At 53.8% G+C, this 57,671-nt stretch carries 45 protein-coding genes and 2 pseudogenes (2 of these 47 cut by a window edge); 22 read left to right on the top strand and 25 right to left on the bottom strand.

What is annotated here, in order from left to right:
• Together BBB56_RS10295 and BBB56_RS10290 are read left to right on the top strand one after the other, a co-directional pair.
• Positions 1 to 1,265, top strand: partial view of a peptidase domain-containing ABC transporter gene (locus BBB56_RS10295; RefSeq protein ID WP_123800865.1) — the 3' portion only. 913 nt of this gene lie to the left of the window's left edge; 1,265 of the gene's 2,178 nt are visible here — the last part of the coding sequence; its start codon lies beyond the left edge, outside the window; the stop codon is at positions 1,263 to 1,265.
• On the top strand, positions 1,258 to 1,692 hold the full coding sequence (locus tag BBB56_RS10290) for a DcrB-related protein (protein WP_123800864.1): 435 nt from the start codon (positions 1,258 to 1,260) through the stop codon (positions 1,690 to 1,692). The genes BBB56_RS10295 and BBB56_RS10290 overlap by 8 nt, the downstream gene beginning before the upstream one ends.
• Before the next feature lie 507 nt (positions 1,693 to 2,199).
• On the opposite strand, the gene BBB56_RS10285 is transcribed toward BBB56_RS10290, so the two are convergent.
• Together BBB56_RS10285 and BBB56_RS10280 are read right to left on the bottom strand one after the other, a co-directional pair.
• Positions 2,200 to 2,694: a FidL-like protein gene (locus tag BBB56_RS10285; RefSeq protein ID WP_123800863.1), complete on the bottom strand. Its 495-nt coding sequence runs from the start codon at positions 2,692 to 2,694 to the stop codon at positions 2,200 to 2,202.
• Complete coding sequence (locus BBB56_RS10280) at positions 2,691 to 3,533, bottom strand: winged helix-turn-helix domain-containing protein (RefSeq protein ID WP_123800862.1); 843 nt, start codon at positions 3,531 to 3,533, stop codon at positions 2,691 to 2,693. Before BBB56_RS10280 ends, BBB56_RS10285 begins: the two co-directional genes overlap by 4 nt.
• A 1,979-nt stretch (positions 3,534 to 5,512) precedes the next feature.
• On the opposite strand from BBB56_RS10280, the gene BBB56_RS10275 reads away from it, so the two are divergent.
• The 3 genes from BBB56_RS10275 (at position 5,513) to BBB56_RS10265 (ending at position 9,409) form a co-directional block, all read left to right on the top strand.
• Entirely contained in the window at positions 5,513 to 6,715 is a 1,203-nt protein-coding gene (locus tag BBB56_RS10275; protein ID WP_123800861.1) for an AAA family ATPase, read from the top strand.
• Positions 6,712 to 7,683 (top strand): ParB family protein, encoded by a 972-nt coding sequence (locus BBB56_RS10270; RefSeq protein WP_123800860.1) that lies wholly within the window; start codon positions 6,712 to 6,714, stop codon positions 7,681 to 7,683. Before BBB56_RS10275 ends, BBB56_RS10270 begins: the two co-directional genes overlap by 4 nt.
• Before the next feature lie 685 nt (positions 7,684 to 8,368).
• Positions 8,369 to 9,409, top strand: a complete 1,041-nt coding sequence (locus tag BBB56_RS10265) for a RepB family plasmid replication initiator protein (protein WP_123800859.1) — start codon at positions 8,369 to 8,371, stop codon at positions 9,407 to 9,409.
• Between the two features lie 829 nt (positions 9,410 to 10,238).
• Here the strand turns inward: BBB56_RS10265 and BBB56_RS10260 are convergent.
• Positions 10,239 to 10,622 carry a winged helix-turn-helix transcriptional regulator gene (locus BBB56_RS10260; protein WP_123800858.1) on the bottom strand — a complete coding sequence of 128 codons (384 nt, stop codon included), beginning with the start codon at positions 10,620 to 10,622 and terminating at the stop codon, positions 10,239 to 10,241.
• A gap of 98 nt (positions 10,623 to 10,720) precedes the next feature.
• On the opposite strand from BBB56_RS10260, the gene BBB56_RS10255 reads away from it, so the two are divergent.
• Positions 10,721 to 11,449: an SDR family NAD(P)-dependent oxidoreductase gene (locus BBB56_RS10255; RefSeq protein WP_123800857.1), complete on the top strand. Its 729-nt coding sequence runs from the start codon at positions 10,721 to 10,723 to the stop codon at positions 11,447 to 11,449.
• A 313-nt stretch (positions 11,450 to 11,762) separates the two neighbouring features.
• On the opposite strand, the gene BBB56_RS10250 is transcribed toward BBB56_RS10255, so the two are convergent.
• Positions 11,763 to 12,167: a (R)-mandelonitrile lyase gene (locus tag BBB56_RS10250; RefSeq protein WP_123800856.1), complete on the bottom strand. Its 405-nt coding sequence runs from the start codon at positions 12,165 to 12,167 to the stop codon at positions 11,763 to 11,765.
• Positions 12,168 to 12,928: 761 nt separating this feature from the next.
• Here BBB56_RS10250 and cui point away from each other — a divergent pair.
• Positions 12,929 to 13,453 carry a colicin immunity protein Cui gene (gene cui, locus BBB56_RS23970; RefSeq protein WP_123800855.1) on the top strand — a complete coding sequence of 175 codons (525 nt, stop codon included), beginning with the start codon at positions 12,929 to 12,931 and terminating at the stop codon, positions 13,451 to 13,453.
• Positions 13,454 to 14,062: 609 nt separating this feature from the next.
• Here cui and BBB56_RS10240 read toward each other — a convergent pair.
• Complete coding sequence (locus BBB56_RS10240) at positions 14,063 to 15,094, bottom strand: tyrosine-type recombinase/integrase (protein WP_123800854.1); 1,032 nt, start codon at positions 15,092 to 15,094, stop codon at positions 14,063 to 14,065.
• Between the two features lie 531 nt (positions 15,095 to 15,625).
• On the bottom strand, positions 15,626 to 16,885 hold the full coding sequence (gene oxlT, locus BBB56_RS10235; protein WP_123800853.1) for an oxalate/formate MFS antiporter: 1,260 nt from the start codon (positions 16,883 to 16,885) through the stop codon (positions 15,626 to 15,628).
• A gap of 564 nt (positions 16,886 to 17,449) precedes the next feature.
• Between oxlT and BBB56_RS10230 the strand changes: the two genes are divergently transcribed.
• Entirely contained in the window at positions 17,450 to 18,535 is a 1,086-nt protein-coding gene (locus BBB56_RS10230) for an aldo/keto reductase (protein WP_123800852.1), read from the top strand.
• A 192-nt stretch (positions 18,536 to 18,727) separates the two neighbouring features.
• Here BBB56_RS10230 and malG read toward each other — a convergent pair whose 3' ends face one another.
• Genes malG through malE form a run of 3 tightly spaced genes read right to left on the bottom strand, consistent with a single transcriptional unit; the run spans position 18,728 to position 22,408 of the window.
• A complete protein-coding gene (gene malG, locus BBB56_RS10225; RefSeq protein WP_123800851.1) occupies positions 18,728 to 19,618 on the bottom strand; it encodes a maltose ABC transporter permease MalG in 891 nt (296 codons plus the stop codon).
• Between the two features lie 9 nt (positions 19,619 to 19,627).
• A complete protein-coding gene (gene malF, locus BBB56_RS10220; RefSeq protein ID WP_123800850.1) occupies positions 19,628 to 21,160 on the bottom strand; it encodes a maltose ABC transporter permease MalF in 1,533 nt (510 codons plus the stop codon).
• A gap of 57 nt (positions 21,161 to 21,217) precedes the next feature.
• The gene (gene malE, locus BBB56_RS10215; RefSeq protein WP_148085441.1) at positions 21,218 to 22,408 is read right to left on the bottom strand and encodes a maltose/maltodextrin ABC transporter substrate-binding protein MalE; all 1,191 of its coding nucleotides are present in this window, start codon (positions 22,406 to 22,408) and stop codon (positions 21,218 to 21,220) included.
• Positions 22,409 to 22,770: 362 nt separating this feature from the next.
• On the opposite strand from malE, the gene malK reads away from it, so the two are divergent.
• From malK to malM, 3 genes are all read left to right on the top strand, one after another.
• Positions 22,771 to 23,880 carry a maltose/maltodextrin ABC transporter ATP-binding protein MalK gene (gene malK / locus BBB56_RS10210; protein WP_123800849.1) on the top strand — a complete coding sequence of 370 codons (1,110 nt, stop codon included), beginning with the start codon at positions 22,771 to 22,773 and terminating at the stop codon, positions 23,878 to 23,880.
• 41 nt (positions 23,881 to 23,921) lie between these two features.
• Entirely contained in the window at positions 23,922 to 25,223 is a 1,302-nt protein-coding gene (locus BBB56_RS10205) for a maltoporin (RefSeq protein ID WP_123800848.1), read from the top strand.
• 116 nt (positions 25,224 to 25,339) lie between these two features.
• The gene (gene malM / locus BBB56_RS10200) at positions 25,340 to 26,254 is read left to right on the top strand and encodes a maltose operon protein MalM (RefSeq protein WP_123800847.1); all 915 of its coding nucleotides are present in this window, start codon (positions 25,340 to 25,342) and stop codon (positions 26,252 to 26,254) included.
• Between the two features lie 273 nt (positions 26,255 to 26,527).
• Here the strand turns inward: malM and BBB56_RS10195 are convergent, their stop codons facing one another.
• The 3 genes from BBB56_RS10195 to malP all read right to left on the bottom strand — a co-directional run bounded on the left by BBB56_RS10195 (position 26,528) and on the right by malP (position 32,171).
• Positions 26,528 to 27,478 carry an Rpn family recombination-promoting nuclease/putative transposase gene (locus BBB56_RS10195; protein WP_123800846.1) on the bottom strand — a complete coding sequence of 317 codons (951 nt, stop codon included), beginning with the start codon at positions 27,476 to 27,478 and terminating at the stop codon, positions 26,528 to 26,530.
• Between the two features lie 218 nt (positions 27,479 to 27,696).
• Entirely contained in the window at positions 27,697 to 29,760 is a 2,064-nt protein-coding gene (gene malQ, locus BBB56_RS10190; RefSeq protein ID WP_123800845.1) for a 4-alpha-glucanotransferase, read from the bottom strand.
• Between the two features lie 8 nt (positions 29,761 to 29,768).
• Positions 29,769 to 32,171 (bottom strand): maltodextrin phosphorylase, encoded by a 2,403-nt coding sequence (gene malP / locus BBB56_RS10185; RefSeq protein ID WP_123800844.1) that lies wholly within the window; start codon positions 32,169 to 32,171, stop codon positions 29,769 to 29,771.
• Between the two features lie 281 nt (positions 32,172 to 32,452).
• Here malP and malT point away from each other — a divergent pair, with 281 nt between their 5' ends.
• Positions 32,453 to 35,155, top strand: coding sequence for an HTH-type transcriptional regulator MalT (gene malT, locus BBB56_RS10180; RefSeq protein WP_123800843.1), 2,703 nt, complete (start codon positions 32,453 to 32,455; stop codon positions 35,153 to 35,155).
• Positions 35,156 to 35,166: 11 nt separating this feature from the next.
• Here the strand turns inward: malT and BBB56_RS10175 are convergent, their stop codons facing one another.
• From BBB56_RS10175 to BBB56_RS10160, 4 genes are read right to left on the bottom strand one after another with little or no spacing between them, the layout of a single operon-like run.
• Complete coding sequence (locus tag BBB56_RS10175; protein WP_123800842.1) at positions 35,167 to 35,718, bottom strand: DUF1120 domain-containing protein; 552 nt, start codon at positions 35,716 to 35,718, stop codon at positions 35,167 to 35,169.
• Positions 35,715 to 38,075: a fimbria/pilus outer membrane usher protein gene (locus tag BBB56_RS10170; RefSeq protein WP_123800841.1), complete on the bottom strand. Its 2,361-nt coding sequence runs from the start codon at positions 38,073 to 38,075 to the stop codon at positions 35,715 to 35,717. Before BBB56_RS10170 ends, BBB56_RS10175 begins: the two co-directional genes overlap by 4 nt.
• A gap of 20 nt (positions 38,076 to 38,095) precedes the next feature.
• Positions 38,096 to 38,785: a fimbria/pilus chaperone family protein gene (locus BBB56_RS10165; protein WP_123800840.1), complete on the bottom strand. Its 690-nt coding sequence runs from the start codon at positions 38,783 to 38,785 to the stop codon at positions 38,096 to 38,098.
• 54 nt (positions 38,786 to 38,839) lie between these two features.
• Positions 38,840 to 39,529, bottom strand: a complete 690-nt coding sequence (locus BBB56_RS10160; protein WP_123800839.1) for a DUF1120 domain-containing protein — start codon at positions 39,527 to 39,529, stop codon at positions 38,840 to 38,842.
• A gap of 649 nt (positions 39,530 to 40,178) precedes the next feature.
• Between BBB56_RS10160 and BBB56_RS10155 the strand changes: the two are divergent.
• Positions 40,179 to 40,640: pseudogene (locus BBB56_RS10155) on the top strand (LuxR C-terminal-related transcriptional regulator); the annotation flags it as partial.
• A gap of 22 nt (positions 40,641 to 40,662) precedes the next feature.
• Here the strand turns inward: BBB56_RS10155 and BBB56_RS10150 are convergent.
• From BBB56_RS10150 to BBB56_RS10130, 5 genes are all read right to left on the bottom strand, one after another.
• Positions 40,663 to 41,214 carry a DUF1120 domain-containing protein gene (locus BBB56_RS10150; protein ID WP_123800838.1) on the bottom strand — a complete coding sequence of 184 codons (552 nt, stop codon included), beginning with the start codon at positions 41,212 to 41,214 and terminating at the stop codon, positions 40,663 to 40,665.
• Complete coding sequence (locus BBB56_RS10145; RefSeq protein ID WP_123800837.1) at positions 41,211 to 43,571, bottom strand: fimbria/pilus outer membrane usher protein; 2,361 nt, start codon at positions 43,569 to 43,571, stop codon at positions 41,211 to 41,213. Before BBB56_RS10145 ends, BBB56_RS10150 begins: the two co-directional genes overlap by 4 nt.
• A gap of 20 nt (positions 43,572 to 43,591) precedes the next feature.
• Positions 43,592 to 44,281, bottom strand: a complete 690-nt coding sequence (locus BBB56_RS10140) for a fimbria/pilus chaperone family protein (protein ID WP_123800836.1) — start codon at positions 44,279 to 44,281, stop codon at positions 43,592 to 43,594.
• Positions 44,282 to 44,335: 54 nt separating this feature from the next.
• Positions 44,336 to 45,112, bottom strand: a complete 777-nt coding sequence (locus tag BBB56_RS10135; protein WP_123800835.1) for a DUF1120 domain-containing protein — start codon at positions 45,110 to 45,112, stop codon at positions 44,336 to 44,338.
• 414 nt (positions 45,113 to 45,526) lie between these two features.
• Positions 45,527 to 46,975 (bottom strand): purine-cytosine permease family protein, encoded by a 1,449-nt coding sequence (locus tag BBB56_RS10130; protein WP_123800834.1) that lies wholly within the window; start codon positions 46,973 to 46,975, stop codon positions 45,527 to 45,529.
• Positions 46,976 to 47,256: 281 nt separating this feature from the next.
• Between BBB56_RS10130 and rluF the strand changes: the two genes are divergently transcribed.
• From rluF to BBB56_RS10115, 3 genes are all read left to right on the top strand, one after another.
• Entirely contained in the window at positions 47,257 to 48,150 is an 894-nt protein-coding gene (gene rluF, locus BBB56_RS10125; protein ID WP_123800833.1) for a 23S rRNA pseudouridine(2604) synthase RluF, read from the top strand.
• 270 nt (positions 48,151 to 48,420) lie between these two features.
• Positions 48,421 to 49,026, top strand: a complete 606-nt coding sequence (locus BBB56_RS10120; protein WP_123800960.1) for a TetR/AcrR family transcriptional regulator — start codon at positions 48,421 to 48,423, stop codon at positions 49,024 to 49,026.
• Between the two features lie 98 nt (positions 49,027 to 49,124).
• A complete protein-coding gene (locus tag BBB56_RS10115) occupies positions 49,125 to 49,805 on the top strand; it encodes a type 1 glutamine amidotransferase domain-containing protein (RefSeq protein ID WP_123800832.1) in 681 nt (226 codons plus the stop codon).
• A 56-nt stretch (positions 49,806 to 49,861) separates the two neighbouring features.
• On the opposite strand, the gene BBB56_RS23760 is transcribed toward BBB56_RS10115, so the two are convergent.
• Positions 49,862 to 50,119: an Rpn/YhgA-type helix-turn-helix domain-containing protein gene (locus BBB56_RS23760; RefSeq protein ID WP_233593020.1), complete on the bottom strand. Its 258-nt coding sequence runs from the start codon at positions 50,117 to 50,119 to the stop codon at positions 49,862 to 49,864.
• A gap of 50 nt (positions 50,120 to 50,169) precedes the next feature.
• Positions 50,170 to 50,307: pseudogene (locus BBB56_RS23755) on the bottom strand (Rpn family recombination-promoting nuclease/putative transposase); the annotation flags it as partial.
• A gap of 218 nt (positions 50,308 to 50,525) precedes the next feature.
• On the opposite strand from BBB56_RS23755, the gene BBB56_RS10105 reads away from it, so the two are divergent.
• Genes BBB56_RS10105 through BBB56_RS10090 form a run of 4 tightly spaced genes read left to right on the top strand, consistent with a single transcriptional unit; the run spans position 50,526 to position 53,598 of the window.
• Positions 50,526 to 51,089 carry a peroxiredoxin gene (locus tag BBB56_RS10105; RefSeq protein ID WP_123800831.1) on the top strand — a complete coding sequence of 188 codons (564 nt, stop codon included), beginning with the start codon at positions 50,526 to 50,528 and terminating at the stop codon, positions 51,087 to 51,089.
• Between the two features lie 24 nt (positions 51,090 to 51,113).
• Complete coding sequence (locus tag BBB56_RS10100) at positions 51,114 to 52,352, top strand: protein-disulfide reductase DsbD family protein (RefSeq protein WP_123800830.1); 1,239 nt, start codon at positions 51,114 to 51,116, stop codon at positions 52,350 to 52,352.
• Between the two features lie 60 nt (positions 52,353 to 52,412).
• Positions 52,413 to 52,967, top strand: a complete 555-nt coding sequence (locus BBB56_RS10095) for a sigma-70 family RNA polymerase sigma factor (RefSeq protein ID WP_123800829.1) — start codon at positions 52,413 to 52,415, stop codon at positions 52,965 to 52,967.
• On the top strand, positions 52,954 to 53,598 hold the full coding sequence (locus BBB56_RS10090; RefSeq protein WP_123800828.1) for an NrsF family protein: 645 nt from the start codon (positions 52,954 to 52,956) through the stop codon (positions 53,596 to 53,598). Before BBB56_RS10095 ends, BBB56_RS10090 begins: the two co-directional genes overlap by 14 nt.
• 251 nt (positions 53,599 to 53,849) lie before the next feature.
• Here the strand turns inward: BBB56_RS10090 and BBB56_RS10085 are convergent, their stop codons facing one another.
• On the bottom strand, positions 53,850 to 55,007 hold the full coding sequence (locus tag BBB56_RS10085) for a glycosyltransferase family 4 protein (protein ID WP_123800827.1): 1,158 nt from the start codon (positions 55,005 to 55,007) through the stop codon (positions 53,850 to 53,852).
• 576 nt (positions 55,008 to 55,583) lie between these two features.
• The gene (locus tag BBB56_RS10080) at positions 55,584 to 56,465 is read right to left on the bottom strand and encodes a LysR family transcriptional regulator (protein WP_123800826.1); all 882 of its coding nucleotides are present in this window, start codon (positions 56,463 to 56,465) and stop codon (positions 55,584 to 55,586) included.
• A 104-nt stretch (positions 56,466 to 56,569) separates the two neighbouring features.
• Between BBB56_RS10080 and budA the strand changes: the two genes are divergently transcribed.
• Together budA and alsS are read left to right on the top strand one after the other, a co-directional pair.
• Positions 56,570 to 57,352, top strand: coding sequence for an acetolactate decarboxylase (budA, locus tag BBB56_RS10075; protein ID WP_123800825.1), 783 nt, complete (start codon positions 56,570 to 56,572; stop codon positions 57,350 to 57,352).
• Between the two features lie 14 nt (positions 57,353 to 57,366).
• Positions 57,367 to 57,671, top strand: the beginning of a protein-coding gene (alsS, locus tag BBB56_RS10070) for an acetolactate synthase AlsS (RefSeq protein WP_123800824.1). The gene runs 1,375 nt beyond the window's last position; the window shows 305 of its 1,680 coding nt (coding positions 1-305); the start codon lies at positions 57,367 to 57,369; the stop codon falls past the right edge of the window.

Genomic DNA, 57,671 nt, shown 5'->3' with positions numbered 1-57,671 from the left:
ACAACGCCACACTGGCCTGGCTGGTGATAGCTCTCTTTGCCACCTATGCCCTGCTGCGCTTTCTGGCTTATGATCCGGTACGTCGTGCGAATGAAGAGCAGATCATCAGTTCAGCGCGTACACAGTCCTCGCTGCTGGAGACGCTGCGAGGCATCCAGGCGGTTAAAACGAATAACAAGCAGATCCCTCGCCTTGCTGCTTATATGAACTTGCTGATAGACAGTACCAATAAGGGCATCGTGATTCAGAAACTGAATATCCTTTTTGGATCGGCGCAGGGAGTGCTGACCTCCGTTGGCCGTGTCGTGCTGGTATGGCTGGCGGCGCTTCAGGTGCTTGATGGCAATTTCTCTACGGGGATGCTGACGGCCTTTATTAGCTTTTCCGATCAGTTTATGAGCCGTGGCGCGGGTCTGATTAATGCCATTATCGACTTCCGCATGCTACGTATGCACGGCGAACGTCTTGCCGATATTGTGCTGTCAGAAACTGAATCTGGCCCGGAGCCCCCTCTTGCGCTGCCTCAACCTACAGATGAACCGCAACAGACACCAGATATTGTCCTGAGCCATATTCATTTCCGCTATGCGCCTACTGAACCCTGGGTGATTGAAGACGTTAGTCTGGAAATCAAGGCAGGTGAAAGTATTGCTATCGTCGGGCCATCAGGTCAGGGAAAAACAACCCTGGCAAAAATTATTCTGGGACTGCTGCATCCGGAAGAAGGCACTATCAGCGTCGGCGGGCTGGACATCGCACAAACAGGCTTCCAGCATCATCGCAATCGTATTGGCTGCGTGATGCAGGACGATATTCTGTTTTCCGGCTCTATTAGCGAAAACATCAGCTTTTTTGATAATGAACCTGATTTCGAGAAAATCACCCGCGCAGCGCGTCTGGCGCAGATTCACGGTGACATTATGAAAATGCCGATGAATTATCAGAGCCTGGTAGGCGATATGGGATCTTTCCTTTCCGGTGGGCAGTTACAGCGTATCTTGCTGGCACGAGCGCTTTATCGCGACCCTCAAATTCTGGTACTGGATGAAGCAACCAGCCATCTGGATATTTATAACGAGGCCCAGATTAATAGCGCAATCAAAAGCATGAATATCACGCGTATTATCATTGCACATCGACCAGAAACCATTCGCAGCGCGGATAAAATCGTTATTTTACATAACGGCAAGCTTACAGAAACCACGGCAGAGCAACTGTTCTCCCGTGCAGCCAGCAATAACAGTATGGAGATGACTCATGGATAAAAATGTCTGCTGCTTTAGTGAAGGTATGATTACGTTGCCAGAAGGCTTTTTCGAGCGAACCCTGAACACGCTGATGGATAAACGCGGCGCTTTGCCTCCGGTTACCCTTTCCAGAGATACGTTAGGCAATCACAATAATATTGAAGAGTATATTGAAAGCCAGCTTAACATTCTGAAGAAACAGGTTAATGACTGGCATCAGGCGGCTCATCAACCGGCTGTGCTGGGCGACAATGCGGCCATGGGCCTGATTATCGCCTATGATTTTTTACGCCCGGACAATCTGCATCTCTATCAAAAGCAGGCGGTTTTTTCTCTCGATATGGAAAATTTGCTTATTTTCTCGCAGTCTAAAGCCTCTGCGTTTACCGAAGAAGACGAGCAGCGTTTTATCACCATTCTGGAAAGCTTTCGTCTTCACGCCTGAACCGTTCCCCGGCTGTTGCCGGGGATATCCTGACGATTCAACGCCCTACTCTCCCTGTCTGCATAACCAGGCCATGTATGGCTGTGCATAATTGATCACATACTCTCGCGTGCTGAGTGACAAAAAAAGACAGCTCTCAACTAAACAGTGGCAATATTCCCGTAAACTTACAGAGAGGTGGATCTGACAGGTATTAAGCCCTGTGTCCTGTCGTACCAGAGATCCTCGTGTATCGCGTAAAAATAGCGTGCCTGTCCGAGAAAGTGTCAGGGATGGATAGTCCGAACGCTGTTCAGGTGTATTTCTGACAACAGGAAGCAGATGACCAGAGAAAGCGCTCTTCCGCCGTTCTCAGTAGCGCGGCCCCCTGCTGGGCTTTTATCGTTTGGATGCGTTTCCAGGATCGTACCCCACGCAACAGCGACGCCACGCTTGTGCAGAATCAGAGATAAAATGACTTTTAGGCGCGTTGAGTAAAGCAGGGGTAGCAGCCGCGAAGAGCAAGATTCAGTAGCGCTGGCAGGTGAACAGATATGAAAGCGGGCCGCCAATCAGATAAGATTTTTTATCCACCTGAATAACATCAATCTGAAGATAGGATGAGTCCAGCGTCAGCTCAGCTAACAGCTTATTAAACAGCGCATCAGGAGTATTGTCTGTCGCGGAGGTAATGATTTTATCGATACGATAGCGATAGGTCTCATAGTCTACTTTACCGCCGTGGATAAGATTGATCCGGCGGTTGAGAGTAGTCACTTTGTCATCGTCCGTAACCTGCCCATTCAACAGCAAGTAACCTGAATTTTTATTGATAAAACGAAGATCCTGCGTGATCGTAAACTCTTTACGCGCGCCGTCTCTGCGGCTGAGATCGTAGCGGGTAAAAGTCGAACAGCGAAACGGATAGGTATCGGTATAGTAGATAAAATACTGGGCGATGATGGCTGATAACGTCAATACAAATAATATGGCAGCCAGCGAGATGATAGTGCGACGCTTCACTCCATTCTCCAGTCAATATAGTAAAAATTATTGCAGGAAATCACATGTCCCTGACTGTTGAGCTTACAGGAGGACAGGATGGTGCGGCCATAGTTTCTGGTTGAGAAAGAAGTATTCCTGTCGAAGTAGATGCGTGAATCCGCATCGCACGTCTGGTTGTTTTCCTGAAGCATTTGCAAAAGCTGTTTTTCCAGTACGGGTTGTTCATTCTCTTCTATCCCCTGCATCAGGACCGCCTGGCATCCTCCTTCCAGGTTTAATGTCACCGGCGTAAAGTCTTCGTCTCCTCTGTGGATATTGAGATAACTCCAGCCCGTAACGCTACACAGAGCGATAAACAGCAGTGTCAGAAGCAACCAGTAGCCCGACGGAACGGGTTTATCTTTATCAGAGGTGTCTGGCCCGGAAGGCTCAGACGCTGTTTTTATCTCGTCCTCAACAACCGATTCAGTTATTAATAAGGCAGGCTTGCCAGCCTTTTCGGGTTCAGCAACCAGGGCAGGCGTTACGTACAGACGTTCAATCGGAATGTCGGTATTGAGGCGGATCCCCAGTTTGGGAACGGTGATGATCAGATTTTCACAGCCAAAACCTGCCAGCGCTCTCCTCAGGATACTGAGATACTGATTGAGATTGCTGTTGGAGCCGCGTAAACCATAATTGTCCCATACCTCCGTGAGTAACGTATCTCGCGACAGTATTTCGCCACTGGAATTCAGAAGGCGTTCAAACAGACGTCCGGTCGAGATACTGAGACTAAGTGATTCCTGTGTAGGTATATGGCTCAGAGAACAGTCATCCGAGTTATAAGTGATAATTTCGTCGATGGTATAGATCATTCAGAAATCACTATGCTTCTTCGCTTCGGTTAAGTTAACGCAGCCGCCAGCCGGGCGTCTCCAGATTACCTCCTTGTCCGCCGCACAGATCTTGTTTACGGGCGACCTTATGCCGCTTCGGCTTGTAAAACAGAATGATAGCATAGTTAATAACAATGCGCGGAACAGAGTCCAGGCGCGGATTTTGCCGGGGTCCGACTTTCGCAAGGTTAATTACGGTCAAAAGAGATGTTATGGAGGTCATACAGCGGCGGGTTAAGGACTGAAGGGCAATATTCGCTAATTTTGTTTTATTAACCCTGCTCCTGTGCTCAGGTTGTCAGCGCTTACAGGCACCGCCTGCGCCTGAATTTTTCACCATTGAAAAAGTAGCGTAATTTAATGAAACATATCATTTTTTCTGAGATTTTCAGGCTGAAAATCACCATGAATACCGATTGAGGAAAGAGCTGCGTGATATACATTCGCTCTTACTGCGCGGCCCTGCTTTCTGGTTTGGCCCGATATAGGCGTCTGTCTGCTACGACTCTACCAATCAGATACGTGTTGCGCCTGAATTTCTCACCATAGAAAAATCAGCATAACAAATTGAAAAATAAGCATTTTAATGAGATTTTCAGGCTGAAAATCACCATGGATACAGGTGTAGGAAAGGGTTGCCTGATACCCTTATGCACTTACTGCGCGTCCTCTGCTGACCCGCCTGGACCGATTAAGGGTTTTGTCTGCTTATACCCGACTGTTCATCTGAATGAGTCAAGAAAAGGGCGTACTGACTAATGTGAGTTTATGACATGCCATGCGCATTCTGTCCACCCTACCCGGTATGAAATCAGTATGCTCCTGTCTGCGATCTCAACAAAGTTTTACTCGGTATTTTACACAGCATTCTATTTAACCGGGCCGGGTTAAAGAGCTTCGCCAGTGCCATCAGAGTGCGTTAATAAGCATGTAGAAACGTAACAGATAAATCCATAAAAGCCCTTAGCGCTCAACAGGCGTTTATGTTCAAATTTTTCTTCAACGCCACGGACTGTGGATCGGGTATTTGTTCAGATAACGAATGGGTAATAAGGCGGGGAGATCAGAAGCAAATTATGCCATTCAGTTCATTTAAAAACCGTGCCGTTTGGCCCTTACACAATGAGTGCCAGTATCCAGCCAGAAGCCGTAGTCAGAATGTATTTAGCCAACCCGTTTCCTTATGGAGACAAAAAGATCCTGAGCATTGCATAGCACAGCTATCCAACAGCGAATTTTAACACTACTTTTATATGTCCTATAGCGGGGCTGCTATTAACTGAATAACAAGATAAGTCAGAGATCTTATAGACAGGAAATAGAGTAAAAGGGTGGCTTTATGCTTACAGAAAATTAGTTGGATATTTGCCATAAAGCTCACGCAAAAGCAGGGCGGTTTAAGATTCGGCATACAACTAACTGTGAAACTTTCGCTTTATGCATTATGTTAAATGCAGATGGCGATGTTTTAATGCATCTGTTTAAAATAATCTCATCAAATTGCACTCTCCATTTTATCAGCTATCTCGTCTCCGAAGTGAAGCAACGCCAATTCACGCCACAAAAAAAGGATTTTAACCTAATGTTTTTATTGGAAAAACATGAAATTTTCAGGCTGAAAATCACCACACCTTTTTTCAAATACACCTGATGCGATGTTGCCTGTAAGGAATAGGAGAGACAGGCATGCATAAACGCAGACATTGACTGTACAGGAAAACCACTACAACATTGATCAGATTTAGAGACAAGGAAAATGAGTTGATGCGATATAAAGCGCACTGCATTCTCCTGAAGCCATTAACTTATTGATTTATAATAAAAAATAAAATAATAACAATCTTAGTCAACCTGTTCACATTTCTAAAAAAAATGTCAGTTTTATGGCATTTATCCAAAAAACTGGCAGACGGCATCTTTTTTGGTACAATCACGAAAAAATTCACTGTGAGGGATCTATGAAGCGTGATTATGGTGATGTATTTGAAATAGCGAACCGTGCGAATGGCATGTTGCATGGACTCAGCAATCACATCGAACAACAGCGACAAGAATTTAATCAGAAAGGCTATTATCAGACGTTTTCACGCAATGCCGTGGCAAACCTTCCTCTGCTCAGCAAGCATGCTGTCGTCGCGGCTATCAATGAAATGGAGGCGAAAGGCTATGAGTTCGGCAAAAAGCAAACCGGCAGTACGTCTCAGTACGCGTTAAGCATTCAAAACGTCGTCGACATCTATCAGCATCGCAAAGTGCCTAAGTACCGCGATAAACACAAAAGCCCCTTTGTCGTTTTCGTGGTAAATCTGAAAGGCGGCGTGTCGAAAACGGTAACAACCGTGACGCTGGCGCACGGGATGCGGGCACATCCTGCCATGCTGCATAACGATCTACGCATTCTGGTCATTGATCTCGATCCCCAGGCGTCAAGCACTATGTTCCTGAGCCATACCAATAGCGTAGGCTCAGTGCTGGAGACCGCCGCACAGGCCATGCTGAACGATCTGGACACGGATCAGCTGCGCGAACAGTTTGTTAAGCCTACCGTGATGCCTGGCGTAGATGTCATACCGGCGTCGATTGATGACGGTTTTGTCGCCAGTGACTGGGAAGCGCTGATCGCCGAGCATCTGCCTGGCGTAGCGCCTTCTGAGGTATTACGCCGCAATGTCATCGACCGGCTTGCAGACGATTACGACTTTATCTTTATTGATACGGGTCCTCATCTTGATGCATTTATGCTGAACGCTATTGCGGCCAGTGATGTGTTGCTGACGCCGACGCCGCCAGCTCAGGTTGATTTTCACTCCACCCTTAAATACCTAACGCGGCTGCCCGAAATGCTGGAACGCATTGAGAATGAAGGGATTGAGCCACGTCTCAAAGCCAATATCGGCTTTATGTCCAAGATGACCAGCAAACATGATCATCTGACCTCACAGAGCTTTGCCCGCGAAGTCTTCACTAAATCCATGCTGGATGCCGTACTGCCCAGACTGGACGGTTTCGAACGCTGTGGCGAGTCTTTTGACACGGTTATCAGCGCTAACCCGAACTCTTATCCTGGCAGCGCAGACGCACTACGAAAGGCGAAGCAGGAAGCGGAGCAATTTTCACGCGCTGTGTTTGACCGTATTGAGTACATCAGGAGCTTACAGTGAGTAAACCTCTTCAGAAGATTGGCCGTAGTATGGGCCAGTCGCAAATGGCTAACTTCATCAACAGCAACAATCAGTCGCGCGTTTTTACCCTGAAATCAGGCAAAACAGCGACCTTCAGCCGTCAGTTTATCCCCAATGGGGAAATCGAGGCGAAAACCTTCGTTGATGCGCAGATTAACGGACGCGATCAGTCAACGCTGACAGAAGAGTCGGTAAAAGATATTACCCGAACGATCTCCCTCCAGCAGTTTTTCCCGGCTATCGGGCGACTGGTTGACGGACGTATTGAGATTATGGACGGCTCAAGGCGCCGTGCGGCCTGCCTGTTTGCTGGCACCGGGCTGGAAATTCTGGTTACGGAAGAGCCTATCGATGTCAGCGACGCTCGTCAGCTGGCGGCAGATATTCAGACAGCCAAAGAGCATAACCTGCGTGAACTGGGTCAGCGTTTTATGTTGATGCAGGAGCAGGGGATGAGCAAAAGTGAAATAGCCAGAGCAGAAGGTATATCAAACGCAAAAGTGACGCGAGCCTTTCAGGCGGCCTCTGTCCCTTCAGACATCATTGACGTCTTTCCTGTGGTGTCCGAGTTAACGCTTCCTGATTATCAGCTGCTGCTGGATGTCGCAGAGGAGGCGAAAGCGGAGGGCATGTCGGTTGAGGAAATTGTTAGTCAGATCAGACAGCGTATCCAGAATGATGCGGCTATTGCGACAGCGAATGCGGATGACCAGAAAAACCGCATTTTGTCTTTTTTCAGCGCAGCCAAAAAACAGCTGAGCAAGCCGGTGAAAAGCAAAGGTATCGTGACGGAGAAATTTGGCCAGTTCACGGATCGTACCGCCTATGCAAAGCGAAAAACGCATGCTGAAAAACGTCATGTGCAGTATGAGTTCCATCGTCTGTCCGCTGCGATGCTCGATGAGATTGATGCGGCAATCAAAGCCGTAATTGCTAAAGCGGGATAAGCAGGGCTGCTCCCGATCCCTGTCCGGTTGTCAGACAGGGGTCGGGGGTGTTTGCCACTATGCACAACCAGCCGTGTTGTGTTTCTGCTGGCAGGGCAGGGTGCTTCGCTGGAAAGCGGTACTTTTTTCCCCGTTATACACAGGAAAGATCCAGTTATTCGATCCTAATATGATCCTATAAAGATCCAATAAGATCCCCGATCGCCCGCAGCCCTTGGTACGTCTGCCCTGAGAGGGGGTCGATAACCGCTATAGCGAGTAGAATAACCTCTGTAGAGAGTATATCAACCGATGAAGAGAGTAATCTAACCGATGAAAACAGTTCTGAATAACCGCTATAGCGAGCAGACGATGTCAGCGCCTGTGAACATCTCAGGACGCTGTGGATAAGTCTGGTTGTCGGAAGCGGGTAGTTTTTTACGCTAGTCGAAAAGAAAACTATGTGAGTTGAACAAGTTACTTTGAAGTTTTATGCAGTCAGGCCATTTCAGGATGCCTGCTCTTCCTGAAAAGGCGCTTTTCAGACCAGCAAATCGATGTGGCGAGTGCGCCAGCATGAAAAGAGTAACCACTATAGAGAGTAATTAAACCGCGTCCTTCGTAGTATAACCACTGTAGTGAGTGCTAGTATCCGATGAAGAGAGTACACGCTGACGCCACTGAGTATTCAAACCGGGTTTTAAACATGACGGATAAAGAACGGGAAAACGATCTTATTGAGGCAGCCTTTGCGGAGACGGACAGGCGCACAGGTCAGGTGGTTAACCTGACGCCTAACAATAACAATACGGTGCAGCCTGTGGCCCTTATGCGTCTGGGACTCTTTGTGCCTACGCTGAAATCGACCAGCCATCGTAAGAATAACGCCATCTCTTCTATGGATGTGACCAGTGAGCTAAAACAGCTGTCAATCGTAAAGTCCGAAGGGTATGAAAATATCAAGATCACCGGCGCGCGGCTTGATATGGACAACGATTTTAAAACCTGGGTTGGGATCATCCATGCTTTCGCCAAGCATAAGGTGCTCGACAGCAAAGTTACTCTGCCATTTGTCGACTTTGTAAAACTCTGCGGTATTCCATCCGCGCGTTCTTCGCAAAAGTTACGCGATCGTCTGGAAGCCTCTCTGGCGCGTATTGCGACCAATACGCTTCAGTTCAGCAACAAAGAAGGGGAGTTGTACGTTACGCATCTGGTTCAGTCAGCAAAATACAGCGTAAAAAACGATACGGTTGAAATTCAGGCTGACCCCAAAATTTTTGAGCTTTATCAGTTTGATAAGAAAGTGCTGCTACAGCTGAGGGCCATTAATGAGCTGGCCCGTAAGGAGTCCGCGCAGGCGCTTTATACTTATATCGAAAGCCTGCCTTCCGATCCTGCCCCTATCTCGATGTCACGTCTGCGCGCCAGGCTGAACCTCACCTCCCGGCCCATTACGCAAAACGCGACGGTTCGCCGCGCCATGGAGCAGTTAAAGAATATCGGTTATCTGGAATACTCAGAGGTTACCCGCGGCAAGGTTGTTTATTTCATTATTCATAATCGTAACCCCAAGCTAAAACCTGCCTCGCTTCCGTTTAGTCTGGCAGATGACATGGAGCTGGATTTGGTTCTGGATGATATTGATGATGCGAGTGATAGCACCACTCAGCCAGGCGAGATGGTGATGCTTTCTAAGGCTGAACTTAAGCTGCTAGAAAAAATTCGTAAAGCCAGAGGGAAGTAAGCTAACCCGAACCCGTCAAAGAGATTTACTCTCTACAGTGGTTACCGCATCCGGCAACAAGGCGGTAACTCTTTCAAGTAACCACTATAGTGAGCAGCCGCTGTCCCGGCCTTGCCTTTTTACTCGCTATAGTGGTGCATGCGTTCACTCGACTCCCTCTGCTCTGCATCCCTGTCTGCGCTGTCCTGACTAACTTTCTGAATGGTTTTGCGTTTCACTACTAACCACTATGAAGAGTAACGCACTCTCTATAGCGGTTAATGGAATGCGTTAAATGTTATGCATGAAGATTCCCCTGAACAAGCCTGCTGTCTGGGGGTTTGCTGATTACCTGTAACCACTATAGAGAGCAATGTTGCTCTCTATAGTGGTTAGTGAAGATAAGGATCCCTGTCGGAGGCGGTGAGCAGGCGATAAAGCCCGTTATCAGGAAGGGAAATGCCCTTATGCGCTCTGATAACCACTATAGAGAGTAAACTGACTACTCACTATAGTGGTTAGTGTTACTCAACGTACTCCTACAACAGCAAATACTTAACGGCAGATGTTAAGCACTGCTTTCTCGCAGGCTAAAGCGTTTGAACACAGGCAGGAGAAGGGGTCAGTTTACTAACCATTATAGAGAGTAGTTACTCGCTATAGTGGTTGATGAAGTTTCCAGATTGTGAGGGGAATCAAGATACATATTCTGTCTCTCTGTTTTCCTGATGCCTGCCAGGGTGAACAGCGTTTTGTGAAGCCGGCCTTGCCAGCACATCTTTATCCCGCTCTACATGCACAGGGGCGGCAGAGCATCGCCATCAATATTCAGTGCCAGGCGTAGCCGCGTTTATGCAATCCCATCGGCAGCGCGCTGCGCGTCATAAAGCGATTGAGCCTGCTCCATGGCCACACCATGTTGCCTGGCCCAGTTCACCAGGGCCACAAAAGGATCCTGCAAGGTCCGCCCCAGCGGCGTAATTGCATATTCCACCGCCACTGGTGAAGAGGCGATCACCCGACGACTGACCAGACCGTTGCGCTCAAGTCGACGCAGCGCCTCGGTCAGGGCTTTATGCGTAATTGGATCGAGCCTGCGCTTGATGGCGTTAAAGCGCGCGGGTTGAGTACACAGCACTGTCAGAATTAATACCGACCATTTGTTTGTCACCTGTTCCAGGATGGGACGTGTACTGTTGATTTCTGCCAGCAGGGCCGGGATGTCAGTCGACATGTAGTATCCTTGGGTATATCTAATGTATATAAGGTGCGTAATTGACACTAAATATACGAAATGTATCATCGGCTGTCTATCCTGTATCTGGAGAAGCTATGATGAAGCTTGAAGGAAAGATCGCTCTGGTGACCGGCGGCAGCAGCGGTATTGGCCTCGCAGTCGCGCGCCGGTTTGTACAAGAAGGCGCCCAAGTTTTCATAACCGGTCGACGTGAAACGCAGCTGGCTGACGCGGTTACGCGCATCGGTGGTCAAATCGAAGCAATCTCCGGCGACCTCACCAACGCCAGCGACCTTGCCCGCCTGTTCGAGACGCTTAATACCAGGGCAGGTCGCCTCGATATTCTGGTGAACGCTTCAGGCGTGGCTGAGCATGCGAGTCTGGAAGAGACCTCTGAGGAACATTTTTACCGCGCGTTTAACCTGAACGTGCGAGCCATGGTGTTTACGGTGCAGAATGCGGTGCGTTACATGGGGGAGGGCGGTGCTATCGTTTTGATCGGATCAATAGCCGGTAGGATGGCTAATCCTGGCTATGCGACCTACTCCGCCAGCAAGGCCGCTGTGCGCGCGTACGCCCGTACCTGGAGTACTGAACTGGCCCCGTTCGGCATCAGGGTTAATACACTCAGTCCCGGACCCACTGATACGCCTATGTTCGATCAGGTCAGTGATGAGGTCAGAGAGACGCTGAGCGCGCAAATACCGGCAAAGCGTCTGGGTAATCCCGCGGAGATTGCGGCTGCGGCATTGTTCCTGGCTTCAGACGAAAGCACCTACGTCAGCGGCGCCGAACTGGTCATCGATGGCGGCATGTCTGCGTGAAAGAAATATTTTCGGCTGTAGCGCGCGCTGGCCGGACGTCGTACTGGTGTGGCAGACCGAACCGGCGCGCATAGCCGCAGACGTTGACGCTGCCAGTCCGAAGACTGCGTCCCTGTAGCCGCTCTGTGCAATTACTGACGAACACTTGAGCGGCTTATGTTTACGCGCTCCGTCAGCGAACATGATCGTGAAGAGAGAAGCAAAGGGCGGTGCAGCAATCCCGTGTTGGCCGTTTGCCACTGAAGCCGTATAACGTTGAGCGCCCGGCACTCGCCGTTGATGAAACACGAACCCGATCTTCCCCCCGTATTTACTATGACTTCAGTCCATATTGCTCATCACTAACCTGTTCAAGCCAGTCGACTACTTTTCCCTCCAGCGATTCCTGAATGGCGATGTGCGTCAGAGCTGTGTTATCACTGGCGCCGTGCCAGTGCTTTTCATGCGGCGGGATCCAGACAACGTCTCCGGCACGAATTTCTCTGGCAGGCTCTCCCCAGGTCTGAACATAGCCGAAGCCGGCGGTGACAATCAGTGTCTGACCAAGTGGATGCGTATGCCATGCGGTACGGGCTCCGGGTTCGAAAGTAACGCTACCGGCGCTGGCGCGTGCTGGTTCTTTGGCAGAAAAAAGCGGGTCGATGCGAACTCTACCGGTGAACCACTCCTCCGGACCGGCATAAGACGCCTGTGAGCCACACTTATAAATGTCAGTCATTTGCTTAACCTTACTCTTGAGGGCGTACGCACCATTGCGAACGATGTTGAAGATTCTAGAACAGGGGGGAGGGGTGAGTAAGGCACTCAATAAGAATGCTGATGTGAATGAAATTCATAAGTGAGGGGCATCAACAGTGCGTAAAGTCTGAGTAAGCATAACTCAGCCTGCAATAGTTACAGCATCCTTTATAGGATAAATAAGGCCTGTGTGCTTCGGTTAACTCGTGCCCGTCAGTGAGAAGACGGGTGCCATTGGATATAGCAGGTGCTGAGCTTTACCTTTCAACGTGCCAACCTCAGACATGAGCCCGGAATAGCCTTCTGGCGAGGCCGCCCCTGCCGGCCGTAGGCCGGTTAGTTGTTTTATAGCAGCAAATGAATGATGTAACTAAAACCTCTTGCTTAGTAAGCGTTAACGCTTTCATTAGGGAAAAGTATCTTTGTAAACGGCACTATGCTGTACACAAGGGACAGAGACAGTCTAACGTCGGACACTGATACATTTGTCGTCGTCTGGCTGGGCGCTAACAAAGTATGATATCTGAAAAAGCATCCGGGTAACTGCTTCCAGTAAGGCTTGTTACCTGAGACCAGCTAAAGGCGAAAGGACAAAAAGCAGCCTGAACGTACAATAGTTTTCTAAATTCAGACAACCACTGTAGATAGACTGGTATTTACCACCCGAAATTTATAATCTATAAAAGACTAAAAACTTCTTTTATAAGATGTGTATCTGTATAAAAAAGGAATGAGGTGCAGATGAACACTCTTAATGCAAACAGCGCAGCCAATAGACTTCTTTATGTATTTTTGCTGGCAGGTCTAACTCCGCTACTAATCATTCTGATATTATATTCCCTAAATCCGGAGTCTCCGCTTCTTTACTGTATTGCAACCAACACAGCTCATCTACCGGCTTTTACCTCCATATATAATCCAGTAATGACTAAAGCTATGGATGTCTACTGTAAGAGCGCACCACTGCTTGCATTAATTTTGTTTTTTTCCTCGCTGAAAAATAGAATATTAACCACGTCTGTGACCCAACACGTACTTATCAGATCATGCATCTTAGGGCCGTTATTTTATTTAACTTTTATTTATATTATATTTTTCAATAAGTTAGAATTATTAACTTCAGGCAGACCGGTAAGGATGCTGGCAGAAAACAATCTGATTTTATTGCTATTCTATATGGGGATATACTTTGCTGCGTTTCTTCTTACTTGTGCTATGTGTTACATTCCTGTTTTTGCTTATCTAAGCATAAAGAAAAGGCGATAAACCTCCCTTTTTCAATATCATTAGCGAGCAGACTAATTATTTTATTATTTATATTTCCTGTGAGTTTATCATCAGTGAGCGCTGCTATCGTAGGCGTGGCAATAATACCAGCGACAGCAGTAGCTGGAATATTTACTGGCTTATTACAACCATTAATGAAAGAACAGGTAATGTGATAGTATTTAAACAATATAGTGATCGCTGATGTTGCTTTCCAGATTAATACCTACAGCTGTTTTGAGGAAGGGAAGCAAAAATTATCTGCTCTAATCTGAACCTGTCTCCATTATGCAAAATTCGCCACCCGGCCGGAAAGAAGGATTTTATCCGTCTCAGAGCGCATCGGGCTAACATACCTCGCGCAAGATTACTTTTTAAGTGAATGCTACAAACTCAGCTACGGTGCCGATCAATGCGCTGATAAGTCCCGCAAAGGGTCACGCCAGGCGTCGTCTGCATCCGAGTGCGGGATGAAGAACATAATCATCTGTTTCAACGAAACATTTTTATAAAAACAGTCTTTCGCGCCCTCTTTGCTGCGTGTTTTACCGCATCTTTTCCCTGAGTTTCACACAGGCTGTCCACTTTTTCTGTGGATAACCCTGTTGCTCATTCGTCGTGGTTTTCCATCAAATCGACCATTGCGCCTTTATGCGCTTCAACGTATCGAATATAGCGCATCAGAGTTTCTGGTTTTTTCCAGGTTCCTTCCTGCATGATCTGCGGAACAGAATAGCCTTTGCGGGCCAGATCCTGCGCCGCGCCAACACGCGCGCTATGCCCGCTCCAGCGACGATAGCGATTTTTGTTAGGCTTCGCGGTATGGGTATGACCAGCAGCCTCCCATGCGCGGGTAAAAATACTTTTTAGTGCCGGGGTGCTCATGGGGGCGTCAATCATGGGCATAACTTTTCCCGAACGGTGGACCGGGGAAAACAGAAAGGCATCCGGTTCATTAATCAGACCTGACGCGACTATCCACCGGGTTAACACCGCTGACGATTTTGAACCCAGCGCCTTTACCAGGCTGCCGGTATCGAGAATCGTCTTGGTCCATGAACCTTCAAGAATAATGCGGCCATCTTCGGCACGCATAACGTCGCCAACGCGAAAACGAGCCACTTCACTGATACGCATCAGCGTGCTGTAGGCAACATGGAGGAAAGCAAGGTCGCGCAGGTTACGCAAGTTCTGATGATCAGCCCAGGCGGCCTCAACTTTTTGCAAATCACTGAGACGAAAGGGCACAGCCTGGCCGGTGCGCTCCCCCGACACCACCGCAACGCGGTTTATCTTCTTTACTGCGCGAGAGACCAGCGGCGACGTCGAAGGCGGGATAACACCTGCGTTACGGTGTAACATTGTAATTAGTGACTGATGCGTGCCAATGGTTGAAGAGGCGCGCCCGATAGATTGCAGGTAACTAAGGTAATCTCTCAGATCCTCAGGAGACATAGGCAGAAGAGAACGATTATTAGCAGACGCCCAGCGATAGCATACGCGCATCACGCTCATCAGCTGTCGCCAGGTATTCGGCGCAAAAGCCTCTTTATCCTGCACAAACTCGCGTAACCGCTGCGCAAGGTCATCATCCGCCGAAGAAAGCGGAAGCAGGGCGCCTTTGGGAATAATTTCATCCATATCTGTTCAACTTTTACGCAAATTTACTGGAGGCAACGCTACGTGAAATCTGACAGAAATGCAGGGGTTCTGGTGCGCAGATTTCACGTAGCGTTGTTATTTTTATCGGGCATAACATCAAAGATTGATACCCGGACATCTTTTTGCAGACAGACGGCAGCACGCGCGGCTGTCAAACCAGGAGCCATGCCGGATCCGCATGATACCGGTTTCCGCCATCCCTGTCTCTGGCTTTATATAAGTCTTATTATATGAAGTTAGAAAAAGAGGGGTACCAGAGCCGAAAGAAGAAGGGACCGGTGGAAGAATGTTAGTCCTGATTCCTGTTCGGTGTCTCTGAACAGAAGGATTACCTTAGCCATCAGCTCCTGCATGCAATCTTTAAAACTTAACCTTACTGCGCTGCTCAGTATGACGGTTAATAAAAAGGCTGCTGGCTTACAATTCCAGGATAACAATCGATAAATTAGTTAAAGGCAATTATCCAGAACAGGCCCGAAATAGCTACCGGGCCTGAACAGCTAAAAGGCGTTACAGGCTTTCCAAAAAGCGTTTTCTTCCGGGCTTCAGCACCAGAATAGCCAGTAAAGCACAAATTATATCCAGAGCGATCGCGCAGCCAAATACAATGCTCCAGTTATGCGTGTGCTGATAAATCAACGCTGCGACCGGGCCGCCAAACACCGATCCAATACCCTGAGAGATATAGAGCCATCCATAATTTGACGTCGCAAAGCGGGTGCCAAAAGTATCCGTGAGCGTTGCCGGGAATAATGAAAATATCTCTCCCCAGCCGAAAAACACCACGCCAGAAAGCAGGACAAATAATACAGGATCGTTCTTACATAATAACCACAGCATCATGGCAATGCCTTCGAGACCAAAGGCAAAAAACATCATATTCTCACGTCCAATACGATCGGAAATATAGCCACAAACAGGACGCGTCAGGCCATTCATAAACCGATCAATCGTCATGGCTAAGGGTAAAGCAGCCATACCTAAGATGCTTATTGAGGTAATGCCGAAATCTTCGGCAAATATTGCCATCTGCGAAGTTACCATCAATCCTGACGTAGACATCATGGTCATCATCATGAACATCAGCCAGAATATCGGCTGCCGTAACATTTCCCGTGAGCTGAAACTTTTAGGATCCTTAGCGGCCGGCAGGGCTTCTCTTTCGCTGATATCACGCCCAGGCATACGCAGCCCCTGGCTGGCAACAAATCCCACCACTGCCATTATTATGCCAAATTGCCAGAATGTCTTTTCTAAGCCTGATGTGGCAAGCGAGGCGGTGACGGGGAAGGTCGTTAAAATCGCTCCCATCCCGTAGCCAGCCGCAACCATACCCGTGGCAAATCCTCTCTTTTCAGGAAACCAGCGAACCATTAACCCGACCACGCCAATATAGACAATGCCCGTGCCAAGCCCGCCCACTACGCCATAATAAAGATACAACTCCCAAAGCGAATCAAGATGAGAAACCAGCATCCAGCTGCTTCCGGCCATTAATGTTCCAATAGTAATCAGAACGCGAGGACCGAAACGATCTATTAGCTTTCCCTGAAGCGGAGAAAAAAATGTCTGAAGAATAATTAAAATCGAAAACGTTATCTGAATTTCAGCCAGGGGGGCGTGAAGTTTTTCCATCAGGGGACGGGTAAAAAGCGCCCAGACATATTGCGGACTGGAAATCGACACCATACACACCAGTCCTAAAAGGAGTTGCATCCACTTTTTCTTGTGATGAATAACACTCACTTCTGATAATACTGAACTTGTCATTATCGCACTCCAGCTTAAACGCATGTCTTTCGTTTAAGCATTTAGCATGCCATGTTGACATCAACTGTTTATTACGGATTTACAGCCATAATGATTTAAACAAAACCGATCGCTGCCCTAAAATGTGGCGGATCGCATCGTGATTGTGCGAATCTCAGCAGTTTATTATGCTGGTCTCCTGAGCAAAAAGTAATAACGCAACAGGATTGTTCCACCTTTAAATTACGCCTTATTCCAGTGTTTTCGTTGCCGTTGACTCGCTATTTCTTCCATTAACGCACCTGACATCACAATAAAAATGAAACCGGTTCGTAACCACTTTCCGCTCATACCATCCTGATAACCCCTTAGCAGGCTTTCGTTGCGATAACGCGGACATGTGCAATTTAGCCGGGCAAAAAATTTTAGCTGAGGGGAAAAGTAGTCAGCGTTCCAGGGGAAAGGGTTTAACTGAATTTGCAGCCCAGTTCATCCTCTCCTACGCTTTTCCCCTGAACTGACAAAACAGCATTAACACCCGTTGCGACTACGATCGCCTTTTTAAGCGGTAAAGGAGGAAAGTAAATGCAATACCGGAAACTGGGCCACTCAGGCCTGCTGGTCTCACAGTTCGTGTTAGGCACCGTGCCGTTTGGCGGCAGAGCGGGATTTGAAAAAACCGGCAATGTTAACGCCAGTGAAGCGCGACGCTTTATCGACATCGCGCTGGATCATGGCGTCAATATGATTGATACCGCCGATCTCTATTCACTGGGCGGTGCGGAAGAGGTTGTCGGCGAGGCGCTTGGCGATAAGCGTGACAACGTCATTCTGGCGAGCAAGGCGCGCAGCCCGCTCGGCGACGGCCCAAACCAGAGCGGTGCCAGTCGTTACCACCTTATTAAAGCCTGCGAAGCGAGCCTGCGCCGCCTGAAAACCGATCATATCGACCTTTACCAGATCCATAACTGGGATGGCGTCACCTCGGTCGAAGAGACGCTGCGCGCGCTGGAAGATCTGGTGAAAAGCGGCAAAATCCGCTATTTCGGCACCTCTAACTACACAGCATGGCAGATGATGAAGACGCTGGGCTGCGCCAGCGAACACCATATGCTGAAGCCGGTCAGTCAGCAAATTTACTACACCCCTGAGTCGCGTGAGGCAGAGTTCGAGCTGCTGCCGATGGCGCTCGATCAGGACATCGGCACATTAATCTGGGGTCCGCTGGGCGAAGGTCTGCTGACCGGCGCGGTCAGTCGTCACGGCAAAGCCCCGGCATCGACCCGTCAGGGCAGCGGCTGGCCAGAACCCTACGTGCATGATATGGAACACGCCTATAACGTTATCGAGGTGCTGGAGCAGGTTGGCAAAGAGATCAACGCCTCTGTCGCGCAGGTCTGTCTGGCGTGGCTGGCGCAGCGCCCAGCCGTCAGCGCGCTGATTGTCGGCAACCGCAGCGAAGCGCATTTGCGTGAAAACCTTAGCGCCTTCGAGCTTACTCTCAGCGATGAGCAGCGGCAGCGTATTGAGAAGGTCACGCGTCCGGCGCCGCGTTACCCATACTGGCACCGCTTCACCAGCGGTATGGACCGCATCGATCCGGCGGAACAACCTTTTCTGGATGAATATCGTCAGACTCTCGACGAACGCCAGGATCAGGCGCAGAAATAAGTCTCAGGCTGGCCGTACAAGGGGTCAGCCTTGTCTTTCCCTCAGCCGCATCAACGCGCGCTTCCGATCAATTTGAATTACGACAGTCGTCTCCTGACCGGTGGCATAAAGAAAAGCGGCGGCCCGAAGGCCGCCTAAAACCTCAAATAGGGTTAGTATTGAGGAAGCAGTGGCACTGCAATGATGAAGAGATTAGCCCTTAACGCCCCCCGCCGTCAGGCCGCTTACCAGCCAGCGCTGCGCCAGCAGGAACACCAGCGTTATCGGGATAGCGGAGAGCACAGCGGCGGCCGCGAAGTCGCCCCACAGATAGTTCTGCGGATTGAGATACTGCTGCATACCCACCGCCAGGGTATAACTGTTGACGTCCCGCAGCAGCAGCGAAGCGACAGGCACTTCCGTTACCGCGGCGATAAACGCCAGAATAAACACCACCGCCAGGATTGGCACCGAGAGCGGCAGCAGCACCAGGCGGAACGCCTGCCACGGCGTCGCGCCGTCCAGCGCAGCCGCTTCTTCCAGTGACCCGTCGATGGTTTCGAAATAGCCTTTGATCGTCCAGACGTGCAGCGCGATGCCGCCCAGGTAGGCGAAAATCACGCCGCCATGCGTATTCAGCCCCAGGAAAGGCACATACTGCCCCAGCCTGTCGAACAAAGCATAGAGCGCCACCAGCGAAAGCACAGCAGGGAACATCTGAAAAATCAGCATACCTTTCAACAGGCTGGCGCGCCCGGCGAAGCGCATACGAGCAAAAGCATAGGCGCAGGTGGTGGAAAGCGCCACTATGCCGAGCGCGCTGATGCCGGCAATCTTCACAGAATTCCACAGCCACAGCAGCACCGGGAAAGGCGGAGGCGTGACGCGGCCGTCGGCGTGCGTAACGCTAAAGCCCAGCGCCAGCCGCCAGTGCTCCCATGAGATGTGCTCCGGGATCAGGCTGCCGGTGGCAAAGTTGCCGGCACGCAGCGAAATCGCCACCACCATCAACAGCGGAAACAGAATCGCCGCGATAAAGGCTAACAGCAGCAGATGGGTCAGCAGCAGACGCAGCTTCTGCGATTTAGGTTGTACCATAGCCATAACGCCTCCTTAGTCGAACTTCATCCGCACGGCTTTCAGGTTAATCACCGCCAGCGCGCCCACCAGCAGGAAGATCAGCGTGGCAATAGCCGCCGCCAGGCCAAAGTCCTGTCCACCTCCGCCCTCGAAGGCGATGCGCCAGGTATAGTTCACCAGCAGGTCGGTATAGCCTGCGGGCGTAGTGGTGCCTAGCCGGTCGGGACCGCCGTTGGTCAGCAGCTGCACCAGCACGAAGTTATTAAAGTTAAACGCGAAGCTGGCGATCATCAGCGGCATCAATGGCTTCAGCAGCAGCGGCAGAGTGATCAAAAAGAAATTCTGCAAGGGACCCGCGCCGTCCATCGCTGACGCTTCATAAAGATCCTCCGGTATCGCCTTCAGCAGCCCCATGCAGAGGATCATCATATAGGGGTAGCCCAGCCAGGTATTAACGATCACCAGCATAGTGCGCGCCAGCAAAGGGTCGCTGAACCAGGCGGGCTGGAAGCCGAACAGCGCGTTGAGCAGCACGTTGATTTCGCCGAAGCTCTGGTTAAACAGCCCTTTGAAAATCAGTATGGAAATAAAGGCGGGCACGGCATAGGGCAGGATCAGCATCACGCGATAGGCGGCCTTGCCCTTGAGCGCCTCCCACTGCACCAGGCAGGCCAGCACCATACCTACGGCGACGGTCAGCAATACGGTCAACAGCGAAAACAGCATCGTCCAGCCGAAAATGGCGAGGAACGGCTTCTGGATACCCTCATCGGTAAAAACGCGCAAAAAGTTTTTCCAGCCCGCGCTAACCGTAAAGCCCGGGCTAAGCTGCTCGCTGTCCCAGCTGCCATCCGCGTTAACACGCTGAAAGAAACCAGTTTGCTCGTTTGCCTGATATAGCGCGCCGCTCTGCTGATTTTTCAGCCGCCGGTCGGCGGTCAGCTGGTAAAGCGGCCGCGTGCCGGAGAACTGCCGCAGCGAACTCATCACCAGCTCGCGTCCGTCCGGCAGGCGGGCGCGGATCTGACTTAGCGCCTGACGGTTGCCGGTTACCACCTTCAGCGTCGCGCGCTGGCCTGTCGGCGGCGCGGCGCGGGTCATGCTGAGCTGCTGCTCGCCGCCAAAGTCGAACGGCGGCGAGACGTAACTCTCGCTGTCGCTGCCCAACACCAGCTGCCAGCGTTCTCCCGCTGGATAAAGCGCGAAATTCATTCCCGCGCCGTCCTGATACTGACGGCTCAGCAGCACCTGCTGCGCGCGCTCCTGGGTAAGCTGGTTGGTGCTGCTGTAGTTGGTAAACGCGATCGCGACGGTACAGGCCAGCGGAAAGAGTACAAATAACGCCATCCCGGCGAGACCGGGATAGACGTAACGCCAGGCGTAGGCACGGCGGTTAGCGTAGATCCAGAGACCAGACGCACTGACGATCAGCGTCAGCAGCGCAAACAAATATTCACCCTGTGCATACATCAGCACCAGAAGGTAGCCGACCAGCAGACAGCAGATCCCGATGAGAACGCGCTTCAGCAGCAGGCCCGCGCCTCCTGTTTTCGGTTTTCCTGACATGATTCGGTGTTCCTTAACAACCAGTGGCAAGCCGGCGCAAACCGGCTTCGGGAGGCATTACTTATTCAGGCGCGCCTGTGCGTCTTTCAGGGCGGCATCCACGCTCTGACGGCCGCTCAGCGCGTTAAGCGTGGCGGTGCGCATCGCATACCAGAAGGCGGCCATCTGGGGGATATTCGGCATAATGTCGCCGCTCTGCGCGTTGTTCATGGTGGCAGCAATGCGCTCATCTTTTTCCAGCGTCTGCTGGAACGACTTCAGCGTCACCGCGCCCAGCGGCTTGTCTTTATTCACCGCATCCAGCCCGGCGTCGGTCAGCAGGTAGTTTTCAAGAAACTCTTTCGCCAGCTCTTTGTTCGGACTGGCCGCATTGATGCCTGCGCTCAGCACGCCGACAAAGGTTTTTGACGGCTTACCCTTCAGGGTCGGGAGTAACGTGACGCCGTAACGAATGCCGCTTTTGTCGATATTGCTCCAGGCCCAGGGACCATTGATGGTCATGGCGGTCTGCCCCTTATTGAACGCGGCTTCCGCAATGGAGTAATCCGTGTCGGCGTTAAGGGTTTTAGCTTTAACCTGATCTACCAGGAATTGCATGCCCGCTTTGGCGCCGGCGTTATCGACGCCCGTATCTTTCACGTCGTAGCCAGCATCACCTTTTTTGAAAGCGTAAGCGCCGCCCGCCGCCAGCAGCGGCCAGGTGAAATAGGGTTCCTGAAGATTGAACATGATGGCGCTTTTACCTTTAGCACGCATCTGCTTGTCGATAGCGGCTATCTCTTCCCAGCTTTTCGGCGGGGTGGGCAGCAGATCCTTGTTGTAGATCAGCGACAGCGATTCGACCGATACGGGGTAGCCGATCAGCTTGCCGTTGAAGCGCACCGCATCCCAGGTGAAGGGAAAGAGCTTCTCCTGAAAGCTTTTATCCGGCGAGATCTCTGCCAGCAGGCCTGACTGGGCATAGCCGCCAAAACGGTCATGCGCCCAGAAAATAATGTCCGGACCATCGCCAGTCGCGGCGACCTGCGGATATTTCTCTTCCATCTTATCCGGATGCTCTACCGTTACTTTAATCCCGGTATCCTGCTCGAATTTTTTACCGACTTCGGCCAGCCCGTTATAGCCTTTATCGCCGTTAATCCAGATAACCAGTTTTCCCTCTTCGATTTTGGCCATTGCCGAGGCCGAAAACAGCATGGCCGTAAGGGCGGAAAGGGCAAAAATGCGTGCGCCGGTTTTCATTGTCATCACTCCATCCTGTTAGCGGAAACGGAAATCGTTTTCCCGCACAGTGTGGCGATCTGCTGTGGCTTCTCATCCTCCCGCGCTCTACGCCTGCCCGTTCCATCCCGTGATCGCCGTTGCAAAAACGGGCTGTTTTCACGGTCTGGCGCACACTCCCGCTGCCTTAACTCTGCGCGTCTGATCACAAAAAATGTCTCACGCCTCTCGCGTCGCCGCCCGGCGCCTTGCTCTCCTCCTCCTCTCTCATCCCCCAGCTAAAGCGGCTGTGGTGGAGGATGCGCGCGCGCTGAACCTTTCCCATAGTGGTCGCCGGAGTCTGCCTGCGGCGATGCGGGCAAGCGTGAGCAAACGGAGAGGAAAGCATCATGGCAAGCGTCGCGTTACGCAATGTCACTAAAGCCTGGGGCGATACCCTGGTTTCGAAGGACATTAATCTGGAGATCGGCGAAGGAGAGTTTGTGGTGTTCGTCGGGCCATCAGGCTGCGGCAAATCTACGCTGCTGCGCATGATCGCCGGTCTGGAGACCATTACCCGCGGCGATCTGCTGATCGGCGGCCAGAGAATGAACGAGGTGCCGCCTGCCGAGCGCGGTATTGGCATGGTGTTTCAGTCCTATGCGCTCTATCCCCACCTTTCCGTCGCGGAAAACATGTCCTTTGGCCTGAAGCTGGCGGGTGTCAGGCGCAGCGAGATCGAGCAGCGCGTCAACCAGGTCGCGGAAGTGCTACAGCTGGCCCATCTGCTCGATCGTCGACCTAAAGCGCTCTCCGGCGGTCAGCGTCAGCGCGTGGCGATTGGTCGCACGCTGGTTGCCGAACCGCGCGTCTTTTTACTCGACGAACCGCTCTCCAACCTGGACGCCGCGCTGCGCGTGCAGATGCGCATTGAAATATCCCGTCTGCATAAGCGCCTGAAGCGCACCATGATTTATGTCACGCACGACCAAATCGAGGCGATGACGCTGGCGGATAAGATTGTGGTGCTGGAGGCCGGGCGCATTGCGCAGGTCGGTCGTCCGCTGGAGCTTTATCACTATCCCGCTAACCGCTTCGTCGCCGGGTTTATCGGCTCGCCGCGAATGAACTTCCTGCCCGTCAAAGTCACCGCCACCGCTCTCGATCAGGTGCAGGTTCAGCTGCCCAACGCGCAGCGTATCTGGCTGCCGGTCGAGAGCGCGGGAGTCGTGGCAGGCAGCAACATGTCGTTAGGTATTCGGCCTGAACACCTGCTCTCCAGCGATATTGCCGACGTCACGCTTGAGGGCGAGGTGCAGGTGGTCGAGCAGCTCGGACACGAAACGCAAATTCATATCCAGATCCCCGCAATCCGTCAAAACCTGGTTTACCGCCAGGAGGACGTCGTGCTGGTAGAAGAGGGTGCCCTGATGGGCATTGGTCTGCCGCCGGAGCGCTGTCATCTGTTCCGCGAGGACGGAAGCGCCTGTCGCAGGCTGCATCAGGAGCCTGGTGTTTAACCCTGCAAAACAATAAAAGCCATAACCTCAGGAGATAGAATATGTTAACAGTGCGCAGACTTCCCATTGCTGTCGCGATTGCCGTGGGCACGCTCTCAGCCCCGTCGATGGCGGTGGATTTTACCGGCTACGCCCGTTCCGGCATCGGCTGGACAGGCAGCGGCGGCGAACAACAGTGCTTTCAGGCCACCGGCGCGCAAAGCAAATACCGTCTGGGTAACGAATGTGAAACCTACGCCGAACTGAAGCTGGGTCAGGAAGTGTGGAAAGAGGGCGACAAGAGCTTCTATTTCGACACCAACGTCGCCTATTCAGTATCGCAACAGAATGACTGGGAAGCCACGTCGCCCGCGTTCCGCGAAGCGAACGTCAAAGGTAAAAACCTGATTGACGCGCTGCCTGGCTCGACCATCTGGGCAGGTAAACGCTTTTACCAGCGCCACGACGTACATATGATCGACTTTTACTACTGGGATATTTCGGGTCCCGGCGCCGGTCTGGAAGATGTGGATCTCGGCTTCGGTAAACTCTCTTTTGCCGCGACCCGCTCTTCAGAGTCGGGCGGCTCCTACACCTTCTCCAGCGATCAGATCCGCGATTATGCGACCAGCACCGCCAACGACGTTTTCGACGTGCGTCTGGCCGGACTGGAAACCAACCCTGACGGCGTGCTGGAGCTGGGTGTCGATTATGGCCGCGCTAACGCGCGCGACGGCTATCGTCTCGAAGACGGCGCATCGAAAGATGGCTGGATGTTTACGGCAGAGCATACCCAGAGCATGCTTAAAGGCTATAACAAGTTTGTCGTGCAGTACGCCACCGATGCGCTGACGTCGCAGGGCAAAGGGCTGCCGCAGGGTTCCAGCATTAACAACAACGGCAAAATGTATCGCATTCTTGACCACGGCGCGATCACTCTCGCCGACCGCTGGGACCTGATGTATGTCGCCATGTACCAGAACACCGATCTGGACAACGATCGCGGCACCGAGTGGTACACCGTCGGCGTGCGTCCGATGTACAAATGGACGCCGATCATGAGCACCCTGCTGGAAGTGGGCTACGACAACGTTAAATCACAGCAGGTCAGCGAGCGCAACGGGCAGTACAAAATTACCCTGGCGCAGCAGTGGCAGGCGGGTGACAGCATCTGGTCGCGTCCGGCGCTGCGCCTGTTCGCTACCTACGCCAAGTGGGATGAGAAGTGGGGCTACAGCAAAGACGCCTCTGGCGATTTGACCTCGCTGGCCGCTGCTGACAGCACCGGCAATGGCCTCTTCACCAACAGTCGCGGCGACAACGACGAGTGGAGCTTTGGTGCGCAGATGGAGATCTGGTGGTAAGCCACGACGCCCGGTAACGCAAACAGAGGCTCTGCGCGTCGCGCCGGGCACTTTCTGGGCAGCCGCAGCCATTGCCTGGCCTGACGGCTGCCCGACAGCCTGTTGAGAACATAAAAATGAAAAAGAAAACCCTGACCGCGCTCTGCCTGAGCGCCGCGCTGCTGACGAGCTTCGCTCTGCCAGCGCATGCTGACATCAATCTGGTGCCGCAGGATCTCTCTGCCGCGCCCGTTATTCCGACCGCCAGCCTGCAACGCCTGAGCTGGCAGCCTGTAGACACCTCGCGCCCGCAGATCACCTCGCTGGGGCAGAGCGGCACGCAGCTTGACGTCAGCGGCGTGACCGGGCCGGTCGCCGCCTATAGCCTGCCCGCCAGTCAGGGCGAGCTGACGGTGACGCTGAGCAGTGAAGTGGCGCATAACCAGGTGTTCGCCCCTAATGTGCTGGTGCTCGACGAGAACCTGCGGCCCGCCGCCTGGTTTCCGAGCCGCTTTTTCACCTATCAACAACCGGGCGTAATGAGCGCCGATCGCCTTGAGGGCGTCATGAAGCTGACGCCTGCGCTCGGCCAGCAAAAAATTTACCTGCTGGTCTTCACCACCGGCCAGGACCTCAGCCAGACCACCACGCTGGTCGATCCGGCGAAAGCTTACGCCAGAGGCACCGGCCATGCGGTGCCCGACATTCCCGATCCGGTTGCGCGTCACGGGGTGGACGGCAAACTCAAGCTCAAAGTCTCGACCAGCTCAGCCTCATCGATTCTGGTCGGCCCGCTGTTCGGCTCTACCGGTCCGGCGCCGGTCACGGTCGGCAATACGCAGCCGGTCACGCAGGCCGCGATGCGCACCACCCCGGCCGCGCCGTCGGCCCCGCTGGTGGATGACACCGAGAGCTACTTTAATCAGAGCATCCGTCAGGCGGTCGATCAGGGCAATATCGATAAAGCTCTTAAGCTGCTGGACGAGGCGGAACGACTGGGTTCGACATCGGCGCGAAAAACCTTTATCAGCAGTGTTAAAGGCAAGGGGTGAAGTCGCCCCGACAGTGCTGAGTTGCCCCACCTGGTGCGCTACGGCGCACCTTTTTTACAGGCGTATTGCGCACATAAACCCGGGTTTTCAGGCGCTGGCCAGAAAACGGATGAAAGAAGAAAGGGCATTGTCTGGACGGGTGATGCGCTTGTTTAACGGTCGGAAAAAGGACGCCAGCCCTGAGGCCACAGGATCATCAGCCTTCCCGTCAGACGCGATGGGGTTTAGCTGACGCGGGTCCGGTTAGTCGCGGACTTTTCCAGCCGCTCAGTGTCAGTGCTGGATCCCGGCCAAATCGTCCGCAGAGAGACCGGTCATTTTCATAATGGTGTTGCGGTCCAGGCCGTTCTGCAACATGGCGCGCGCGATTTTCAGGGTCGCGTCACGCTCACCTTCGCTGCGACCTTTCTCGATGCCTCGCTGTTCGCCAAGCTCGATGCCTTTCTCGATCCCTTTTTCGATGCCTTTCTGCTCAAGCTGCTGTGCGATCGTCATCAGTTCGTCTCCGTGTTGCGGCACCCGCTGTGCCAGTTCGCGAACAAAGGCTTCGTAGTCAGCCGACTCACCTGCCTGTAGTAAATAGTGTATCAGCGCCATTACCTGGGGTGAAGAGAGATAATCCGCCATTAGTAAGGTGGCAAGGCGATCGGTGAGCGTCGCCACATCGCGCTGGTGGATATGCTTCTGCAACAGCGTCAGCGCGGCCATGCTGCGATGGGTCATGATCTCGTCATCGGGGATCACCGTCACGTCAACCAGCGGAAAGGCGCTGCCGTAAAGCTTTTCCGCCAGCGCCGGATCGTCAAACTCGTCAAACCAGCGCGTTGACCAGGGATAGGGGCTGCGTTTGCCGGTATAGAACAGCACGGGTATTACCAGCGGCAGCTTTTTATGCCCGGCCTCAAGGTGCCGCTGCATTGCGGCGACCGCATAACGGATCAGGCGAAAGGCCATATGTTTGTCCGGCGTGGACTGATGTTCAATCAGAACGTGAATATAGCCGTCTCCGGCAGAGGTCTTGAGGCTGTACAGCACATCGCTGAAGTACTGGCGCAGGTCGTCTTCCACAAAGGAACCGGACTCCAGCTTCAGGGTGCTGAGATCGCAGATGGCGCGCAGTTCTGCCGGCAGATGAAGCTGCATAAAATCGCGCGCGATGTCCGGCTGCGTCAGGAACTGACGAAAAGTGGCGTCATGGGGCGTAGGATTGTTTTTCTTTTTCATCGGCTCACTCTCCTTAATCTGAGGCGAGGATACCACAGGCAGCAGGGTTATTCCCGGCGGAATGTCGTCAGACTTCAGAGGCTTAACTGCGCGGTCCGGGCTGCGGCAAATCGAAACATGTCGCCCGTAAGGCAATGTGTTCAGGGTTCGCGCCTGCGGCGCGGCCTGTACCCGCAGCAGCAAGCGTCAGCCCGCAGAGGCGGGCTGATGCTCAACAATCATTTCACTGCTTTCCTGCTGCGATTCACCTCGGCCAGCAGCGCCTCAACCTTCGGATCGCTGAACATCTCATCCAGCGTCGCGCTCAGCTTGCGCCGCCAGTTAGGCCAGGCGTCGATGGTGCCGGGCACATTTACCGGCGTCGCCATATCCAGCCACTCTTCAGGCTGTAGGCCGAGCAGCGCGCTCTGCGTCCCGGCCAGATAGCGCATGATCGCCATGCTGAGGGCGCGGGTCATGCGCGCGCCGCCGCGCTGATACCGCTGGCGCGGCGGCAGCGCGCCGCTGCGCAGCAGCGTCTGCGACAGGGCCTTTTTCGCCATCAGCCGGTCGCGGTAAAGCCCGGTCAGAATCGCCTTATCGGGATAGAGGCCCAGCTTGCTGCCGAGTCGCAGATCGTCGCTTCGCCACCAGCCGCGCAGCGTCGGCATATCGTGAGTAGTGGCCACCGCCATCGCCTGACGCGGCCACTGTGTGGGCTGACAAAAAGCCCGCTTCGAGGTCTGCTCGAAGTAGAGCACCTTATAAGAGTAAACCCCCGCGTCGCGCAGCTTGTCGACGATGGCTTCCGGCACGGTGCCTAAATCTTCGCCTATCACCATGCAGCGGTGGCGCTGGCTCTCCAGCGCCAGAATCGCCAGCAGCGCATCCACCGGATAGTGCACGTAGGCGCCTCCCGCCGCACTTTCACCCTGCGGGATCCACCAGAGACGCAGCAGCGCCATTACATGATCGATGCGCAATGCGCCGCAGTCATGCATGCTGGCGCGCAATAGCGCAATCCACGGCTCAAAGGCGCGCGCTTCCATCGCCTGCGGATCCACTGGCGGCAGCCCCCAGTCTTGCCCCAGCGGACCAAGGATGTCTGGGGGCGCGCCGACGCTCGCCTCCAGGCAGTAAAGCTCCCGCTCGCGCCAGGTTTCAGCACCGTCGCGCGCCACGCCCACCGCCAGATCCCGGTAAAGCCCAATCGCCATATCCTGCTGCTGACAGAGCCGCCAGCACGCCGCGAACTGCTGTGCCGCCAGCCACTGTAGCCACAGGTAAAAGCGCACCTCATCGCTGCGCTCGATACGAAACGCCAGCACGGCGGCGCTGTCAGGATGCTGCAAGGCTTCCGGCCAGCTTTGCCAGCCGTGGCATGCCGCATTTTGCGCACGCTGCTCCGCATGCAGCGCGTCGAACAGGCCCTGGCTGAGCAGGCTGTCGCCGCCCGCGTCGATAAACGCCTCAAACGCCGCCACTTCCGGCGTCTCCGCGTCGCGCTGCTGGAACTGCCGCCAGGCCAGTCGTAGCCCCGCCAGCTTCAGGCTTGTCACGGCGCGATAATCAACCCACTCAGCGCCGCGCGCCGCCTGTAGCGCCTGCTGCGTCGCTTCAAGCCGCCACCATGTCTGCGCCGCCTCGCTCTGCTGGAAATCCGGCACCGCGCTGACGTCGATATAGAGAATATTAAGCCAGCGGCGTGAAGAGGGGCTGTAGGGACTGGCGCTCTCTGGCTCGGCGGGGAACAGGGCGTGCAGCGGGTTCAGCCCGACAAATGCGCCGCCGCGCTGCGCCGTCTCGACGATCATTCGACGCAGATCGCCAAAATCGCCGATGCCCCAGTTGGTGGCCGATCGCAGCGTATAGAGCTGAATGCAGCTGCCCCACAGCGATTCCCCCGCCAGCAGCGCGGCAGGCTCATAGCAGCGCGGCGGCGCGACGATAATGCAGCAGCTGTAGCCTTGCGCCTCATACTCCAGCGTGAGCTGGTGGTAGCCGTCCGGCAATTCAGGCAGGATCAGGGTTTCACCCGCCGCGCAGCGCCCTGACCAGCGCTCGCCCGCCTCGCTTGTCAGTCGCCAGTCAGCCGCCGTCAGCAGCACCGGAGAGAGTATCTGTGGCTCTCCCTGGCGAAAGATGGCTACGGGCGGCAACGGTGACGCGCTGTCCGTCCAGGGCGACATCAGCCCCAGCAGTCGCTCACGGGTCTGCATAGAGATCCGCTGTGGCCGCCCGTGAGCGTCGATATAATCAGGCGCAATCAGCTCCGCGCGCTCAAGATGGTTGTTCGGTTTCATGTTGTTCCTCAGCGCACGGCCTGCCAGATGCGTTGCTGATAATCGCGGATGGCGCGGTCGGCGCTGAACATGCCGCAGCGCGCGGTGTTGAGGATCGCGGCGCGCGTCCAGGCCTCCGGGTCGGCCCACAGCGCATCCACCTGCTGCTGGGCGTTGAGATAATGGCGAAAATCAGCCAGCACCAGATAAGGATCGCCGCCTTCCGGCCCCAGGCTGCTCGTCAGCGCCGCGAAGGCCGTGCGGTCGCCGTTGCTAAAGGTGCCGTCCTCAAGCGCTGTCAGCGCCCGGTCAAGCTGCTGATCTTTTTTGCGCCAGATTGCCGGCGCGTAGCCCGCCTGTTTTAGCGCGCAGACCTGCTCGACGGTATGACCGAAAATAAAGATATTCTCCTCACCCACCTGCTGGGCGATCTCGACATTCGCCCCGTCCAGCGTGCCAATCGTCAGGGCGCCGTTGAGCGCCAGCTTCATGTTGCCGGTGCCGGAAGCCTCTTTGCCTGCCGTGGAGATCTGTTCGGACAGGTCGGCTGCGGGGATCAGGCGCTCCGCGACTGAAACGTTGTAATCAGGAATAAAGACAATTTTAAGGCGGTCGCCGACGCGTGGATCGGCGTTGATAACAGCGGCGACCTTATTGATGGCGTAAATAATGTTTTTCGCCAGCGCATAGCCTGGCGCGGCTTTTGCGCCAAACAGCATCACGCGCGGCGTCAGGTTCGCCTGCGGATCGCTGACCAGTGTTTGCCACAGGGCAATGATATGCAGCAGCATCAGGTGCTGGCGCTTGTACTCATGCAGACGCTTGATTTGCACGTCGAACAGGGCATCGGACTGGACATGTATACCGGTCTTTCCGGCGATCCAGCGCGTCAGCGCAATCTTGTTCTGCTGCTTGATGGCGCGATACTCCGCGCGAAAAGCCGCGTTATCCGCCAGCGGCGCCAGATCGCTGAGCGCATCCAGATCGTTTAGCCATGGGCGACGCAGCGTTCTGGTGATGAGAGCCGCCAGCGACGGGTTGCACTGCTGGATCCAGCGCCGCGGCGTAATACCGTTGGTGACGTTATGAAATTTCTCTGGCCACAGGCTGTGGTATTCAGGAAAGAGATCCTGCACCACCAGCTTCGAATGCAGCGCCGCCACGCCGTTGACCGCAAAACCGCTGACCACGCACAGGTTCGCCATGCGCAGTTGCTGATTGTGCACCACCGCCAGCTTCGCCCAGATCGCCTCATTACCCGGCCAGCGCGCCTCGACCTCTTTTTTCAGCTGCGCGTTCAGGGTATTGATAATCATCATATGGCGCGGCAGCAGCGCGCGCACCAGCCGCAAATTCCAGCACTCCAGCGCTTCTGGCATCAGGGTATGGTTGGTATAGGCGAAGGTACGCTGCGTAATGCGCCACGCCCGATCCCACGACAGCTGATGCTCATCGAGCAGCAGGCGCAGCAGCTCCGGGATCGCCAGGGTCGGATGCGTATCGTTGAGCTGAATGACCTCATAGTCGGGCAGCGTCTCGATAGCGCGGCCCGCCTGATGATGGCGGCGCAGGATGTCGGCCAGCGTGCAGGCGCACTGAAAGTATTGCTGCATCAGACGCAGTTTTTTCCCTGCCTGATGATTGTCGTTGGGGTAGAGCACTTTGGTCAGCTTCTCCGCTTCAATGCCCTGCTGTTCGGCGCGCAGAAAATCGCCATCGTTAAAGCGCTGCAGGTTAAACGGGCGCGCATGTTTCGCCTGCCAGAGGCGCAGCGGCTGCGACACACCATTCTGGAAGCCGACAACCGGCAGATCCCAGGCTTCGCCTTCCAGCTGGAAAGCGGGTTCCCAGCGCGTGATGCCGTTCTCTGTCGTCACCTTGCCCCCCAGCCCCACCTGCACGGTAAGCGCCGCGTTATGACGAAACCAGGGATAGCGGTCGCGTCCCCAGTCATCCTGCTGTTCATACTGCGCGCCTTCGACAAACCGCTGGCGAAACAGGCCGTACTGATAGTTCAGGCCATAGCCCGTGGCCGACTGTCCCGTGGTGGCCATAGCGTCAAGGAAACAGGCCGCCAGCCGTCCCAGACCACCGTTGCCGAGCGCCGGATCGGTCTCCTGTTCCAGCAGATCGCTTAGCGTGACGCCAGACGCGGCAAGCTCGTCGCTGACCGCCTGATACCAGCCCAGATTAAGCAGGTTATTCCCCGTCAGCCGCCCGGTCAGAAACTCCATAGAGAGATAGTTGACGTGACGTTGCGAGGCGGCGGCGGGCTGGGCGGGCAGATCTGCCAGCATCTCGGCCAGCGCGCCGCTCAGGGCGTGCCACCACTGCTGACGCGTCATCTCCTGCGCATTGCGCAGCCCGAAGCCTTGCCACTGACGCGTAAGCGCCGCGGAGAAGCGGAGAGTGTCGAAGGATTGCGTGTGCATGTTATCTGTTTCCTGTCAGAACGAAATAAGTCTGAGCGCCAGTGTGCCTCTCGCTTTTCGGCGGCTCCTCCTCCTGAATGAAATTCCCCAGGGAGGACAGCAGGGGAGGAGAAACCAGGGGAAATCTGAAAGACGAACAGGAGTGTGATTACTCTCGCTTTTGTTAAGGCTGACTCACAGGTTCGCTTGCATTCAGTTAACGAATCGATGAACGTGTATGTAGATTAATTACGAAGCGTAAAAAAATGATGCGCTGAACGTTAACGGAGAAGCGTGCGCCCATGTTGATACCCTCGAAACTCAGTCGCCCCGTTCGTCTTGAAAATACTGTTGTTCGCGATCGTCTGCTGCAAAAGCTCAGCGCCGCCGCGAATTTCCGGCTGGTTTTGATTACCAGTCCGGCAGGCTACGGCAAAACGACGCTGGTCTCTCAGTGGGCGGCGGACAGAAAGGATCTGGGTTGGTATTCACTGGACGAGGGCGATAATCAGCCGGAGCGCTTCGCTGACTACCTGATTGCCGCGCTGCAACAGGCGACGCAGGGCGGCTGTAGCCGCAGCGAGACGCTGGCGCACAAACGGCAGTACGTTAACCTCAACGCGCTGTTCGCTCAGCTCTTTATTGAACTCACCGAATGGCAGCGGCCGCTCTGGCTGATCGTGGATGACTATCATCACATTACCAATCCCGCAATCCATGAAGCAATGCGCTTTTTTCTGCGTCATCAGCCCGATAACCTCACGCTGGTGGTGCTGTCCCGCAATCTCCCACAGCTCGGCATCGCCAATCTTCGCGTGCGCGAGCAGCTAATCGAGCTGGGCAGCCAGCAGCTGGCTTTTACTCACCCTGAAGCAAAACAGTTTTTTGACTGCCGACTGAGCGCCCCGCTGGCCATTGAAGAGAGCGGCCGTCTGTGCGATGACGTGGCAGGCTGGGCAACCGCGCTTCAGCTGATTGCGCTCTCGGCGCGTCAGGGGGCAGGCTCGGCGCAGGATTCCGCGCGACGGCTCTCTGGCATTAACTCCAGCCATCTTACCGACTATCTGGTGGAAGAGGTGCTGGATAATATTGATGAGGCAACGCGCCATTTTTTGCTGAAAACCGCGCTGCTGCGGGCCATGAATGATGCGCTGGTCGTCCGCGTAACGGGCGAAGCCAATGGCCGCATGCGGCTGGAGGAGATTGAGCGGCAGGGACTCTTCCTGCAACGTATGGACGACTCAGGCCAGTGGTTTAGCTACCATCCGCTGTTTGGCTCCTTTTTGCGCCAGCGCTGTCAGTGGGAGCTGGCCGCTGAACTTCCGACTATTCACCGTGCTGCGGCCGAAAGCTGGATGGCGCAGGGATTTCCGGGCGAAGCTATCCATCATGCGCTCGCCTCCGGCGACGCCGATATGCTGCTGGAGGTGCTGCTGGAGCATGCCTGGACGCTGTTCAATCAGAGCGAGCTGACGCTACTGGAGCAGTCGCTGAATGCGCTGCCCTGGGCCATGCTGCTGGATCATCCCAAGCTGGTGCTGTTGCAGGCCTGGCTGATGCAGAGCCAGCACCGTTTTTCCGAAGTTAACCACCTGCTGGAGAGGTTTGAGCAGGCGTGCAGCAGCGATATCGATGCGGCACTTCAGGGCGAATTTCATGCCGTGCGCGCGCAGGTCGCCATTAACGACGGCAATGCCGATGAGGCGGAACGCCTTGCCAGGCTGGCACTGGAGATGCTGCCTGAAACGCGCCGCTACAGCCGCATCGTGGCGACCTCGGTGCATGGAGAGGTGATGCACTGCAAAGGCGAACTGGCCAGCTCGCTGTCGCTGATGCGTCAGACTGAGCAGATGGCGCGCCGAAATGAGGCCTGGCACTATGCGCTCTGGAGCCTGATCCAGCAGAGCGAAATCCTTTTTGCCCAGGGCTTTTTGCAGGCTGCCTGGGAAATTCAGGAGAAAGCGTTTGTGCTGGTTAGCGAGCAGCATCTTGCCCAGTTTCCGCTGCACGAATTTTTGCTACGCATCCGCGCGCAGTTGATGTGGGCCTGGGGCAGACTGGATGAGGCGGAGCAGGCGGCGCGGGAAGGCATAAAAGTCCTGAAAGGCTATCCGCCGCAGCAGCAGATCCAGTGTCTGGGCCTGCTGGTACAGTGTTCGCTGGCGCGCGGCAATCTGGATAATGCGCGTAGTTACCTTAACCGGCTGGAAAACCTGCTGAATAATGGCAGTCTGCACAGCGACTGGATCGCCAATGCCGACAAAGTCAGGGTGATCTACTGGCAAATGACCGGCGATGTGCAGAGCGCCAGCCACTGGATGCGGCACACCGCAAAACCCGCCTTCGCCAATAATCACTTCTTACAGGGGCAGTGGCGCAACATCGCGCGCGCCCAGATCCTACAGGGCGATCTCAGCCAGGCGGAAGTGGTGCTGGAAGAGCTGAACGAAAATGCGCGCGCGCTGCGCCTGATGAGTGATATGAACCGCAACCTGCTGTTGCTTAATCAGATCTACTGGCAGACCGGACGTAAAGCTGAAGCGCAACGCACGCTGATCGAGGCGCTAAAGCTGGCGCGCGGCACCGGCTTTATCAGCCACTTTGTGATTGAAGGCGAGATCATGGCGCAGCAGCTGCGCCAGCTTATCCAGCTCAACGCGCTGGAAGAGCTGGATAACCATCGCGCGCGTCGTATCCTGAATGAAATCAATAAATACCACCATCATAAGTTCGCTCATTTCGACGAAGGTTTTGTCAGCCGGTTGCTGAACCACCCGGATGTGCCGGAACTGATCCGCACCAGCCCCCTGACGCAGCGCGAATGGCAGGTGCTTGGCCTGATCTACTCCGGCTACAGTAATGACCAGATTGCCGGCGAGTTCGACGTGGCGACAACCACCATCAAAACCCATATTCGCAATCTCTATCAGAAGCTGGGCGTCACCCATCGCGCTGAGGCGATGCATCAGGCGCAGTCGATGCTGAAAATGATGGGATATGTGTGACGCATGCGCTGTCAGTTTGCTGGGTTGCCGGTGACAAAGGCGCCGTTCAGCTCCCAGGTCTGCGCTTCGTTTACCCGCGTCTCTTTCGACGATATCCAGCTGGTAATGGATACTTTACCGCGCAGCACTCTTCCCAGCGCGGGTGCATTGTTTTGCCAGAAGCGCAGCGTGCTGCCCGGTGTAAACGCCATTTCAGCGCCACGCTGACCGGCACTGTCAATCGTCACCGGCTGATTATCGATGAATACGTCATGCAGTATCAGCGTCGCCTGCCCGCCGTTGCCAAACCGATAGTGGCTGCTGTCTTTAGCTGCGCTGTTGAACGCCAGCGTTATAGGCGTTGAACGGTCGCAGCTCACCGTAATATCGAGATGACGCGTGTCACAAAGACGCAACTCGCTGGAGGTGAGTGAATTGCCGGGACAGGAGAGCAGTTCACCTCGCGTAACGGGCGCATAAGCGATCGTCGCTTCGCTGAGCTGAATCTGGCACTCCGCACGGGCGGCCGTCCCGGTTAACAGACAGGCGGTGACAACTAAGGTCAGGAGCAGTGGGTGTTTCACATTACACATCTCGCGGTTAGTGAGGCATAAAGCGTGCCCGGCGTGCTTGTCCATGGCGTCACAAGCTCAATGGCGCAGCGCGATCCGTCAGATCGTTGACTGAAAAGAGGTCCCTCAGGCAGATTGTCCAAAAACAGAGAGTTATCCTCGTTAACGAAGGCGACCAGGGAGCCTTCGGCATTTTTCACCGGACTCCCCGGCGCAGGCTCTTCTCCTTCCTGAAAAGTTAACAGCGCGCGACGCACGGAAAATGCTGGCATCACAACCGGTACAACAGCGCCACGATAGGGCGTGACATCAATGATGCCGCCGGGAACTTCTACATTTTCAGGCAGGCGGTGTTGATTGATTTGCACGGTATTTTTCTGCCAGGCCGTCCAGGAAACCACAGCGTGTCCGCTACGATCGCTCCATACGACGCCGCCAGGCGTACGAATTTCCACATCCGGATGATCGCTGTTCAGAGAAATAATGCCAAACGTATCGCCTGTTGCGCGCGGCGTGAAGGTCAGCCCGTCGCTGTGCCAGACCGCGCCTCCTCGTGCACCCGCGTTGTAGCTGGTTGTGCTCTCGCTGCGCGACATGCCACCGCTTAACTGCGTATATTTGTTTGTCCAGGTCGCGGAACTTGCCAGCGAAGCTTCTTTATGCTGCCGCTGTTCCCCTGACAAACTCCACGCAAATTTATCGTTAACCGTGTGATCGTAGCCAGCGCCGGTACTCACCTGGCCGTTGTTATTGTTAACCCAGCCACGTAGATTTTTGTTATTTCCAAGGGGAACAGAGAAGTTAAGGTAAGCATAATGGCTGTCTTCATAACGGAGATCGGAAGAGAGACGGTTCTTCTGAAGCCCGAGATTGAGATTCACGCGTCCAAGGGATCGTCCCCAGCCTAACGTGTAGCCTGTGGCATCACTTCCATTCCAGGCGTGAGACTGACTGCCCGAAAAGGTGACCGTTCCCAGCGAGGCGTGGCTATAACTGACACCCGCCGCATACTGAGCTTTAATTTGTCCCGTATCGCCAGCCGTTTTTTTCGATGACCCGGAGCTGCTGGTGTCAACATAGTCACGGCTGCGATAGCTGGCCGAGCCCGATAGTGACAGCCGATCTGTTACCGGAAGATTGAGACCGGCTTGCTGGTAAATCCCCTGCTTATTGTTACGCTCACGGGATGCTTTGTGCGCAAAAGAGTAGGTCTGCGATAGCGTTGCCAGCATATGCTCGCTCAAACGGATACCGGCACGCCAGGCCGCTGCCTGGTAATCCTCACTGGCAAGGGCGCCCACTGATAACGCCATTATGTTGTTATGAAATACGCCTGTTGAACCCATCATTACCGGATACTGGTTCTCTGTCAGGCGTAAACGTCCTGCCACGAGCGAAGTGCCGGTTTCTATCAGCGTAACGACTGGCCGCGCCTGAATATAGGGGATGGATTGCTGCTGGCGACCGCCAGCCGCATCGTAGCTGACAATTAAAAAATCATCCTGCTGGTTTATCGCTGAAATACCGGTAAGGGTGTTCATGCCAGCGTCGACGGAAAAGGTTTTCAGCAAGATGCCTCCCTGCCACACCTCGACGGTGCCCGCCTGAGCAACAAGCACATCCAGGATAACCTGATTAAGACTCCCTCTTTGAGAGGCGTTTTCAGGGGTCATCTGTGCGCCAGTGAGCGCGATGCCGGAAAAAATCGGATCGGCGGAGGTAATTTCGCCAATCTGAAGCATGGAAGACCACTCAGGGAGAGAGCGCTGCGCATAGCTATAGAGACGCGAGAAGTTGCGCTGGTTGTCAAAGCTGGAATAACTTTGCCCGCTGCGGAATATCCACTGTTCAATGTTTGCCCCAACTTCCGAGGTAAGGGTTTCCGAATAATATCCGCTTCCCGCACGCGGCTGATACTGATAGCGCCTGGCGTCATAATTGACAATCAATGCTTTGCCCCCCGTCGCGTACTGAACCTCATTAAGCAGCGCATCAGCTGCGACCTGAAGTTCAAGGCTGCTGCGTTCGACATGCTGTTCAATGCGGACGTCACTGTCTGCACCAGGCTTCAGGCAGGCAGGATCGCGGTGATCGAAGCGGCTCGGATCGATGCCCAGCTGGCTTAATAAGGGTTCCGTCCAGCAGGGGGAACCCGCCTGATCAAAGGTGATAACTCTGATACCTTTATTCTGCTTGTTGATAATGATATTGGTAGGGTGATCGCCAGGCAGAAAATGAGCAGCCTCACTCAGTAAATCAGATGTGCTGGCGTCATAACCCAGCTCTTTTAGCATATCCTGGTCAAATTTCTCAGTCGCTGCCGACCCCGCAGCGTAGATAAAAATAGTTATTATTAATATTTTTTTCATTAAGCCAGCAGCACATGTAGTTACAATTTCACCTCATAAGGTGTCGTTAAAATACCAAATCGGGTAACAGGATGTAGACGAATAGAGTTGTTATTGCAGACCGTTCCTTTCGGCAGTGAAAGCGACAGCGTTTCGTCAGGTAAAATATATGTCTTAGGCAAGGTTATTTTTTTATTACTTTGCAACAAATCAACCTGGGTCGTTAAGCGAACAACATATTTTCCAGGATTACTAATTTTAATTAACGTCCCGGAGCATGCTGCTTTTATATCCTTCCATGGCGCGATATTTACCGGCAACTCAGCTGGCGAAAGGATAACCGGGATATTTTGGCCGATCAATACACGCGTGCGATTTTTCTTATTATCATCAGGCGGAACGGAAACAAAATTAATACGCTGCATGGTCTGATGAATCAATTTCACACCATCTTTTAACACTACGCGTATTTGCTGTTTTTTTCCTGCCTCCACGCGCGCAAGCTGTGGCGTAATAATCAGTTTATTTTCAGGATCCTCAGGAATGGTTTGTAGCGTACTGTGCAGCAGTACCGCACTCGAGTCCGTATTTTGAACGTTTATTGTTGCTTCACGGTGTGTTTCATCCAGAAACAGAACGGACGCCTCAGGTTTTATTCCAGCCGCCAGCGCGGCAGATACAGATGATGAAAGCAGAGCTCCCGCAAGCACATATTGACATGTTTTTTTCATAACCGGCCTCTGAAATAGCGAAGGCGTAAACGCCTTCGCTAGTGGAGTTAGACATTACAGATAAACAATGGAGAAGGTTACGTTACCGTCAACATTCACCTCTTCGCCGCTTGGGTATTTACCCGCCCGTTTCAAAAAGACACCGCTTTTGAGGGTATAGTTAGAATTCGTCACCGGCGCCGGGCTGATTGACTCCACCGTTTTGCCTAATGCAAAGTAACTGTCTTTTGCCAGCGGAAAAGACGATGTGGAAGAAACCCTGTGCATCGTCCATGCAGATTTATCGCTGCTGGAAAGCACATTGTTATTTGCTACGCCGCCCAGGGTTGCCTCCGTGATGGTCATTACCATTGCGCCAACTTTTTCATTTGCGCTGTCATTCCCCAGCCCGAAAATGTGTTTTTCGGTTAATGCAGGGAAGGTTACACCCATGCTGGACTCCAGTTCTGCCGGGCTCATGGCGCTGCTGAGACGGTTGTCGACAGCCTGAACAGCCACGGCCGTCGCCGCATCACAGGTCACAGAAACATTAAACGGGGCAGACATCATTTCATTAAACTCCTCGTCCAGCGATGACGCAGGGATTCTACCGAAGTCGATAGATTCGGCACTCAGCGAAACATCGCAGGATGAAGGGGAGATAGAACCTGTCAGCGACAGCGTTGCAGAATCGGCAGCATAAACGGCAGCGCTCACAGAACCCATTGTCATAGCGATCACAGAAGATAATAAAATTTTACTCATGGCATCCACTTCCCTTATTGAATTGGCTTTTAATTAATCAGCAGAAATTATTTTTCCTGCTTGCAAAGAGAGTTAATTTTTCTCATCCATTAACAGTCAGGATAAAGGCAGCGCTGTCTGTCTCGGCGTTAATCCAGAGAATCGCACGCTGCTCTATCTTATTACTGGAACGTGTAACCCTGACCGTGAAAGGATAATAACATGTGTTTTCCAGCCCACCATTTCTGAAAGGCGCAAAAAAATCCTCATTTAAAAATGCGTAGAAATTTTTTGTTAAATCATACTGAGATAAGCGAGAGATCCTCAAGAAAAGTCTTTATATACCGTGAGAGTAAAGAGTGAGGAAGCCTACAAAATAAAAACATCGATTATTAAAATAGAATGAATTCATGGCTATCCATACCGACTTTTCGGTGTGCTTTTATTTACTGTTTAACTTTTATCTTTCTCAGGTTCAGGAGCGGCGAGGAATGCCGCTCCTGAATGGGAATCATTTGCTGATTAATCAGGCTTCTTTGCACTCACCGGATGTGTAGTGCCGAATTGCAGTCAGGCTCCCGCGGCGATCCCCGCATAAGCATCCCAGCCACAACAGCGCAGCAGGAAACCAGCTAATAATCCACGTCACGTTTAATCGGCTGGAAAACGCTGGATGCGGCATACCGAAATACCCGCCTTTGCCAATAATCACTTCTTACAGGGGCAGTAGCGCAACATCGCGCGCGCCCAGATCCTACAGGGCGATCTCAGCCAGGCGGAAGTGGTGCTGGAAGAACTGGCCAGCCACCGTACGCGTCGCATTCTCAATGAAATCACCACATACCATCGCCATAGATTCGCCCGGTTCGACGAAGGCTTTATCAGCCGCTTGCTCACTCATCCGGCTGTGCCGGAACTGCTCCGCACCAATCCCCTGACGCAGCGCGAATGGCAGGTGCTCGGTCTGATCTACTCCGGCTACAGTAATGACCAGATTGCCGGCGAGTTCGACGTGGCGATAACCACCCTCAAAACCCATATTCGCAACCTCTATCAGAAGCTGGGCGTCACCCATCGCGCTGAGGCGATGCATCAGCCGCAGTCGATGTTGAAAATGATGGGGTATGTGTAGCGCCGGGCTTTCTGCTGCGCCGTCAGTTCAGCGTGCCGCCGGTAAAAAATGCGCCAGTGAGTTCCCAGCTCTTACGTTCGTTTCCCTTTGAGGATTCAGCAGGCACCCAGGCGGTAACAGTGATTTTCCCACGCAGTATCATTCCCGTTGCCAGCCTCTCCTGTTGCCAGAAACGCAGGGAACGACCAGGCGTAAACGCCATTGCAACCCCGCGCTGACCTGCGCTGTCGATAATGACGGGCTGATTATCGATAAACACATCATGCAGCCTCAGCATCGCCCGTCCATCAGCGCCAAAACGGTAACTTTCTCCGTCTCTGGCCGTTCCGCTAAACCCCAGCGCCATTAGGGTAGGACGATCGCAGACGAGCGTCATATTGAGATCGCGCGCCTCGCCAATCCGTAGCTCGCTGGAGGTGAGCGTATTGCCCGGAAAGGAAAGGAGTTCGCCCCTGGTCAGGGGCGCATAATCAATCTGGGCTTCACTGAGCTGAATCTGGCATTCGGCACGAGTCGCGGTAGCGACCCACAGCCCGGTAGTAAAGGCCAGCGCTGAAAGCAATAAGGTTTTCACAATACACATCTCGCGGGTAATGAGGCATATAGCGCGTCTGGCGTATTTACCCAGGGCGTAAGGAGCGTAATTGAGCATTGCGAGCCGTCCGGCAGTTGACTGATAAGCGCGCCTTCGGGCAGATCGTCAACAAACAGGGTGCCATCTTCATTAACAAAAGCGACCAGTGTACCGCTGGCGGTTTTCACCGGGCTGCCCGGCGCAGGTTGCTCGCTCGGCTGAAAGGTCAGCAGCGCGCGGCGCACGTTAAACGCCGGCATCACCACCGGCACAACTGAGCCACGGTAAGGCGTGATATCAATAATGCCGCCGGGGATCTGCACGCTTTTGGGCAGGCTGTGCTGGTCAACTTGCACGGTATTTTTCTGCCATGCCGTCCAGGAGGTGACAGCATGTCCGCTGCCATCGCTCCAGACTACGCCGCCTGGCGTGCGAATGGCCACATTCGACTGATCGCGGTTTAAGGAAATGATGCCAACGGTATCGCCGATGCTATGCGGCGTAAAAGTCAGCCCCTCACTATGCCAGACAGTGCCTCCTCGCGCGCCAGCGTTGTAGTTGGTCATATTTTCGCTGCGGGAGAAACCGCCGCTTAACTGGGTATAGGTATTTGTCCAGGTTGCAGAGGTCGCCAGCGAAACCGCTTCACGCTGACTTTTCTCGCTCAGCAGGCTCCACGCCAGCCTGTCGTTTACCTGTTGATCGTAGCCCGCCCCAAAGCGCATTTCGCGGTTGTTTTTATTAATCCAGCTACGCAGATTACGGTTATGTCCTAAAGGCACTGAGAGGTTGAGGTAAGCATAACGGCTATCCTGGTGGCGCAGATCGCCAGACAGCCGGTTCTTCTGAAATCCGGTGTTGACGTTAACGCGGCCAAAGGCGCGCCCCCAGCCTAATGTGTAGCCCAGCGCGCTTTCACCTTTCCAGGAGTGCGACAGACTGCCCGAAAAGGTGATAACGCCCAGGGTCGGGTGGCTGTAACTAAAACCGGACGCATATTGAGATTTAATCTGTCCCGTATCGCTGGCGGCACTCTTTGATGACCAGGCGCTGTTGGTATCAACATAGCCACGGCTGCGAAAGTTGGCGGAGGCTGAGAGCGACAGTCGCTGCGTGACGGGAAGGCTGACGGCTGCCTGCTGGTACGCCCCCTGCGTCGTGCCACTGTTCGACGTGGGTTTGCGGGCAAAGGAAAAGGTCTGCGACAGCGTCGCCAGCAGGCGTTCGGTCAGACGAAAGCTGGCGCGCCAGGCTCCCGCCTGATAATCCTCGCTGGCAAGCGCGCCAAGGGCTAACGCCATCGTCGTATTGTGAAATATCCCGGTTGAACCCGTAACAAGCGGAAACTTATCCTGCGCCAGGCGAAGACGTCCTGCCGCCAGCGCGGTGCCGGTTTCCATCAGACTGACAACAGGCCTGGCCTGGATAAAGGGAATTGTTTGCTGCTGGCGTCCGCCGCTCGCATCATGGCTGATAATCAAAAAGGCATCCTGCTGGTTGAGAGCAGGAATGCCGGTAAGCGTGTTGACGCCAGCGTCGGCGGGGAAGGTTTTCAGTAAGACGTTATTCTGCCAGACCTCGACAGTTCCCGCCTGCGCGACGAGAACATCCAGCATAACCTGATTCAGGCCGCGGGTCAGGGATTCGCCTTCAGGCGTAATCTGCGCACCGGTTAGCATGATACCGGGAAAGAGGGGATCGGCTGAGGTAATTTCACCTAGCTGTAGCACTGATGCCCAGCCTGGCAAGGAACGCTGCGCATAGCTGTAAAGCCGTGTGAAGTTACTCTGGCCGTCGAAGCTGGAATAGCTTTGTCCGCTGCGAAATATCCACTGCTCAACGTTCGCCCCGATTTCGGACGTCAGGGTTTGCGAATAATAACTTTTCGCTGAACGAGGCTGATACTGATAGCGTCTGGCATCATAATTGAACATCAGCGCTTCGCCTCCGGTCACATACTGAACGGTGTTAAGCAATGCGTCAGGTGAAATCTGTAATTCAAGGAGACTACGCTCGACCTGTTGATTAATACGGATAGTGCTCTCCGCTATAGGCTTCAGACAGGCCGGAACGCTATTATCGAACTGGCGCGGATCAATACCCAGGTGATTGAGCAGCGACTCGGTCCAGCACGGCTGACCTGCGCTGTCAAAGGTAATAATTTCAATCCCTTTATTCTGATTATTAATAATAATATTGGTCGGATGGTCGCCGGGAAGAAAATGCGCGCCCGCACTTAATAGCTGAGATGTACTGGCGTCATAGCCCAGCTCCTTCAGCATTTCCTGGTCAAATATTTCCTGCTCCGCCAGCGTGGTAGCGCAAAAAAAGATACTGAAAAAAACTATTTTTTTCATGATCCCAGCAACAACCTGAATTAAAGCTTCACCTCATAAGGCGTGGTTAAAATGCCAAAGCGCGTAACCGGATGCAGACGAACAGATTTGCCGCCACAGACAGTGCCTTGCGGCAGCGGAAGCTGAAGGTTTTCCTGCGGCAAAATATAGGTTTTTGGCAGGATAAGTTTTTTATCCTCCGGTAACACATCGAGCTGCGTGGTTAATCGCACAACATAGTTAGTCGGGTTGCTTACGCTAAGAAACTTTCCGGCGCACTGAGCCTTAATCCCTCGCCAGGGGGCAATATTCTCCGGTAAATTCGCGGGAGAAAGGATCACGGGAATATTTTGACCAATCAGCACGCGAGCACGATTCTTCTTGCCATCATCGGGAGGGACAGAAACAAAATTTATGCGCTGCATCGTTTGATGCGTTAAATTCACCCCTTCTTTTAACACCACGCGTATCTGTTGTTTTTTCCCCGCCTCAATCCGTGCCAGCTGTGGCGTGATAATAAGTTTATTATCAGGCTCCTCCGGAATGGTTTGCAGGGTACTATGTAGCAGCACGCTATTACTGTCAGTATTTTCGATGTTAATAGTGGCTTCCCGATGATCATCATCGAGGAAGAGTACAGACGACTCAGGCTTTACTCCTGCCGCCAGCGCGGCTGAGGAGAAAAAAGAGAGCAGGACGCTCGCAAACGTCAATCTGGCTAACTTTTTCATAACATATTTTTAAAATAGCGAAGGCATCTTCGCCTTCGCCAGAGATGTCAGGAATTACAGATAAACCACGGAAAACGTCACGTTACCATCAATATTAACCTGCTCGCCACTCGGATATTTATCCGATCTTTTCAATAAAACATTACTTTTGATCGTATAGCTGGCATTCGTGACGACAGCTGGCGTTACTGAGTCAGCCGAGTTTCCCAATGCAAAGTAACCATTTTTTGTCAGCACATAAGAGGCCGTCGGGGAAATAGTTTTCGTCGACCAGGTTAATTTATCGCTACTGGAAAGCAGATTACTACCTGCCGTACCGTTTAGCGTGGCATCGCTAATCGCCAGCATCAACGCGCCGACTTTATTACCCGCGCTGTCATTTCCCAGACCAAAAACGTTGGTATCGATTAATTGAGGAAAGGTTACGCCAAGATTGCTTTCGATTTCTGACAGGGTCATGGCGCTATTAGAGCGGTTATCGACCGTCTGTACAGCAACCGCTGTTGCTGCATCGCAGGCGACAGACACCGTAACCGTAGGGGCTTCAAGTTGATTCATCGTACTGGTCAGCGTGGACGCCTGAACCGTACCATAATCGACAGAGGCCGAACTCAGCTCGACGTCGCAGGCGGCAGGCGAGATAACCCCTGTCACTGACAGCGTGGCAGATTCAGCTGCATGGCCGGCAAAACTAACAGAACCCATTGCCATTATAATTGCAGAAGACAGTAAAACTTTACGCATAATATTCATTCCACCTGTAAAATTCCGTTTTATCAAATTAGCTGCAAATTGTTCCTTCTCTTCGAGAAAAGACAATTTATCAGCCATACCCCTTAACAGACCGAATAAAGGCACAAAGACCTTACTCTCTGATTAATTTCGATGGAGGTGCGCGATAAATATATTCAGTTACTCAAAGCACTAATTCGGGCTGCGCTTGCATCATAGCACGTGATTTTCACGCTGTTATTTCTTTAGAAACTCACAACCTTATCATTTGGGAATCAATGTTATTTTTAGGTTAATTTTAATTTCAAAACAGGCGAAAACACGCCGAAGGAGAAGCACTATATGCAGGTAGTCTGGAGGGGTAAAAAAACAAAAAATTAAACAACGATTCTCAAAATGGAGGACATTTTTAGAAGTTCACTCTGATGTAAGAGTTTGTTGATTAAATGTTTGGCTTGCTGGCTACAGGAGCGGCCAGCAACTCCGCTCCTGTCCTTATAACAGATGCGCTAATCAGGCATCGCTTTGCTTCACCAGGTGAGGATAGCGCGTCGCGGACAAGGCCCCACGACGATCCCAGCGTGAACATCCCAGCCACAGCAGGGCGGTAGCAAACCAGCCAATAATCCACGACACATCATTCCCGGCGAAAATCCAGGTCAGCGAACCGTGATGCAGCGGATTATCGATAAAGGGCAACTGGATCAGCACGCCGATAAAATAGGTGGCAATACCCTGCCAGTTCCAGCGGCCATAGCGGCCTTCAGGCTGCGACAGCGCCGGAATATCAATGTGGCCCTTTGTGATTAGATAAAAATCGGTCAGGCTAATGGCGCTCCACGGCACGAAAAACGCCAGCAGGAACAACAGAAAGTGGGTAAAAGACTTCAGGAAAGCCGGTTCGCTTATCAGCGCGATGGCGCAGGCGATGGCGACCATCATAACGACAAACGTAATGCGTCCACGCTGGCTAAGAGAGGTTTGCTGGTTGAATCCTGACACGATAGTGGTCAGCGACATAAAGCTGCCGTAGGCGTTCAGCGTCGTAAAGGTGATCTTGCCAAAGCAGATAGCAAAATAGATCAGCATCGCCATGGTTGCGCTGCTGCCTAAGCCCACAATGTAACCCACCTCATTGCCGGAAAAAGCGCTGCCTGCGATAGCCGCCACGATGACGCCAAGCGTCATAGACGCCTGCGTTCCCAGCACGGTACCAAAAAACACGGCGCTGAACAGTCGTTTAGCCGAAACGTCTTCCGGCAGGTAGCGCGAGTAGTCAGAGACATAGGGACAGAAGGCTATCTGCCAGGAAGAAGAGAGCGACACAGCAAGTAAAAACGAAGAGAAGGTGAAGTGACGATTCTGCCAGACCTGCGACAGATCGTGCGTTGACAGCAGCGTGATGAACAGATAGAGAAAAGCCAGCACGCCAATGATGCTCGCCACCTTGCCCAGCTGATGGATCACCCGATATCCCAGCACCGCGATCACCACAATAATCAGGCTGAACAGGATCATGCCAGCGGCATTGCTGATATGTAACAGCTTCGCCATTGCCTGACCCGCCAGTACCGTGCCGCTGGCGGAAAAGCCGATATACATAATACACACCAGCACCAGCGGGATTACCGCGCCAAAGACGCCGAACTGAATGCGGCTGGTAATCATCTGCGGCAGCCCCAGACGCGGGCCTTGTACGGCGTGCAGCGCCATGATCGCCGCGCCGATAATCTGCCCGACAAGCAGGCCGACGATGGACCAGACAACATCGCCGCCGAGCACCACCGCGAGCGCGCCGGTTACGATCGCGGTAATTTGCAGGTTACCGCCAAACCACAGCGTGAACTGGCTGAACGGATGTCCGTGACGTTCGCGGTGGGGGATGAAATCAATCGATCGGGTTTCGGAAAGACGCTGGCCTTCACCGCCCGCACGCTCTGTTGCCGGGAGTTCCGCTGTCATAAGTGCCTCGCTAAGCTGGGATGTTAATTGTTATCTGCCCTTGTTAACTGCCGTGATGTTACATGTATATACATGTACGGATGTTGTCACGCAGCTTACAAACTTACAAGAGAGCGGGTCATCGGAAATTGTGATGGCGATGGCAAGCCTGGCATCAGGGACAGGAGAAAATCAGCCCTGAATGTGCTACATAAACGCTCTCTGACGCCGCGATAACATCGCTGAGGAAGAACAACGGACAAACCTGCATGAAGGGCAGGATTTACCCGTAAGTTTGTTGTATAGTCCGCGCTTTTTGGAGGTCTCTCTTGCTTAACTCATCCACCCGCCTGAACAAATACATCAGCGAGAGCGGCATCTGTTCGCGCCGCGATGCCGATCGTTACATCGAGCAGGGCAACGTGTTTATCAACGGCAAACGTGCCGCTGTCGGCGCGCAGGTCTATCCGGGTGACAGCGTAAAAGTGAACGGCCAGTTAATTGAACCGCGTAGCGAAGATAATCTGGTGCTGATCGCGCTTAATAAGCCGGTCGGCATCATCACCACGATGGAAGAGGAAGAGCGCGATAATATTCGTGATTTTGTTAACCACAGCGAACGTATCTTTCCCATTGGCCGCCTGGACAAAGATTCGCAGGGGTTAATCTTTCTGACAAACCACGGCGATCTGGTCAACAAGATCCTGCGCGCAGGCAATAATCATGAGAAAGAGTATGTCGTCACCGTAGATAAGCCGATCACTGACGATTTTATCATCGGTATGGGCGCAGGCGTGCCTATGCTCGGTACGGTGACTAAAAAATGTAAAGTGGTGAAAGAGTCTGCCTTTGTTTTTCGTATAACCCTGGTACAGGGCCTTAATCGTCAGATCCGCCGTATGTGTAAGCACTTTGGCTTTGAAGTGATGAAGCTGGAACGCACGCGCATTATGAACGTCACGCTTAAAGGCATTCCGCTGGGTGAATGGCGCGATCTTACTGACGAAGAGCGGGCAGAACTCTTTAAGCTGATTGAGAACTCCTCTTCAGAAGAGAAGCCAGCCAAAAAGAAAGCGCCAGCGAAAAGTAGCGCAGTGAAAAAGCCCGCTGTCAGCAGCGCTCCGAAGAAGAGCGATGAACGCGCCGGAAACCGTAAACGGTTTACTCAGCCTGGCCGCAAAAAGAAAGGGCGCTAAGCCGCGTGCCGTAACACTCCGGTTTTGGGCGAAGCCGTTTTTTCCGCTGCGCGATGCACGACGCTGGCTGGCAGTCTTTATGTTCTGTCGCGCCAGACAGCGTGGATTACTCGCGTTTCGCTCTGAACTGCTTGCCAGCCATATTTTGCAGAATCTTCCCTTCTCTTTGATCTTTCAGCCCTTTAAACACAGGGCATAAACTGTGATAGACTTTGTGTAAAAAACACACCCGCCCAAGACGACCGGTCTAATAACTGAAATTTTACCATGATGAATAGTGCCGAGTCCCCGCAGAAAACAGACATCCGTGAACACATCCTCGCGACAGGCCAGCGCATTATGGCCAGCAAGGGCTATTCGGCTGTGGGTCTCAATGAGATTTTAGGCGAGGCTGGCGTTCCGAAAGGCTCTTTCTATCACTACTTTGCTTCAAAAGACGCTTTTGGCGTTGCCATGCTTGAACGCTATTTTAGCGACTATCTGTCCAGCATGGATGGCATGCTGGGTCATGCGCAAGGTACGATGCAGCAGAGGCTGATGCGCTACTGGCAGCAGTGGCAGGAGACCCAGTCTTTTCAGGATTGTCAGGGTAAATGCCTGGCGGTCAAGCTGGGAGCTGAAGTGGCCGATCTTTCAGAGGCGATGCGGCTGACGCTGGAGAAAGGCACGGCAGCCATTGTGATGCGGCTGACAAACGCGATCAAAGCGGGTATAGCCGACGGCTCGCTACAGACTGATGAGACGCCTGAGGTTGTGGCGGAAAGTCTTTACCAGCTCTGGCTGGGCGCCAGCGTTATGGTGAAAATTGTACGCAACAAAGGTCCTTTCAACACAGCGATGGCCGTGACGCAGCGCGCTCTTCATGTGACATCCTGACAAGCGTGCGCCACCATCCAGGAACGGCTTTTTTTTCGGCAAAACCTAGACGACTGGTCTACTTTTAACTGTGTACAGTGACCAAACGGAGAATAGCGATGAAAGTTCTGATGGTTTTGACCTCACACGATCGGCTGGGGGATACCGGCCGTAAAACCGGTTTCTGGCTGGAAGAGCTGGCAGCCCCCTATTACGTCTTTAAAGACGCAGGGGCAGAGATAACGCTGGCATCGCCAAAGGGAGGCAACCCGCCGCTGGACCCGAAAAGCGATGAGCCGGATTCCCAGACCGAGCTGACCCGCCGTTTTTCTGCGGATGCCGAGGCCAAAGCTCAGCTGGCCGCTACAGTGCGTCTCGATAGCGTTGCCGCGTCCGACTTCGACACCGTTTTTTATCCAGGCGGCCACGGTCCGTTATGGGATCTGGCAGAGGATCAACATTCCATCGCGCTGATTGAAGAGTTTATTACCTCCGGGAAACCGGTTGCGCTGGTCTGCCATGCGCCAGGGGTGCTGCGTCATGTCAAAACCGTCGCAGGCCGTCCGCTGGTTGAAGGTAAAAAAGTAACCGGCTTTGCCAATAGTGAAGAAGAGGGCGTTGGCCTGACAAAAGTGGTGCCTTTCCTGGTCGAAGACGAGCTGATCGCCAAAGGGGGACTCTACTCGAAAGGGGAAGACTGGGGTTCCTACGTGGTGCAGGATGGCCTGCTGATCACCGGTCAGAATCCGGGTTCGTCAGCAGCGACGGCGACGCAGTTGCTGAAACAGGTCGCGCAGTAGCCAGCAAACCAGCGGCGGCATACCGCCGCCTTTTCATATCGACCGCGCAGGCTGGCCTAATGATTGATCTGTTTAAGATCCTCCTCTGACAGACCGGTCATCTCTACTACTGACGCCATATCCATGCCTTTTTTCAGCAGGTTAGGGGCGATCTTCATGCTGGCTTCCTGCTCGCCAGGGCGGCGGCCTTGCGCCAGCCCTTGCTCAATACCTTGTTCGAGACCTTGTTTCCGGCCGATCTGTTCAAGTTGTTGTGCAAGGGTCATCAGTTCATCCTCATGCTGCGACACGCGCTGTGCCAGTTCGCGAATCATCGCTTTCACATCCGGCGTTTCACCAGCCTGAAACACATAATGTATCAGCGCCTTAAGCTGCTCAGGTCACAAATTGTCAGCAGCGTGGGCGGCAGGTGCGGCGCCATAAAATCGCGCGCGGTAGCGGAGTGTGAGAGAAAGGTTTTAAATACCGCATCATGCGGCGTCGGTGTCTGGCTCTTTTTCATCCTTGTGCGATCCTCGCCCACGGCCATCGTGCCCATCCTGCCCATCGTGCCCATCCTGCCCATCCTGCTAACACAGGAAACGCAGCCGCAGCCTCTTTGCCCAGCGCGTCAAACGCCTCAGCTTTTTTTTCCACTAGCGAAACCTTTTTGCGCTCGTCGACGAAACTCTTATTAAGGTCGTCAGGCAACTCCGCCTGTTCCCTATCCGAGAGAAAGGAATGTATATGAAAGATACGCTGAAAACACTGGCCGCTGCCACGCTGCTCGCCCTGAGCTTGCCCGCAACCAGCGCCTTTGCCGCGCTACAGGTCGGCGACAACGCGCCTGATTTCAAACTCGACGCTGCGCTGGCGGGCAAGGCCACCACCTTCTCGCTACAGCAGGCATTGCAGAAAGGCCCGGTCGTGCTCTACTTCTTTCCGGCGGCATTTAGCGCAGGCTGCACGCTGGAGGCGCATGACTTCGCGGAGGCGACGGATGAATTTAACAAGCAGGGCGCCACTGTCATTGGCGTCACCGCAGGCAATACCGAGCAGATTGCTAAATTCTCGCAGCTGGAGTGCCGGGACAAGTTTACTGTCGCCGCCGATCCGGGCGCGAAAGTGGCTGCCGAGTATAAAAGCACCATGGTGTTCAAAGGCAAAACGCTCTCTGACCGCACGTCTTATGTGATCGCGCCTGACGGAAAAGTGCTGCTCAGCTATACCGACAAGAACCCGGATGCGCATATTCAGAAAGCCCTGGAGGCGGTGAAAAAATATCGTCAGGCCAATCCGGCGTAACCCCTTTGTCTGAGTGAGCTTATTATGCTGACAGCCATTGCCGCCGCCTTTCTGGGCGGCCTTATCCTTAATCTGATGCCGTGCGTGTTCCCGGTTATTTCCTTAAAAGCCCTGAGCCTGCTCCGCCATCACGATAAGCCCGCGTATGCCCGCGCTGAAGGGCTGGCGTTTTTGCTTGGCGTTCTGGTCACCATGCTGGCGCTGGTAGCCGTGCTGCTGCTGGCGCGAGCGGGCGGGGCGTCAGTGGGCTGGGGTTTTCAGCTACAGTCGCCGCTGGTGATTGCGCTGTTAATTCTGGTGATGCTGGCGTCAGCGCTAAACCTGTGTGGCCTGTTTGAAGTCGGGCTGACGCTGCAACGCGTCGGGGAAGTGGGCAGCAATCGCGGCGGTCTGGCGGGGTCGGCCCTGACCGGCGCGTTAGCGATTATTGTAGCGACCCCCTGTAGCGCGCCCTTTATGGCCAGCGCGGTCGGCTATGCGCTGACGCAGCCGCCGCTGGTCAGCAGCGTAATTTTCACGGCGCTGGCGCTCGGATTTGCCGCCCCGTTTACGCTGATCTCCTTTTTTCCGCTGCTGGCGCGCAGGTTGCCTGCGCCCGGCGCCTGGATGAACACGCTGAAACAGGGCCTGGCGTTTCCGATGCTGGGCGCGGTTGGCTGGCTGATCTGGGTACTGGAACGTCAGGCGGGTTCCGCGGCGCTGGCGGCGATTTTAGGCTGCTGCCTGCTGCTCAGCTTCGCGGCCTGGCTCTATGGCATGGCGCAAAAACGCCGTATGATGGGGCGGCGCCACCTGATGCTACACCTGGCGACCGCGTTTTCGGTGCTGCTGATGGTGCCGCCGCTGCTGAATCTGAAAACCGTGGCCACGTCCCCAGACGTCGCGGAGAACGCTGAAGCCGCCGCCGCTGTTGCCTGGTCGCCGCAGAATGTTGACGCGATTAAAGGGCAGGGTAAACCGGTCCTGGTTAACTTCACCGCCTCCTGGTGTATTACCTGTCAGGTTAACGATCGGACGTCTTTATCGACGCAGGCGGTGAAGTCGGCGATGGCGCGAACCAGCACCATTTACATGGTGGCGGATTCCACAAAATATAATCCGGATGTTGAACAGGCGCTGAGTGATTTTGGGCGCGGAGGCTTGCCGCTCTATGTGGTCTATCCTGCGGACGGCGGAAAACCTGTCGTACTCCCTCAGGTCCTCACGCCGCGCATTGTCATTACGGCACTGGAACAGGCCGCCGGGCACGAAAAGAAAACCTGAGCAGGTAATCAGTGAATAATACCTTAGCCTATCGGGCCATTCAGCCTGCTGGACCAGGCGATGCCCGCAGCTGACGCGCACGCGCAGCACTGGCCAGCGTTAATGGCCCGCGCGCAGGCTGGCGATAAAGACGCCTATAACCAGTTATTGAAAGCGATGGTTCCGGCCATTCGCGCATTGGTGCGCAAAAAAATCGCCGACGATGCGCTGGTTGAGGATGTGATTCAGGACACGCTGCTGGCGATCCATCGGGTTCGTCATACGTACGATCCGCGTCGCCCGTTGCTGCCCTGGGTGGCCGCTATCGCCTCGGCCAGAGCGATCGATGCGCTGCGTCAGCGTGGACGTAACCGGGAAGTTCAGGATGAAGAGGCCCTGCGTGCGCAACCGGCTGAGCAAAATGACGCCGGCGCCGGTCAGGAGGCCTTAACCGGTTATCTGGGAAGTTTGCCGGAGCGGCAGCGGCAGATTGTGGAATCGGTCCATTTGCGTGAACAGAGCCTGGCTCAGGCGGCGGCTGAAACGAATCTCTCGCTTTCCGCCGTCAAGTCGCTTTTGCATCGCGCCATGCTCAACCTTCGTAAATCTGGAAACAGTAAACATGAGAAATCATGACTCCTTTATCGATCGGCTCAGCGACTCGGCGCAACCGGTCAGACGCACCTGGCCGACCGCGTGGCGCGTGGCGGGATGGGTTGCCGCCGTACTGCCGTGCGGGGCGCTAAGCAGTTGGGTACTGCATAGTCGCTATACGGACTGGTCGCAGACCGGCGCGCTGATGGCGATGGTCGCGCTGCTGCTGGCGTTTATTCTGGGTACAGGCGCTATTGCCGGAGCCTTTACCCTTAGCATCGCCGGACGCCAGCCGCCGGCAATGCGATGGCTGGCAGGGCTGGCGCTGTTATGGTTAGCATTAAATCTGGCGAACTTGTCGCTGCCGCAGCCCGTCGCAGGCGCTGGACGCTTTGGCGAAGGCATTCACTGCTATTTATTTATGCTGCTGGCCAGCCTGCCCATGATGGTAATTTCAGTGGCCTGTCTGCATCGCACCCGCTCGCTCAGCCCGGCAAAAAGCCTGGCGCTGGCAGGATGCGGCATCGCATTTATGTCCTCTGTGCTGCTGTCGCTGTGTCACAACACACACTTGCATCTGATTGATTTCATCATGCACCTCGCGGCGGGTATGACCATCGTCGCGCTGACGGTGCTGACAGGTCGTCGCTGGATCAGGCTGACAGGAAGATAATCCTTATCACCGGCAGCTGAAGATGCAACGAGGCGGCCAGAGAGAGCAAGGCTGGCCGATATCAGGCTCGTCTGCCAGCGAACCGGCTTAACGTTGCCAGGGGTTCTCAGCCCTGTGCCTTCAGGGCTGGCGGCTCCCGGCTTGAATATCCGTTCAGAAGCGTCCGCGCTTATCAACCATAAAGTTTTGCCTACATTCGTTTTGCCCCGGTGAAGCGTCGGCACCTCTGCCCGCCGTGTCTGAGCCACATCTTAGCGCACTGCGCTGAGCGCGTAGATGTCGTTAAGCTTTTCCCGGAAGCGAGCCGGATCGTGAACGTCCCGAATCCGCTTCAGCGCGCCTTGCGAGCGCAGCATCAGGGTTTCCCGGTCGGCTAAAATCGCCAGAATGCAGGTTTTAAGGTGTGACACAATCAGCTGCCTTATCGCCTCTTTGTCATTGGCAGAGTTAATTGTCAGTTCAAACATATCGCTCAATGGACACGGAATAATCCAGCCAGCCTCGGGGGGATTAATTTCAGGAAGCGCGCGTACATTAGTTGAAATAACCGGGCAGCCGCACGCCTGCATTTCCAGCACGGAAAAACCATAGGTATCTTGCCACGTAGGCAATAGTCCTGCATGACTTCGCTTAAACAAATCGATAAGCGCATTATTAGGCTGCGACTCAGCATGGTTAAAAACAGCGCTGGCGTTCAGCAGTTGTTCGATTTTCTGATAAAACGCCTCTTCATCCTGATAACGGCCATGGGCAAAATTATATCGGCGCTTAAGGTTGCCGATTAAATTAACCTGAACGGTTTCGGCACTCACTTTTCCTTCGTTAACCAGTTCGGTAAAGGCCAGCACAACCTCCGCGCCCCCTTTTCGGTAAAATTCATTTCCGGCGAAGGTGAAAATGAGTTTGCGCTCCTGGGCAGAACGCTGCCCTTCATACAGTACGGGCTGTGGCGGGTGAAGCTTATGTAGTTTCGGCGTGATAGCCGACGCCTCTTCCGGAAAGGCGCTGAGCAGTTTCAGCTGAATTTGTCTGGTTGCCTCTGAAATCGCGATAATAGCGACACACTGTGGCGCGGCGACCAGTCTGAGCTGTTTTTTCAGCTCAGGATTAGCGAGCTTAGGCACGCCGGGCACGGGAAGCACGCGGGGAAGTTCCGTTTCAAAGGTGGAAACCCAGCGTTTTGACGTGCGCGCCACTTCATTAAAAAGATGTATGATTTCAACATTGCCCGGCATTAAGAAACTGACAGGCTGAAAGATAAATGATTTATTGGCCTTGACGGCTTTTTGTCTTATTTTATTTAAATAGAGCCAGACATTTTTATACTTAAAATCGACATAGGTATGTTGCTCATTAACGAGAATGTTTCGCTTTTCAGGGTAGCTCTGCCCACTTACAATTATCTTCATATAATCCCCTGATAAAAAATAGCAGCAGATGATTATCAGAAAAGGCGTTGGACGGGATAATCATATAATCAGAATATCACTGGCGTTGTGACTGCGTGGAATAAATCAACACATTAAGATAAATCCTTAAAGCATTCATGCCGCTTGATATTTAAGCGCGCCTTCTTGATTAAATTTACTTAATGTCCGGCTGCGCCTGCACAAACCAAAAAGAAATTTATTTAACGGCCCGCGCGGTTTTTTTCTAAATGATAAAAACGCATAGCGGTAATGATTAAACGAATGTAGATGAGCTGCGCTGCTGGCAGGCGCAAGAAGGGAGGGTGTTGCAGTAGTTTCTTTCCGGAAGCGCGATCGTGCGCTAAAACGCGCTCTGAACCCCGGTTTCCCCCGTTACGCGACGGGAAGACGCGCTCTTTTTCCTTTATACCGCCAGTGTGGACACCGCCTTTCGGATGGTATAAACCGCTGTTGCAGAACCTCCAGCGGTCGTCGCCACATCCAGCGTAACCAGTGAGCCACAGCGCTAGCAGGCAGCAACATCGGGCTGCCCGCTCACTTCCCGGCAATCCGCAGTTAACGCTCGTTAATCAGACTCAGCAGATGCAGCACCGTTTTCGCCGGATGATCGCGCCGCCATGCGAAAGCGATGTCCGTGAACAGCGTATTATTCTCTATTTCACAAAACCGCAGCAGGGGGTTGCTGACGCAGCACATAGAGGCTGGCACCAGCGCGATGCCGCAGCCTGCGCCCACCATGCCTAGCGACGAGGCAATTTGTGGCGCCTGCTGAAAGCGTCGGGCGGAAAAACCGGCGCGCAGACAGGTGCTGACAATCAGCTCATACAGGCTGGGGGCCACCTCACGCGGAAACATAATCAACGTCTCTTCCGCCAGCTCCGGCAGCGCAACGGCAGGCCTCTGGCTCAGCGCATGGCTGGCCGGCAGCGCAACCATCATCCTTTCGGTAGCAATCACTCTGAGATTAAAGGCCTTACTGCTTTCACACGGCAGGCGAATAAAGGCCGCATCCAGCAGCCCCTCGCGAAGATCCTGCATCAGCAGCGCCATATTTTCCTCGCGAGTGATCAGCTCCATGGCGGGATAGCGCGCCTTGAAGCGGCGAATAAGTTCGAATACCGGCGCGCCAAAGGCGAGCGAACTGGCAAAGCCCAGCGATAGTTGTCCGCTCATGCCGCGCGCTACGCCGCGAACTTTCTCCAGCGCGTGCTCGGCCATCTGCACAATGGCTAATGCGTCAGGCAGAAACGCCTGACCCGCCTCGGTCAGCTCGACGCCCCGCGTCAGACGCCTGAGCAGCGGCGTGCCAATCTCATGCTCCAGGCGCTGGATCTGCTGGCTCAGCGGCGGCTGAGATATACCCAGCATTTCCGCCGCGCGGGTGAAATGCAGCGTCTCGGCTACGGCAACAAAATAACGCAGATGGCGAAGTTCCATATCAAAAACGTCTCGAAGTTTGCAGCTTTCGCTATTGGATTCTGTAAGCCGTCTGGCCCACCATGATATTAACACGGCTTAACTATCGGTTTGCGAGGCAACATATGTGTAATTTTGTATCTGATTGTTCATGTGAGGATCAGCTCAAAGATACCGTCAGAAAACTGCATCATAAATCAGCAGAAAAGGTTATCTATCAGACTTCGCTGATGAGCGCCCTGCTGCATGGTGTCTATGATGGCTCCACGACCGTCGAAGCGCTGCTCAGGAAAGGCGATTTTGGTCTGGGTACCTTTAATCAGCTCGATGGCGAACTGGTGGCCTTTGATCGTCAGGTTTATCAGCTGCGTTCGGACGGCAGCGCGCGCGCCGCGCGACCAGAACAACAATCCCCTTTTGCCGTCATGACCTTTTTTACCCCCGAGCATCAGCACCACTTCAGCCAGACGGCGTCGCGAGAGGAAGTGCATCGCGTAATCGACAGCGTGATTACCTCAGATAACCATTTCTGCGCGCTGCGCATCAGCGGTCGCTTTGCCTCGGTGCAGACCCGTACCGTGCCATGCCAGTGCCGCCCTTATCGTTCAATGACCGAAGTGCTGGGTAACCAGCCAACCTTTGATTTCAACCACCGTGCGGGCGAGCTAATCGGCTTTCGCACGCCGCAGTATATGCAGGGCATCAATGTCGCGGGCTATCACGAGCACTTTATTACCGACGATCGGCAGGGCGGCGGGCACATCCTCGACTACGAGCTGGAGCAGGGCACCTTGTCCTTCGGCGCCATCACTAAGCTGGTGATCGATCTGCCTGAGGATCGCGACTTTCTGCAAGCCGATTTGCACCCTGAAAATCTGGATGAAGCCATCCGGTCCGTTGAAAGCTAACCACAGAGGTCACCATGAAAGAGCTTAAAACCCAGACAACATGGCGCAGCGGCGCGGACCTGGTGGTGGCGCAGCTGGAAGCGCAAGGCGTGAACCACGTCTTTGGCATTCCGGGCGCAAAAATCGATCGGGTCTTCGATTCGCTGGTTGATTCGCGTATTGAGTTAATCCCCGTCCGTCATGAGGCGAATGCGGCGTTTATGGCTGCTGCTGTAGGCAGACTAACCGGTAATGCAGGCGTAGCGCTGGTGACCTCCGGCCCAGGCTGCTCCAATCTGGTTACCGGCATGGCGACGGCAACGAGCGAAGGCGATCCGGT

The organism is Candidatus Pantoea deserta, assembly GCF_003813865.1.
GTDB lineage: Bacteria > Pseudomonadota > Gammaproteobacteria > Enterobacterales > Enterobacteriaceae > Pantoea > Pantoea deserta.
This window is presented reverse-complemented; position numbering and strand designations above follow the sequence as displayed.

Coding starts and splice junctions, on each gene's coding strand:
- BBB56_RS10205 (WP_123800848.1), top strand. CDS start 23,922: ATGTTAACAGTGCGCAGACTTCCCATTGCTGTCGCGATTGCCGTGGGC.
- BBB56_RS10145 (WP_123800837.1), bottom strand. CDS start 43,571: ATGAAAAAAATAGTTTTTTTCAGTATCTTTTTTTGCGCTACCACGCTG.
- BBB56_RS10080 (WP_123800826.1), bottom strand. CDS start 56,465: ATGGAACTTCGCCATCTGCGTTATTTTGTTGCCGTAGCCGAGACGCTG.
- BBB56_RS10115 (WP_123800832.1), top strand. CDS start 49,125: ATGAAAGTTCTGATGGTTTTGACCTCACACGATCGGCTGGGGGATACC.
- BBB56_RS10230 (WP_123800852.1), top strand. CDS start 17,450: ATGCAATACCGGAAACTGGGCCACTCAGGCCTGCTGGTCTCACAGTTC.
- malP (WP_123800844.1), bottom strand. CDS start 32,171: ATGCACACGCAATCCTTCGACACTCTCCGCTTCTCCGCGGCGCTTACG.
- BBB56_RS10170 (WP_123800841.1), bottom strand. CDS start 38,075: ATGAAAAAAATATTAATAATAACTATTTTTATCTACGCTGCGGGGTCG.
- BBB56_RS10130 (WP_123800834.1), bottom strand. CDS start 46,975: ATGACAGCGGAACTCCCGGCAACAGAGCGTGCGGGCGGTGAAGGCCAG.
- BBB56_RS10095 (WP_123800829.1), top strand. CDS start 52,413: ATGCCCGCAGCTGACGCGCACGCGCAGCACTGGCCAGCGTTAATGGCC.
- BBB56_RS10290 (WP_123800864.1), top strand. CDS start 1,258: ATGGATAAAAATGTCTGCTGCTTTAGTGAAGGTATGATTACGTTGCCA.
- malM (WP_123800847.1), top strand. CDS start 25,340: ATGAAAAAGAAAACCCTGACCGCGCTCTGCCTGAGCGCCGCGCTGCTG.
- BBB56_RS10275 (WP_123800861.1), top strand. CDS start 5,513: ATGAAGCGTGATTATGGTGATGTATTTGAAATAGCGAACCGTGCGAAT.
- BBB56_RS10240 (WP_123800854.1), bottom strand. CDS start 15,094: ATGGATGAAATTATTCCCAAAGGCGCCCTGCTTCCGCTTTCTTCGGCG.
- malF (WP_123800850.1), bottom strand. CDS start 21,160: ATGTCAGGAAAACCGAAAACAGGAGGCGCGGGCCTGCTGCTGAAGCGC.
- malQ (WP_123800845.1), bottom strand. CDS start 29,760: ATGAAACCGAACAACCATCTTGAGCGCGCGGAGCTGATTGCGCCTGAT.
- budA (WP_123800825.1), top strand. CDS start 56,570: ATGTGTAATTTTGTATCTGATTGTTCATGTGAGGATCAGCTCAAAGAT.
- BBB56_RS10250 (WP_123800856.1), bottom strand. CDS start 12,167: ATGACTGACATTTATAAGTGTGGCTCACAGGCGTCTTATGCCGGTCCG.
- BBB56_RS10105 (WP_123800831.1), top strand. CDS start 50,526: ATGTATATGAAAGATACGCTGAAAACACTGGCCGCTGCCACGCTGCTC.
- BBB56_RS10265 (WP_123800859.1), top strand. CDS start 8,369: ATGACGGATAAAGAACGGGAAAACGATCTTATTGAGGCAGCCTTTGCG.
- BBB56_RS10260 (WP_123800858.1), bottom strand. CDS start 10,622: ATGTCGACTGACATCCCGGCCCTGCTGGCAGAAATCAACAGTACACGT.
- BBB56_RS10090 (WP_123800828.1), top strand. CDS start 52,954: ATGAGAAATCATGACTCCTTTATCGATCGGCTCAGCGACTCGGCGCAA.
- BBB56_RS10135 (WP_123800835.1), bottom strand. CDS start 45,112: ATGGCTGATAAATTGTCTTTTCTCGAAGAGAAGGAACAATTTGCAGCT.
- malG (WP_123800851.1), bottom strand. CDS start 19,618: ATGGCTATGGTACAACCTAAATCGCAGAAGCTGCGTCTGCTGCTGACC.
- BBB56_RS10140 (WP_123800836.1), bottom strand. CDS start 44,281: ATGAAAAAGTTAGCCAGATTGACGTTTGCGAGCGTCCTGCTCTCTTTT.
- BBB56_RS10085 (WP_123800827.1), bottom strand. CDS start 55,007: ATGAAGATAATTGTAAGTGGGCAGAGCTACCCTGAAAAGCGAAACATT.
- malT (WP_123800843.1), top strand. CDS start 32,453: ATGTTGATACCCTCGAAACTCAGTCGCCCCGTTCGTCTTGAAAATACT.
- BBB56_RS10255 (WP_123800857.1), top strand. CDS start 10,721: ATGATGAAGCTTGAAGGAAAGATCGCTCTGGTGACCGGCGGCAGCAGC.
- malK (WP_123800849.1), top strand. CDS start 22,771: ATGGCAAGCGTCGCGTTACGCAATGTCACTAAAGCCTGGGGCGATACC.
- malE (WP_148085441.1), bottom strand. CDS start 22,408: ATGACAATGAAAACCGGCGCACGCATTTTTGCCCTTTCCGCCCTTACG.
- oxlT (WP_123800853.1), bottom strand. CDS start 16,885: ATGACAAGTTCAGTATTATCAGAAGTGAGTGTTATTCATCACAAGAAA.
- BBB56_RS10120 (WP_123800960.1), top strand. CDS start 48,421: ATGAATAGTGCCGAGTCCCCGCAGAAAACAGACATCCGTGAACACATC.
- BBB56_RS10160 (WP_123800839.1), bottom strand. CDS start 39,529: ATGAGTAAAATTTTATTATCTTCTGTGATCGCTATGACAATGGGTTCT.
- BBB56_RS23760 (WP_233593020.1), bottom strand. CDS start 50,119: ATGATTCGCGAACTGGCACAGCGCGTGTCGCAGCATGAGGATGAACTG.
- BBB56_RS10100 (WP_123800830.1), top strand. CDS start 51,114: ATGCTGACAGCCATTGCCGCCGCCTTTCTGGGCGGCCTTATCCTTAAT.
- BBB56_RS10280 (WP_123800862.1), bottom strand. CDS start 3,533: ATGATCTATACCATCGACGAAATTATCACTTATAACTCGGATGACTGT.
- BBB56_RS10165 (WP_123800840.1), bottom strand. CDS start 38,785: ATGAAAAAAACATGTCAATATGTGCTTGCGGGAGCTCTGCTTTCATCA.
- cui (WP_123800855.1), top strand. CDS start 12,929: ATGAACACTCTTAATGCAAACAGCGCAGCCAATAGACTTCTTTATGTA.
- BBB56_RS10195 (WP_123800846.1), bottom strand. CDS start 27,478: ATGAAAAAGAAAAACAATCCTACGCCCCATGACGCCACTTTTCGTCAG.